Below are 51,776 nucleotides of genomic sequence, written 5' to 3' on the forward strand. Positions count from 1 at the left end.
TACGATTACGCCGCGTCTCGATGATGTTGGGCAACTGCGAGATCCGCCCCAGCAGACGCCCGAGGGCATCCAGCCCGGGAATCTCGATGGTCAGCGACATCAGCGCGGTGTTGTCTTCCTTGTTCGAGCGGGTGTTGACCGCCAGCACGTTGATCTTCTCGTTGAGCAGCACCTGCGACACGTCACGCAGCAGCCCTGGCCGATCGTAGGCACGGATGACGATATCGACCGGGTAGGTCTGCACCGGGATCGGTCCCCAGCTGACCTGGATCATGCGCTCCGGCTCCTTGCCCGCCAGCTGCAGCACCGAGGCGCAGTCCTGCCGGTGAATGCTCACGCCACGGCCCTGGGTGATATAGCCGACGATGGCGTCGCCCGGCAGCGGCTGGCAGCAACCGGCCATCTGCGTGAGCAGGTTGCCGACCCCCTGGATCTGGATATCGTTGCGCTTGCCGGCACGGATGCCTCGGGCCTGACGCGGAACCAGCTCGACCGGTTCCAGACGCTCGGGCTCCAGCAGTTGCTGGGCGGCGTTGACCATATGCGCCAGGCGCAGGTCGCCGGCGCCGAGGGCGGCGAACATGTCCTCGGCGGTCTTGACGTTGGCCTTCTCGGCCAGGCGCTCGAAGTCCACCTGCGGCAGCCCCAGGCGGGCCAGCTCGCGTTCGAGCAGGGTCTTGCCGGCGGCCACGTTCTGGTCGCGGGCCTGCAGCTTGAACCAGTGGACGATCTTGGCCCTGGCGCGCGAGGTGGTCACATAGCCCAGGTTGGAGTTCAACCAGTCGCGGCTCGGGCTACCGTGCTTGCTGGTGATGATCTCCACCTGCTCGCCGGTCTGCAGGCTGTAGTTCAGCGGCACGATGCGCCCGTTGATCTTGGCGCCACGGCAGTTGTGGCCGATCTCGGTGTGCACGCGGTAGGCGAAGTCAAGCGGCGTGGCGCCCTTGGGCAGGTCGATGGCATGCCCATCGGGGGTGAACACGTAGACCCGGTCAGGCTCGATATCGACCCGCAGCTGTTCGGCCAGGCCGCCGATATCGCCCAGCTCCTCGTGCCACTCGAGCACCTGACGCAGCCAGGAGATCTTCTCTTCGTAGTGGTTGGAGCTGGACTTGACGTCGGTGCCCTTGTAGCGCCAGTGCGCGCAAACGCCGAGTTCGGCTTCCTCGTGCATGGCGTGGGTGCGGATCTGCACTTCCAGCACCTTGCCCTCGGGCCCGATCACCGCGGTATGCAGCGAGCGATAGCCGTTTTCCTTGGGGTTGGCGATATAGTCGTCGAACTCTTTCGGAATGTGCCGCCACAAGGTATGCACGATGCCCAGCGCGGTGTAGCAGTCGCGCACTTCCGGCACCAGCACGCGCACCGCGCGCACGTCGTAGATCTGGCTGAACTCCAGGCCCTTGCGCTGCATCTTGCGCCAGATCGAGTAGATGTGTTTCGCCCGACCACTGATGTCGGCCTTCACGCCGGTGGCCAGCAGCTCGTTCTGCAACTGGTTCATCACGTCGCTGATGAAGCGCTCGCGGTCCAGTCGACGTTCGTGCAGCAGCTTGGCGATCTGCTTGTACTGGTCGGGTTCGAGGTAGCGGAACGAAAGGTCTTCCAGCTCCCACTTGATATGACCGATGCCCAGGCGATGGGCCAGCGGTGCATAGATGTCGAACACCTCACGAGCCACGCGCAGGCGTTTCTCGTCATCGGCGGCCTTCACCGCGCGGATGGCACAGGTACGCTCGGCGAGCTTGATCAGCGCCACGCGCACGTCGTCGACCATGGCCACCAGCATCTTGCGCAGGTTCTCGACCTGCGCCTGGGAGCCCAGCACCAGTGACTGCCGGGGGCTGAGACTGGCGCTGATGGCGGCCATGCGCAGCACACCGTCGATCAACTTGGACACCACCGGGCCAAAGCGCTGGCCGACCTCGGCCAGCGTCACCTTGCCCTCACGTACCGACCGGTAGATGACGGCGGCCACCAGAGAATCCTGGTCGAGCTTGAGGTCAGCGAGGATTTCGGCGATCTCCAGCCCCGCCTGGAAACTGGATGTACCGTCGGCCCAGGAATGCTTGGCCGGGTTACCCTTCTTTTCGACCTCATGGGCGAACTCGCAGGCCTCTTTCAAGGCCGGTCGATCGAGCTGCGAATCGACGCTCACCACATGATCGAGCCATGCTTCGAGATTGATACTGCCGTCGTTGTTGACCGGCTGGTGCACTCTCACCTGTACCATCTTTGCTTTACCTTTCCATACAGCGCACCACAAAGGGGCGCTGACTATCACGTGTACGGCCTTCGTTCCCTGAACACCGCACCAAGGGGGCAGCCTGGCTAGCCCGCTTCGAATAACGCCATGGCTTCGACATGCGCCGTCTGAGGAAACATGTCGAGAATCCCGGCCCTTTTTAACCGGTACCCCTGCCCGGCCAGCACCTGCGCGTCTCGCGCCAGCGTGGCCGGGTTGCACGATACATAGACCAACCGTTTCGCGCCGAGCCGGGCGATGCCTTGCACCACCTCGAAGGCCCCGTCACGCGGTGGGTCCAAGAGTACCGCAGAAAAGCCCTCGGCGAGCCATCCGGCGCCGGCCAAAGGCTGCGATAAATCGGCCTGAAAAAACCGTGCGTTATGCACATTGTTGTGCCGGGCGTTGGCTTCGGCACGCTCGACCATCGCCTGTACGCCCTCTACCGCCACCACTTCACGGGCCTGCCGGGCCAGCGGCAGGGCAAAGTTGCCCAGCCCGCAGAACAGATCGAGCACCCGCTCGTGCGCCTGGGGCGCCAGCCAGGCCAGGGCCTGTTGAATCATCAGCGTGTTGACCTGGGCATTGACCTGAACGAAGTCGCCCGGCCGCCAGGCCAATTCGAGCCCCCACGGCTCCAGGGCAAAGCCCAGCTGCGCCGTGGCATCCAGCGGCGCCGGCTCGCCCTCGCCCTGCAACCACAACTGGGCGCCGGCTTCGCGGCAGAATGCCTCGAGACGCGCCAGGTCTTCAGTTGGAAGCGCTGCCACATGACGCACCAGCACGGCCTCGGCAGTGCCGCTGAACAGCTCGACATGCCCAAGCGCCTGCGGCTTGCTCAAACTGCGCAACACGGTAGGCAGGTGGCGAATGATGTTCTGCAAAGGTTGTACCAGCACCGGGCAGTCGTCGACGGCGACGATGTCCTGGCTGGCCTCGGCACGCAATCCGACCTCCAGTTGACGCGCCTTGGCGTCCCAGCGCACCGCCACTCGCGCCCGGCGCCGGTAACCGAATTCCGGCCCGCTCAAGGGCGCGGCCCACTCGTCCGGCTGCAGGCCGGCAACACGCTGCAACTGCTCGGCCAGCAGGCGTTGCTTGAGCGCCTGCTGGCCCTCGTGGGGCAGGTGCTGAAGGTTGCAACCGCCGCAGCGATCGTAATGCCTGCAGGGTGCCTCGCGACGCTCCGGGCTGGGCTGGAAGACGCGCTCCAGTCGCGCATCGACCACCTTGCCGCGTGCGCCGAGCACCCGCGCCTCGACCTCTTCGCCACCAAGCGCACCACTGACGAACCAGGTGCGCCCGTCGACGAAGGCGATGCCACGGCCGTCACCGGCCAGGCGCTCGATCCGCAGGCGCTGCTTCTTGCCCACGGGTACCTGTGGGGCGCGGTTGCCACCGGCCGGCTGGAAGCGCAGGCCGCCGTTGCTTTTCTTTCTGGACATCAGGTCGCGTCGAACAGGCCGGTGGACAGGTAGCGGTCGCCGCGATCGCAGATGATGGCGACCATCACCGCGTTCTCGACCTCACGGGACAGGCGTAGCATCGCCGCCACCGCGCCACCGGAGGAAACGCCACAGAAGATCCCCTCTTCACGGGCCAGGCGGCGCGTGGTGTCCTCGGCCTCCTGCTGGGACATGTCCATCACCCGGTCGACGCGGCTGGCGTCGAAGATCTTCGGCAGGTACTCGTGCGGCCAACGGCGAATGCCGGGGATGGCCGAGCCTTCCATCGGCTGCAGGCCGACGATCTGCACCGCCGGGTTCTGCTCCTTGAGGTACTGCGAGCAGCCCATGATGGTGCCGGTGGTGCCCATGGAACTGATGAAGTGGGTGATGGTGCCCTGGGTCTGTTGCCAGATTTCCGGGCCGGTGCTGTTGTAGTGGGCGATCGGGTTGTCGCCATTGGCGAATTGGTCGAGCACCAGGCCACGGCCTTCGGCCTGCAGTTTTTCGGCGAGGTCGCGCGCGCCTTCCATGCCCTCTTCCTTGGTCACCAGGATCAGCTCGGCGCCGTAGGCGGTCATCGCCGCCTTGCGTTCGGCGGTGGAGTTGTCCGGCATGATCAGGATCATCTTGTAGCCCTTGATCGCCGCGGCCATGGCCAGGGCGATGCCGGTATTGCCGGAGGTGGCCTCGATCAGGGTGTCGCCCGGTTTGATCTGGCCACGCAGCTCGGCGCGGGCGATCATCGACAGCGCGGGACGATCCTTGACCGAGCCCGCCGGATTGTTGCCTTCGAGCTTGAGCAGCAGGGTGTTGCTGGTGTCCCCGGCAAGGCGCTGCAGGCGAACCAGAGGCGTGTGGCCGACGCAATCGGCGATGGTAGGGTACTGCAGGGTCATGGGCGTGTTCGCAATCCGGACGGCAGGGGCGCCTATCATACCGGCAAACCCGGCGCGGCCATATCACGCAATCGTCGGACGTTATAGCGGGTGGCTATAAGAAATGCATACCTGGCGGTGCCAGGCACCGGCCCCGCCTCGCGTCTAGACAGATAACGCCGTCTTGCAGTCAGGCTCGCACACCGCCAAGCGCATGCATACCCGCAATCCGCCCGCTCCGTTGACCGCCCACACCCGCCCACCCTGACGCTCGATGGCGCTGCGGGCAATGCTCAGGCCGAGGCCGAAGCCGCCATCTCCCGGACGCGACCCGTCCAGTCGCGAGAACGGTGCGAAGATCCGCTCCAGATCGCCCTCGGGCACCCCGCCGCCCTCGTCCTCCAGGTCGATGCGCCAGTATGGGCCGTCGCGCCGTCCGCGCAGCCGGACCGTGCCATTGGCCGGCGAATGGCGGATGGCGTTGCGCAGGATATTCTCCAGTGCCTGGGCCAGGTGATTGAGGTTGCCTTGCAGCCAGCAGTCGGCCGGCAGCTCGCAACGCAGCCGGTCCGCCGCCCAGCCGCTCTCGTAGCAGGCGTTCTCGCTGAGCATGTCCCACAGCGCCAATAGCTGGATCGGCTCGAGGTTCATCGGTGCACGCTCGGCGTCCTGCCAGGCCAACTGCAAGGTGTTCTCCACCAGCTGTTGCATGCCGTCCACCTCCCGGTGCAGGCGCTCACGCAGGCGCGGCAGGTCGGCCTCGCCATCACAGGCCACCCGCAAGCGGCTCAAGGGCGTGCGCATCTCGTGGGACAGGTCACGCAGCAACTGCTGCTGCAACGCTACCGTGCCTTGCAGGCGCTCGGCCATCTGGTCGAAGGCGCGGGCCAGCTCGCCGAGCTCGTCATGGCGCTGGGTCGTGCGCGGATCCAGGCGCGCCGCCAGCTGGTCGACACGCCAGGCATTGGCCTGCTCGCGCAGTTGATTGAGCGGCACGATCAGCATGCGATAGAGGCCGACGCACAGCAGCAAGGTGAACAGGCCCGGAATGATGCCATTGGTCATCACACGCCAGAACAGTCGGTATTGGCCGGGGTTGAAGCGCTCGGGCAGCTCGATGACCAGCATGCCCTGCTCCGGTGAGCCAGGGAACGGCAGACGCAACCAAGGCTGACCGATGCTGCGCCGACTCATGGGCCAGTCGACGCCGCGCAGGCGGGTCAGACGCTGGATCTGCTCGACCGTCAGTTCGCCGCTGCCCAAGGGCTGCAGGTTGCTGTTCAGCACACCCAGCCAACCTCGCTCGCGCGTGCGCATCCCGACCAACCAGGCATCCACGCCCTCACGTCCGCCCTGTAGCCAGGCTTGCTCGGCCTCGGAGGCATAGCCACGCAGGACATGCCGGGCAGGTTCAGAGAGGAAGGCGTCCTGGTTTTCCATATGACGACCCCAGCTGTAACTCAGGCCAATCATCAGCAGGCAGAAACCCACCAACAGGATCGTCAGTTTCCAGAACAGCGAGTGGCGATCGAGCACGGTTCAGTCACCCTCGCCCGCGCCGCACACATACCCCTTGCCCCAGACGGTGCGGATCTGCCGTTCGTGGTAGCCGATGGCCTTGAGCTTGCGGCGGATCTGGCTGACGTGCATGTCAAGGCTGCGATCATGGCGCGAGTAGCCGCGCTGCAGGACCTGCTGGTAAAGGAAAGGCTTGCTCATCACTTCATCGCAGTTGCGGTGAAGGATATCGAGCAGACGGTACTCGCTTGGCGTCAGCCCGGCCGATGTCCCGGCGAGGCTTACATCCGCGGCCTGCTCGTCGAAATGCAACTGGCCAGGGTCCACCTGGCTCGGTATCAGCGCGCGCCGTTCGAAGGCCACCCGGCGCAGGATCGCCGCGATGCGCACACGCAGTTCAGCGAAACTGAACGGTTTGGGCAGATAATCGTCGGCACCACGCTCGAAGCCACAGATCCGGTCCGCCTCGGCCCCCAGCGCCGACATCAGGATCACTGGCGTGGCACTGTGCCGGCGCAGCCTGGCCAGCGCGTCCAGGCCATTGAGACCTGGCAGCAGGATGTCCATCAACACCAGGTCGAATACTTGTCGCCCGGCGACCTCCAGGCCCTCCAGGCCATCGCGACACCAGGTCACCTGGAAGCCACCCCGTTGCAGCTCTTCATGCAGGTACGCGCCCAGCACGGGATCGTCCTCGATCGCGAGGATGTTGGGGATGTGGATAGCTACGGGATTCATTGGCAACTGCCATCAATTCTCAGTTGCGCGATTATTGGACAGGCAGTCCGGACAAGGCAACCGAACTCCGACTGGCGTGATGTAGGAAAATGCCCGGCAAGGCCGACACGTCGCGTATCGCCGGCAAACAAATGGGTGCAATGCCACCAGGCGCGGAGTAACGTTCCGGCTGAAGCGCGAATCGCGTCCTTAAGCACATGACAGGAGACAGGTGTGCTCGATCGTTTGGGAATCCGCAGCCGGGTGTTGCTGCTGGCATTGCTGCCCGCCAGCCTGATGGCGCTGGTGCTGGGCAGCTACTTCACCTGGTTGCAGCAGAACGAGCTGCGCACGCAGCTGCTGCAACGCGGCAAGATGATCGCCGAACAACTGGCGCCACTGGCGGCACCGGCCCTCGCTCGCCAGGCGCCCGGACAGCTGGAGCGCATCGCCGCGCAGGCACTGGAGCAATCCGACGTGCGTGCCGTGGCGTTCCTGGCCGCCGACCGCTCGCGCCTGGCCCACGCCGGCCCGAGCATGCTCAATCAGCCGCCCAGCGGCGGCACCGGCACGCAGCTGCTGCAGCGCACCGGCAACGATGCCACCCGCTACCTGATGCCGGTGTTTGGCCATCACCGCGACCTGGCCACCGACGCCGTGCCCGCCGAGGCCGAACGCCTGCTCGGCTGGGTCGAGATCGAGCTGTCGCACGATGGCACCCTGCTGCGCGGCTATCGCAACCTGTTCACCACCCTCCTGCTGATCTTCGCCTGCCTGAGCCTGACCGCCCTGCTCGCCTTGCGCATGAGCCGCACCATCAACGACCCGATCGACCGCATCAAGCACGCGGTCAACCAGCTCAAGGACGGCAACCTCGAGGAACGCCTGCCGGCCATGGGCAGCCACGAGCTGGACGAGCTGGGCGCGGGCATCAACCGCATGGCCGAAACCCTGCACAGCGCCCATGAGGAGCTACAGCACAGCATCGACCAGGCCACCGAGGACGTGCGCCAGAACCTGGAAACCATCGAGATCCAGAACATCGAGCTGGACATGGCGCGCAAGGAGGCCCTGGAAGCCAGTCGCATCAAGTCCGAATTCCTGGCCAACATGAGCCACGAGATCCGTACCCCGCTCAACGGCATCCTCGGTTTCACCCATCTGCTGCAGAAAAGCGAGCTCACCCCACGCCAGCTCGACTACCTGGGCACCATCGAGAAGTCCGCCGACAACCTGCTGGGCATCATCAACGAGATCCTCGACTTCTCCAAGATCGAGGCCGGCAAGCTGGTGCTCGACAGCATTCCGTTCAACCTGCGCGACCTGATCCAGGACACCCTGACCATCCTCGCCCCGGCTGCCCACGCCAAGCAGCTTGAGCTGCTCAGCCTGGTCTACCGAGACACCCCGCTGTCGCTGGTCGGCGACCCGCTGCGGCTCAAGCAGATCCTCACCAACCTGGTGAGCAACGCCATCAAGTTCACCCGCGAAGGCACGATCGTGGTGCGCGCCATGCTCGAGGACGAGCAGGACGACTGCGTGCAGCTGCGCATCAGTGTCCAGGACACCGGCATCGGCCTTTCACCCCAGGACGTGCGCACCTTGTTCCAGGCCTTCAGCCAGGCCGACAACTCGCTGTCGCGCCAGCCCGGCGGCACCGGCCTGGGGTTGGTGATCTCCAAGCGCCTGATCGAGCAGATGGGCGGCGAGATCGGGGTCGACAGCACGCCGGGTGAAGGTTCGCAGTTCTGGATCAGCCTGAACCTGCCCAAGGCCCACGACGACGTCGACGAGCAACCCCTGCAGGCGCTGCTCGATCGCCGGGTGGCCATCGTCGACGGCCACGACCTGGCGCGCCAGGCCCTGGAGCACCAGCTCGAGGACTGCGGCCTGACGGTCAGCCTGTTCTCATCCTGCGAGCAACTGTTGCAAGCCGTGCAGGCCGCCAGCCTGGCCGGACAGCCCTTCGAATTCGCCGTGCTCGGCGTCAACCTGGGCAGCCTGGGGCCCGAGCAGCTCAACCATTACCTGCAGCAGCTCGAACGCCTGGGCTGCCAGTGCGTGGTGCTGTGCCCGACCACCGAGCAGCCGCTGTACCATCCGTACCTGGCCAACGCCAACTGCCAGCTGCTGGCCAAGCCCACCTGCACGCGCAAGCTGCGTCGCCTGTTGCTGGAGCTGGTGCAACCGCGCCGCCCTCTGGGCGAGCGGCGTGCCAACAGCGGCCAGCGCGTGCCGAAGATCCTCTGTGTCGACGACAACCCGGCCAACCTGCTGCTGGTGCAGACCCTGCTCGAAGACATGGGCGCCGAGGTACTGGCGGTGGACAGTGGCTATGCGGCCGTCCAGATCGTGCAGGACGAGCCGTTCGATCTGGTGCTGATGGACGTGCAGATGCCTGGCATGGATGGTCGCGCCTGCACCGAACAGATCCGCCAGTGGGAGGCCAGCCAGAGCGGCCCGGCCCTGCCGATCGTCGCCCTGACCGCCCACGCCATGGCCAACGAGAAGCGCGCCCTGCTGCACAGTGGCATGGACGACTACCTCACCAAGCCGATCAGCGAGCGCCAGCTGGCCCAGGTGGTCATGAAATGGACCGGCCTGAGCCTGGACACGCCGCAACAGGAGCGGGCCATCGAGCGCCTGCCGGACAGCAGCGAACTGAAGGTGCTCGACCCGGAAGAAGGCCTGCGCCTGGCGGCGGGCAAGCCGGACCTGGCGACGGACATGCTGACCATGCTGCTCGCCTCGCTGGACTCCGATCGCGAAGCGATCCAGGCCGCCCGCGACGCCGCCGACCGCACCGCGATGATCGAGCGGGTACACCGGCTCAACGGTGCCTCGCGCTATTGCGGCGTGCCGCAGCTGCGCGCCGCCTGCCAGCGCAGCGAGACCTTGCTCAAGCAGGACAGCCCGCAGGCCGCGCAGGCGCTGGACGAACTGGACCAGGCCATCGCACGGCTGGCAGAACAGGCGCGCCAGAGCGCATGACATTCTGGCCTCTACGCGGATAAACCCGCGAAGAGGCCGACACAGGTCATCCCCCCGGCACCCCACTTGGCTAAACTCTGCCTTCCCGCCCGAGGAACCCCGCCATGCGCGTCCTGTTGTTCAGCAGCCAGCACTACGATCAGGAAAGCTTCGCCCGCGCCGCCAGCGGCGGCGCTCTGGAACTGCACTACCAAGCGGCCAGACTGACCCTCGACACCGCGGCCCTGGCCCAGGGCTTCGAGGTGGTCTGCGCCTTCATCAACGACGAGCTGGACGCCCCGGTGCTCGAACGCCTGGCCGCTGGCGGCACCCGCCTGATCGCCCTGCGCTCGGCCGGTTACAACCATGTCGACCTGAGCGCCGCGCAACGCCTGGGCCTCACCGTGGCCCGCGTGCCGGCCTACTCACCCCACGCCGTCGCGGAACATGCCGTGGCCCTGATCCTGGCCCTCAACCGCCGCCTGCCCCGGGCCTACAACCGCACCCGCGAAGGCGACTTCACCCTGCACGGGCTGACCGGCTTCGACCTGCACGGCAAGACCGTCGGCGTGGTCGGCACCGGCCAGATCGGCGCGGCGTTCGCCCGCATCATGGCCGGTTTCGGCTGCCAACTGCTGGCCTACGACCCCTACCCCAACCCCGAACTGCTCGCGCTCGGCGCCCGCTATCTGGAGTTGCCCGAATTGCTCCGCGAGTCCAGGATCCTCAGCCTGCATTGCCCACTGAGCGAAGCGACGAAACACCTGATCAACGCGCGCAGCCTGGCCCAACTGCAGCCCGGCGCCATGCTGATCAACACCGGCCGTGGCGCGCTGGTCGATACCCCTGCGCTGATCGACGCGCTCAAGAGCGGCCAACTGGGTTATCTGGGGCTGGATGTGTACGAGGAGGAAGCACAGCTATTCTTCGAGGACCGCTCCGACCTGCCGCTGCAGGACGATGTACTGGCGCGGCTGCTGACCTTCCCCAACGTGATCGTCACCGCGCACCAGGCGTTCCTCACCCGCGAGGCACTGGATGCCATCGCCAGCACCACCCTGGACAACATCAACCGCTGGGCGGCAGGCAATGCGCAGAATCTTGTAAACGGTTGATGCTAGGATACGCGGCAATTTTGGAGGACCCATGGTCGAACACGATTTCCGCTACACCCTTTTCAACCCGCAACACACGCTGATCGAGTGCCGCGCGCTGGTACCGGGCCGCTACCAGGTCACCGGCAACGGCGGCTCGATCCAGAGAGGCGATGTGCTGCTGGTCACCCTCAAAGGCAGCAAGGACTTGTCCATGCGCCTGACCGTCGAGACCGTGCGTCACCTGATCAACCCACACGGCCAGTGGGTCGCCGTGGCCCAGGGCCCGGTGTTCAACGAACTGGAAATCCTCAACTGGCAGGTCAAGTGCGACAGCTGTGACGCGGTGCTGGACTTCGAGTTCGCCAACGATGCCAAGCTCGGCAAGAAGGGCCAGGCCCCCGCTGCCAGCGCCCGCATCCAGGAACTGGGCTGGGCCAGCAAGGGCGACCGGCATGTATGCCCACAGTGCCGGGAGCGTGGCTGAGTGAAACATCTGCTGACCGGCGTGCTGATCGCCAGCGGCCTGCTGGGCTGTGCCGCGCCACCCTCGAAACTGCAGCAGGAGCAGAGCTATCGGCTGGAGTGGATCGGCGAGCGTCCGCTGATCGATTACAGCCACCTGACCCTGACCCTGGCCAGCGATGGCCGTGCCTACGGCAATGGCGGCTGCAACCACTGGTTCGCGCCCTATACCCTGGACGGCGAGCGCATCAGCTTCGGCAAGGTCGGCAAGACCCGCAAGCTGTGCGCGCCGGCATTGATGGATCAGGAACGGCGCTTTCTGCAGGCGCTGGAGACGGTGCAGCGCTGGGACGAGTCGCCGATCGAGCAGATCCGCTTCTGGCCGGCCGAGGGCAAGCCGTTGCGCTTCTGGGCCGAGGAAGGCTGACAGAAGCTTCGAGCTGCAAGCCGCAAGCCGCAAGCCGCAAGAAAGAGCAAATCGCGGTGCCTGCGCTTTTGCTTGTAGCTTGTAGCTTGTAGCTTGTAGCTTGCAGCTTGCAGCTTGCAGCTTGCAGCTTGCAGCTTGCAGCTCGAAGCTTGCAGCTGCTTTCAGGCGCCCTTGAGCGCCTTGATCTTCGCCTGCAGCCCTTCAAGCGTCTGCTCGCCCATCAGTTGCTCACGCACCTTGCCCTTGTCGTCGATGATGTAGGTCACCGGCAGCGCCTCGCTGCGCGGCAGCTCGTAGCGCTCGGCCGGATCCTGCGCCAGCACCGTGAAGCCGATCCCCAGGGTATCGGAGGCGGCCTTGAGGTCGGCGCCCTGCAGACCGTCGAAGTTCACCCCCACCACCTTGATGCCCTGGGCTTCCCACTGCTTGGCCGCAGCGTTGAGCTCGGGGATTTCCGTGCGGCATGGGCCGCACCATTCGGCCCAGTAGTTGAGCACCAGCCAGTGGCCGTCGATCTGTTCGGCCTTAACCGTATTGCCGTGCTGGTCCACGCCGTAATCCGCACCGCAGCCGCCGAGCAACAGGCTCGCGGTGATGGCCAGTGCAGCTGCCAAACGCCTTGCCATGGGTCAATCCTTCTCGAAGTTTTCAAGCATTGAAGTCGGTCGCTGCGGTTAGAATAGCCGCCACACCCTGCTGGATGCGACCCGTCATGACCGAACTGACCCTCTATCATAACCCGCGCTGCTCGAAATCCCGCGGCGCCCTGGAACTGCTTGAGGCGCGCGGCCTGGCGCCGACCATCGTGCGCTACCTCGAGACCCCGCCGGACGCCGCCACCCTCGAGCAACTGCTTGGCAAGCTGGGCATCGGCGCACGCCAGCTGCTGCGCACCGGCGAAGACGAATACAAGGCCCTCGACCTGGTCAACCCGGCCCTGAGCGACGCCCAGCTGATCAAGGCCATGGTCGAACATCCCAAGCTGATCGAACGCCCGATCCTGGTCGCCGGTAGCAAGGCTGTGGTCGGCCGCCCACCGGAGAAGGTCCTGGAGATCCTGCCGTGAGCGAACCCTACATCCTGGTGCTGTACTACAGCCGCCACGGCTCGACCAGCGAGATGGCCCGGCACATCGCCCGCGGCGTCGAGCTGGCCGGCCTGGAGGCGCGCCTGCGCACCGTGCCGGCGATCTCCACCGAGTGCGAGGCCGTGGCCCCGGACATCCCGGCCAGCGGCGCGCTGTACGCCACCCTCGACGACCTGCACCACTGCGCGGGCCTGGCGATGGGCAGCCCGACTCGCTTCGGCAACATGGCCGCGCCGCTGAAGTACTTCCTCGACGGCACCAGCAGCCTGTGGCTGGGCGGTGAGCTGGTGGGCAAACCGGCGGCGGTATTCACCTCCACCGCCAGCCTGCACGGCGGCCAGGAAACCACCCTGCTGTCGATGCTGCTGCCGCTGATGCACCACGGCATGCTGGTGACCGGCCTGCCCTACAGCGAATCGGCGCTGCTGGAGACCCGTGGCGGCGGTACGCCGTACGGCGCCAGCCACCATGCCGGCGCCGACGGCAAGCGCGAGCTGGACCCGCACGAGATCACCCTGTGCCGCGCGCTCGGCCAACGCCTGGCCAATACCGCCAAGGCACTGGGTGGCGAACGTGGCTAGGCAGCCGAAGGTATTGCCGCCACTGGACTGGCTGGCACCGCGGGTACGGATCACCCGCGCCCTGAGCCTGGCCTGCCTGTTCGGCCTAATCACCCTGCTGGTGGTGAACAACCTGTGGTTCGCCGACCTGCACGGGGCGCGGGTCGAGGTGATCATGGCCATCGAGCTGATCCCCCTGCTGCTGGTGCTGCCGGGCATGCTGATGGGCAGTGCCCGGGCGCATGCCTGGACCTGCTTCGTGGTGAACATCTACTTCATCAAGGGCGTGCTGGCGGCGTTCGATCCGGCGCGGGCGCTGTTCGGCTGGGTCGAGGTGCTGGTGAGCCTGGGGTTGTTCGTCAGCGGGTTGCTGTATGTGCGCTGGAAGTTCCAGCTGGAGCGGCGCCTGGCGGGTGAAGGGCGTTAATTTCCGGGGCTGCTCTGCAGCCCTTTCGCGACACAAGGCCGCTCCTACAGGGGTACGCGTACTCCTGTAGGAGCGGCCTTGTGTCGCGAATGGGCCGCACGGCGGCCCCGGCGATCTCAGTGGTTGACGGTATGCGCCAGCATCACCGACAACTGGCATAGCGGCCGGCCGCTCTCTGCATGCCACTGATTGAACGCCTGCTGCACCAGCGCCAGGTCGCGCTGGCTGGTCGGCGGCTTGTCGATGATCTTCTGCGCGATTAGCGCCGCCGCCATGTCATCGGTAGGAATGAAGGTATCCTTGCCGACCATGCGCAGGAACCGCGGCGCCGACAACCCGCCCAACTGGTTGCCATGCTTGGCCAGGTACTTCCACAGCCCGACGATGTCGGTCTCTGGCCAGTCGGCGATGAACGCGCCGAAACTGCCCTTCTCCTTCGCCATGTCGAGGATCATCTGCGCATTGCGCGGCACGCTCTTGAGCTTGCCCAGGTGGCGGATGATGCGCTCGTCGTGCATCAGCCGCTCCAGGTGCTCGGCGCCCATCAGCACCACCTTCTGCGGGTCGAAACCGAAGAACACCTGCTCGAACGCCGGCCACTTGGCGTCCACCAGGCTGTGCTTGAGCCCGGCGCGGAACACGCGCAGGGCCAGGGTCGACAGGTAGCGGTCGTCAGGGATGTCGCGCAGCTGCGCGGGCGTGCGCGGCTGCGGCAGGAAGGCTTCCAGCGCCTGGGCCGAGCCGAAGCGGTTCAGGCAGTACTCGTGCAACCACTGGTAGTCGCGCATGGGCTCAGATGTTCAGCACGTCGAGGAAACGCGGGGTGGCGCTCTCGTCGATCTTCAGGCTGGTGAAGTCGAACAGGTTGCGATCGGCCAGCTGCGACGGCGCGACGTTCTGCAGGGCGCGGAAGATGCTCTCGGTACGGCCCGGGTGCTTGCGCTCCCACTCCACCAGCATGTCCTTGACCACCTGGCGCTGCAGGTTTTCCTGCGAACCGCACAGGTTGCACGGGATGATCGGGAATTCCTTCATGTCCGAGTAGGCCTGGATGTCCTTCTCGCTGCAGTAGGCCAGCGGGCGGATCACCACGTTGCGGCCATCGTCGGCGCGCAGCTTCGGCGGCATGCCCTTGAGCGCGCCGTTGAAGAACATGTTGAGGAAGAAGGTCTCGACGATGTCGTCGCGGTGGTGACCCAGGGCCATCTTGGTCGCGCCGATCTCGTCGGCGAAGGTGTACAGGGTACCGCGACGCAGGCGCGAGCACAGCGAACAGGTGGTCTTGCCCTCGGGCACCAGTTCCTTGACCACCGAGTAGGTGTCCTTCTCGACGATGTGGTACTCGACGCCCAGCTCTTTCAGGTAAGCCGGCAGCACGTGCTCGGGGAAGCCCGGCTGCTTCTGGTCCATGTTCACCGCGACGATGTCGAACTTGATCGGCGCCACCTTCTGCAGGTGCAACAGAACGTCGAGCATGGTGTAGCTGTCCTTGCCGCCGGACAGGCAGACCATGACCTTGTCGCCATCCTCGATCATGTTGTAGTCGGTGATGGCTTCGCCGGCGAGACGACGCAGGCGTTTTTGCAGTTTGTTCTGGTTGACCGAGAGGGTGCCCATAGCGCTTGGATCCGCGAGGTGTGACAAAAGCCGACTATTTTACGCACAAAGCGCACGGTGCAGTAGGACATTCCGATAAAGACTTCAAGGGAATCAGTACCGGGCCTGACAGCGCGATTTGCTCTAAAAAGCAGGTTTTATGCCGGGAACGACTTCCTATACTGCGACATAAGGCCACATTGCCGTAATGATCGGTGTTTCCTGGCCTCGGGCCACAGGCGCTCCATCTGGGGGGCGTTTGGCAACGACGATAGGAGTGACCAGTATGATTCATCACGTTGTTGGGCTGTTCACCCACCCTGACCAGGAGTGGCGGGAGATCCGTGGCGAGGAAGAAAGCATCAGCCACATGTACCTGACCCATACGCTGATCCTGGCGGCGATCCCCGCCGTCTCGGCGTTCATCGGCACCACCCAGGTCGGCTGGGTGATCGGCGACCGGCCAGCGGTGATGCTGACCATGGAAAGCGCACTGTGGATGAGCATCATGTCGTACCTGGCGATGCTCGCCGGGGTCGCGGTGATGGGCGCCTTCATCCACTGGATGGCGCGCACCTACGACGCCAACCCGAGCATGGCGCAGTGCATCGCGTTCGCCACCTACACCGCCACCCCGCTGTTCATCGGCGGTCTCGCGGCGCTGTACCCGCACCTGTGGCTGGGCATGCTGATCGGCACGGCGGCGATCTGCTACACGGTGTACCTGCTGTATGTCGGCTTGCCGACCTTCATGAACATACCGTCGGATGAAGGCTTCCTGTTCTCCAGCTCGGTGCTGGCGGTGGGCCTGGTGGTACTGGTGGCGATCATGGCCTCGACCGTGATCATCTGGGGACTGGGCGTGGGGCCCGTCTATACCAACTGACGCATACCTATCAGATCCAACCAACACTGGGGCATCACCCGAGGCCGCCGCAAGGCGGCTTCGTTTCGTGCGCCTGACCGGCGGCTCGGCAGCCGGCCCTCGCCTGCGGCATAATGCCCGGTCAGGAGAACCACCCCGCCATGCCCGAGCTGCTCAGACAACGCGTCGAAACCTGTTACCAGCAAGCCGAAACCTTCTTCAAACGCACCTTCCCGCGCCCGCAAGTCAGCTTCAAGCTGCGCGGACAGAAAGCCGGTGTCGCCCACCTGCACGAGAACCTGCTGCGCTTCAACCTGCAGCTGTACCGCGAGAACCAGGAAGACTTCCTGCGCCAGACCGTGGCTCACGAGGTCGCTCATCTGGTGGCCCACCAATTGTTCGGTGACCGCATCCAGGCCCATGGCGAGGAGTGGCAGCTGATCATGCGCGGGGTATACGAGCTGCCGCCGAACCGTTGCCACAACTATGAAGTGCAGCGGCGGGTGGCGACGCGCTACATCTATCGCTGCCCGTGCCCGCAGAGCGACTTTCCGTTCACCGCCCAGCGGCACAAACTGGTGCGCCAGGGGCGGCGGTATCTGTGCCGGCGGTGTCGGGAGATTCTGGTGTACAGCGGCGAAACCCGCGTCGAGTAGATGCCGGCTGCGAAGCTCATACATGCTCCTACAGGGGCGGTAGGCGTCCCCCCGGGGCATTGTGCAAGTGACACAAAAAAAGGCGACCCGAGGGTCGCCTTTTTCATTTCATACCGCGATCAACGCGCCGGGCCTTCGGCCACGCCCAGGTCGTCGGTCGGACGGGTGTCGATCAGCGGCGAGCCGCCGGACGCCAGCTCCGCCTGTAGGGTGTCGGTGTCCAGCTCCTTGACCCACTTGGCCACGACCACGGTGGCCACGGCGTTGCCGATCAGGTTGGTCAGGGCGCGGGCCTCGGACATGAAGCGGTCGATACCCAGGATCAGTGCCAGGCCCGCCACCGGCAGATGACCGACGGCCGACAGGGTCGCGGCCAGCACGATGAAGCCCGAACCGGTGACGCCGGCAGCACCTTTGGAAGCCACCAGCAGCACCAGCAGCAGGGTGATCTGGTGGGTAATGTCCATGGTGGTGTCGGTGGCCTGGGCGATGAACACCGCGGCCATGGTCAGGTAGATCGAGGTGCCGTCCAGGTTGAACGAGTAGCCTGTCGGGATCACCAGGCCGACCACGGATTTCTTCGCGCCCAGGCGCTCCATCTTGGCCAGCATGCGTGGCAGGGCCGACTCCGAGGACGAGGTGCCGAGCACGATCAGCAGCTCTTCACGGATGTAGCGGATCAGCTTGAGCACGCTGAAGCCGTGGGCACGGCAGATACCGCCCAGCACCACCAGGATGAACAGGATGCAGGTGATGTAGAAGCAGGCCATCAGGTAGCCCAGCTGCACCAGCGAACCCACGCCGTACTGGCCGATGGTGAAAGCCATGGCGCCGAAGGCGCCGATCGGGGCCAGCTTCATGATCATGTTGATGATGTTGAACATGACATGGGCGAAGCGGTCGATCAGGTCCAGCACCGGCTTGCCGTAGCTGCCCAGGCGGTGCAGGGCGAAGCCGAACAGCACCGAGAACATCAGCACTTGCAGGATGTCGCCGTTGGCGAAGGCGCCAACCACGGTGTTGGGGATGACGTTGAGCAGGAAGCCGACGGTGGTCTGCTGTGCACCAGCGGCGGCGTAGGCGGCCACGCTGCTGGCGTTCAGGGTGCTGACGTCGACGTGCATGCCGGCGCCGGGCTGGACCACGTTGACCACGACCAGGCCGATGATCAGGGCGATGGTGGAGACGATCTCGAAGTACAGCAGCGCGTAACCGCCGGTCTTGCCGACCGACTTCATGCTCTGCATGCCGGCGATGCCGCTGACCACGGTGCAGAAGATGATCGGGGCGATGACCATCTTGATCAGCTTGACGAAGCCGTCACCCAGGGGTTTGAGGGCTACGCCGGTTTCCGGGTAGTAGTGGCCGAGCAGGATACCGATGGTGATGGCGACGATCACCTGGACATACAGCGATTTGTACAGCGGCTGACGAGTCGTCATGGCTAGTTTTTCCTCAAGTGGGCCGGCGCATCCTTCCCAGGATGTCGGGGCACCTGAATCGCGAACCCTCCTGTACCCGGAGGGATTTGTCGTTGTGTGCGAGTGCCTGGGCAGGCCTCTGCCAGCTGAATAGCAAGGGCGATGCCAAAGTGCCCGTTTGAGGTGCGCAGCCAATGATTACAGGGTGTGAATGCCCCGGGACGGGGCGAAAATGCCGGCAGAAAATGGCGGATTTCCGCCCGATGGCGGAAATCGTACAGGGCAGGTTGGCGGGAATCCGCCTCAGAGGTGTTCAGTGGGAGGGTCGGTGGGAGCGGGCTTGCCCTGCGATGAGGACCGCGCCGGATGGCAGCGGCTTCGCCGGTATCGCGGGGCTAGCCCGCTCCCACGCACCGCCCCCGCACTGGAAAGGCAGAATCAATCGAGTCGGAAAGCGATACGGAACGCAGCCCCGCCCAACGGCGAATCGCCCAGGCTCAGCTCGGCGTCATAGCTGTCGATGATGTCCTTGACCACCGCCAGCCCGATCCCCTGCCCTGGGTGCTGGCGGTCCAGCCGCTCGCCGCGCTCGAGAATCCGTTCGCGTTGATCCGGCGGCACGCCCGGCCCATCGTCCTCGACGCACAGCTCCAGCAGCCCCGGCGACTGATGCAGGCTCACCCGCACTTGCCCCAGGCATAGCCGGTAGGCGTTTTCCAGCAGGTTGCCCAAGAGCTCCAGCAACGCGCCCTGCTCCATCGGCACCCGCGCCAGGGCCGGGATGGCGAGGTCGACCTCCACGCGCTTGTCGCGATAGACCTTGGCCAGGGTGCTGCACAGGCTGTCGAGCAACGGCCTGAGCTCGACCTGGTGGCGCACCAGGCCGCTCTTGCGCAGGCTGGCGCGTTGCAGCTGATAGTCGATCTGCTGGCTCATGCGCTCGATCTGGCTCTGCAGCACCCGCGCCTGCTCTCGATCACCCTGCTCCATGCTTTCGCCCACCCCCTGCAGCACCGCAAGCGGGGTCTTGAGGCTATGCGCAAGATCATCCAACGAGTCACGATAGCGCTGGCGCTGCTCGCGCTCGCTGCGCAGCAGGCGGTTAAGCGAGCCGGTCAGGCGCAGCAGTTCACGCGGGTGCTCGCGACTGAGCCCGTCCCGCGCCCCGCTTTCCACTTCGTCGAGTTCGGAACTGAGCCGGCGCAGCGAGCGCAACCCCCAGGTCAGGCCGGCCCAGAGCAGCACCATCAGCGCCAGCAATGCCGCGCCGAAGCCGAAGTAGAGCTTCTCGCGCAGGCCGTTAAGGGTGTCCTGGTACTCGCGCACCGGCTGCAGGGCGACGATGCTGAACGCCGCGCTCTTGCCACCGAGCAGCTTGACCTCGACGTCGTAGACGAAGAATTCCTCGCCGTCGTCCTGGTGGATGCGCGCAAACTCATTGCCGCGCCCGTCATAGCGCGGGTGATAGTTGATATTGCGATTGCGCGTGGCCCGCGACTGCCAGACCAGCTTGCCCTGGCGGTCGAAGATGTAGCCGAGCAGGCCGGTGTAGGGCAGGTTGTAGCGCTCGTCCGGCAGCAGTGCAGGCATCTGCAACTGGCCACGCTCGACCCGCGCCGCGGAAATAAGAGTGGTCACGTCCGAGGCCAGGCGCTGCTCGATCGACTCCTGCAGCGCCAGGCTGAAGGCCTTCTGCAACGCCGGCAGCAACGCCAGCATGAACAGCAGCGCCAGCAACGCCGCGGCCAGCATCAGCCGCACCCGCAGCGAACGGATCATCGGCAGCGCTCGGTGAACAGGTAGCCCAGCCCGCGCACGGTGTCGATCGGCTTGAAGCCGTTGTCGCCCTCGAGCTTGCGGCGCAAACGGCCGATCAGCACCTCGATGACGTTCGGGTCGCGCTCCTCGTCATCCGGGTACAACTGCTCCATCAGCCGGTCCTTGGCCACCACCTGCTGGTGATGACGCATGAGGTACTCGAGGATGCGGTATTCGTAGGCGGTCAGCGCCAGCGGTTGCTCGTCCAGGGTCGCCTGCTTGCGGTTGAGGTCAAGCACCAGCGGGCCGGCGGCGATGGTCGACTGGGTGAAGCCGCTGGAGCGGCGCAGCAAGGCGTTCAGGCGGGCTTCCAGTTCCTCGAACTGGAACGGCTTGACCACGTAGTCGTCGGCGCCGGCGGCCAGGCCCTCGACCTTGTCCTGCCAGTTGCCGCGGGCGGTGAGGATGAGGATCGGGAAAGTCTGGCCGAGGCTGCGCAACTGGCGGATCAAATCCAGCCCGCTCATGCCCGGCAGACCCAGGTCGATCACCGCCAGGTCGTGGTTGTACTGCTCGGCCTGGTACAAGGCTTCTTCCGCGTTGGCCACCGCCTGCACCACATGGCCGCCCTCGCCGAGGCGGGTGAACAGGTGATGACGCAGCAGCGCCTCGTCCTCGACCACCAGCAATTTCATGTGGATCTCCTTTCAATAGGGAATGCCTGTACCGGCCTCATCGCGGGGCAAGCCCGCTCCCACGAGTCATGCACTCCCCGCGATGAGGCCGGTACAGGATAACAGCGACCTCAGAACTTGTAGGTAGCCGCCAGGTAGGTCTGCGCGCTGCTGGTCAGGCGCAGGGTACCGTCCTTCGGCCCGCCGTGGGCGCCGATCTCGGTGGCGGCGTTGCTGCGCAGGTAACGGTAGCCCAGCTCCACCGAGGCGTTGTCGGTCACTTCCTGGATCACGCCGGCCTGCAGACCGACAGCGTAACCGTAGTCAGTATCGCGGCTGGCGCCTGGCGAGTCCTGGGTCAGCTTGGTCATGCCCAGGCTGCCGCCACCGAACAGTTTGGTGGTATCGCCCACCGGCAGGAACAGGTCGTAGCTGCCGAGGAGGTTCTCCTGGCGCAGCTTGACGCCGCCATGGTCGCCCGAGACGTTGTCGTAGGTCAGGTAGTAGCGGCCCTGATCGTTGATCCTGCCCAGGCGCGCGCCCCAGGTGCTGTCCTTGCCGATGATGCCGTCGGCGTTCAGGCCGTCGGTGTTGCGCTGCAGCAGGCCGGACTTGCGGACTTTGTCGCTGGTCTGGCCGTAGGTCAGGCTGGCGAAGTTGTCATCGGCCTGGGCAACGCTGGTGAGGCCGGCGGCGCAAACCGCCATGGCGGCGATCAGGGTGTTGAGCGTTTTCATGGTTCAGGTACTCCGGGTTGGATGCGTTGTTGCTGTCTGGGGGCTAGAGTAGGGAGGGCGCCCTGAACCCCCGCTGAACCCGGCCTGAACCTTGGCTGAACGAACCGAAGAAGGAGCTCGACCATGCGTACCCTGCTTGCCCTGGCCTTGTTGTGCAGCGCCAGCCTTGCCCAGGCGGCGGTGCAGACCCGCGAGATTCCCTATCAGGATGCCGACGGCAACCGCCTGGTCGGCTACTACGCCTACGACGACGCCATCGAGGGCAAGCGTCCGGGCGTGGTGGTGGTGCATGAATGGTGGGGCCTGAACGACTACGCCAAGCGCCGCGCTCGCGACCTCGCGGCACTGGGCTTCAACGCCCTGGCCATCGACATGTACGGCGACGGCAAGAACACCGAGCACCCCGCCGACGCCCAGGCGTTCATGGCGGCGGCGATGAAGGACCCGGCGGCGGCCGCCCGGCGCTTCGATGCCGGGCTTGAGCTGTTGAAGATCCAGCCCAATACCAACAAGCACCAGCTAGCGGCCATCGGCTACTGCTTTGGCGGCAAGGTGGTGCTGGATGCGGCGCGCCGGGGCGTGAAGCTCGATGGCGTGGTGAGCTTCCATGGCGCGCTGGCGACCCAGACACCGGCCAAGCCTGGGGTGATCCGGGCGAAGATCCTGGTGGAGCACGGCGAGGCCGACAGCATGGTCACCCCGGAGCAGGTGGCGGCATTCAAGGCGGAGATGGATGCGGCCAAGGCGGACTACAAGTTCGTCGGGATTCCGGGGGCCAAGCATGGGTTTACCAACCCGGATGCGGATCGGTTGGGGCATGGCGGGCATGGCGGGCCGGATATCGGGTATGACAAGGCGGCTGATGAGAGTTCCTGGAAGGATATGCAGGCGTTCTTGAAGACGGCGTTTGACTGAAGATTTTGGGGCTGCTGCGCAGCCCTTTCGCGACACAAGGCCGCTCCTACAGGGGTACGCGTTCTTCTGTAGGAGCGGCCTTGTGTCGCGAAAGGGCCGCACAGCGGCCCCAAAATCTGTGCTCCACCACCAGCCACCAGGCTGGCACAATACCCGCCATGAACAGACTCCCCACCTGCTGCGCCCCGCTCCAGCACCACTGGCCCCTGCCCCGCCCGGTCCCCGGCGCGGTGCTGGTCAGCTGCGCCTTCGACCCGGCCCGCCTGGCCGACGACGACTTCCAGCGCGCCGGCATCGAGCAGACCGCCAGCCTGCAACGCTCGGTGGCCAAGCGCCAAGCCGAGTACCTGGCCGGTCGGGTCTGCGCCCGCGAGGCACTGCAACGCCTGGATGGCCGCGACTATGTTCCGGCCACTCATGAAGACCGCTCGCCGATCTGGCCCGCCGGCATCCACGGCTCAATCACCCATGGCCAAGGCTGGGCTGCCGCCGTTGTCGCAGGCGACGACCGATGCCGCGGCCTGGGCCTGGACCAGGAAACCCTGCTCAGTGAAGAGCGCGCCGAACGCCTGGCCGGGGAAATCCTCACCCCCGCCGAACTGGAGCGCCTGGACCGCAGCCAGCAGGCGCTGGCCGTGACCCTGACCTTCTCGCTCAAGGAAAGCCTGTTCAAGACCCTCTATCCGCTCACCAAACAGCGCTTCTATTTCGAACACGCCGAACTGCTGGCCTGGTCCGCCGACGGCCATGCCCGCCTGCGCCTGCTCACCGACCTGTCGGCCGAGTGGCACCACGGCGTCGAAATCGATGGCCAGTTCTGCCTGCAGGACGGCCATCTGCTCAGCTTGATCAGCGTCTAATCGCGCGGCTGCTCGCGCGGCCAGCTCAGGCTGAAACACGCCCCGCCCAGTTGCTCGCTGTGCCCGACCAGGGCACGGCCGCCGTGCCAGTAGATGATCCGCCGCACGATCGACAACCCCAATCCATGCCCGCCCGAGGCCCGGGTACGGCTGTCGTCGAGGCGGGTGAACGGGGTGAAGATGCGGTGCCACACCCCTTCGGGAATCCCGGGGCCGTCATCCTCCACATCGATGCGGCAACGCTGCTGGCCGATCTGGTAGCTCAGGCGCACTTCCGATTCGGCATGGCGCATGGCATTGCGCACCAGGTTCTGCAGGGCCCGGTGCAGGTAGCGCGGCTCGGCCTCGACCCGGGCGTCGCCACCGTCGAGCCCGTGGCACACCCCACGCACCACCCGCACCTCGGCCCGCAGCGGCGCCAGCTCCTCGATCACCCGCGCCAGCAGCTCGTCCAGATCCACCACCTGGAAATGCAGGGCCGGCGCGCCCTGCTCCAGGCGGGCGTAGGTCAGCATCTCGTCGACCAGCTTGTCCAGGTCCTGGATATCGCCGTCCATGCCGGCCAGGTGCTTGGCCCGGCCCTCGTCGGTGCTGGCGCTCTCGATCATCTCCAGGCCGAAGCGCAGCCGCGCCACCGGCGTGCGCAACTCGTGGGACACCGCCCGCACCAGCTCGCGCTGCATGGTCAACGAGCGTTGCAGGTGCTCGGCCATGCCGTTGAAGGCTTCGGCCAGGCGACCCACCGAGTCGGCGTCGCCGGCCGGCACGCGCGTATCGAGGCTGCCCTCGGCGATGCGCGTGGCCGCCACCTCCAGACCCGACACGCGCCGCTCCAGCTGGCGCACCAGCAGGTAGACCACCAGCCCGATCAGGCACAGCCCGAGGAAGGCGATCAGGATCAGCAACTGCGGTGGATAGGGGTTGAGCTGGTACAGCGGGCCGATCTCCAGCACCCAGGGTGAGCCGGACAGCCCCGAGAACACGCGGATCGAGTCGCCGTCCCTGCCCAGGGCCATCACCGTGTCGCCCTCCTCCACCCGGCGGCGCTGGTCGTCGTCCAGGGCGGCACGCTCGATACGCTGCAGGGCGATGTCGAAGCCGAAGCCCTTGCTTTGGCGCAGCTGCGCCAGGCGCGCCTGCTGCTCGGTAACCGGGTAGCGCACCAATTCGTCGGCCAACAGATAAAGCGTGGCGCGGGCCAGCTGCTCGCTGATCTGCTTGACCTCGGCCACCAGCAGCAGGTCTTCGTGGCCGACCCGGCGCAACACCCGGGCGGCATGCGGGCCGGTCTTCTCCACCACCACCAGGTCGCGGTACAGCCGCGCCCGCTGCCCGCCGTCGAGGGTGAACGCCGACAGCGGCTGCAGGTCCAGCGGCACGCCGAGCAGGCGCTCCCAGATCACCAGCGAACGGGTGCGTTCCACCGCGTTCTGCTGCGCCAGGTTGTCGGCCATCAGGCTGAAGGTACCCTGGGCCAGGCGCTCGCGGTGCTGGCCGGCGCGGATCTCGTTGACCAGGTGCAGGCTGAGCACGCCGAGCACGGCCACCAGCACCAGCACCGCTAGCATGCCGCCATAGATACGCAGGAAGATCGAGTTCATGGCGCCTCGCCGACGAACAAATAGCCCTTGCTGCGCAGGGTCTTGATCAGCCGCGGGGTGATCGGGTCATCGCCGATCTTGGGGCGGATCTTGGAAATGCGCACATCGATGGAGCGGTCCTGGCCGTCATAACCGACGCCGCGCAGCGAGGTGAAGATCTCCTCGCGGGACAGCACCCGCCCGGCGTTGCTCGCCAGCAGCCAGAGCAGATCGAACTCGGCGCCGGTCAGCTCGATCAGCTGGCCGTCCAGGCGCGCCTCGCGTTGTCGGCTGTCTATATGCAGCGGGCCGAAGCTCAGCTCCTGGCGCCGCTCCGGGGCCTCGCTGCGGCGCAGCAGGGCGTTGATGCGCGCCAGCAGCACGCGCGGGCGCACCGGCTTGCATACATAGTCGTCAGCGCCCAGGTCCAGGCCCTGGATCTGGTCCAGCTCGTCGCTGCGGGCGGTGAGCATGAGGATGGGGCCGGCGTACTGGCCACGCACCCGGCGGCAGATGCTCAGGCCATCCTCGCCGGGCAGCATCAGGTCGAGGATCACCAGGTCCGGCTGACTGTCGATGATGCGCCGAGCGGCACGGCCGCCGTCGCCTTCCACCGCCACCTCGAAGCCGTTGGCCTGGAGGTACTCGGCAGTGAGCTCGGCGAGGCGCTGGTCGTCCTCGACGATTAGGATGCGGTTGATTGGCTGGTCCATGGCCTTACCCTTCTTCTGGTTTTTTTCGGGCCTTGCTGTTGGCTGTTCCGGCCTCATCGCGGGGCAAGCCCGCTCCCACGCTGAATACAGAGCCATGCGTGAAGTACGGCGTCATGCGTGGGAGCGGGCTTGCCCCGCGATGAGGCCAGTACAACCCTTTGATTCCAGCGAAAATCCACCTTCACCAAAGCGCAACATCAGCCCCGGATACTACGTCCCGCCCCCACCCCTGCCAACCACCCAGAACGCCCCACGACTGAACCGTTTTTTGTGATAGGGTTCGCGCCCGAAAAAATCTGCACGGCGGCATAGCACAGGCAAAAAATAGTGCAAACCTCTTGGGACAAGGCCTACAGCGAATACCCACGGATCACTCACAAAGTACCCACAAGTTATCCACAGACGCTCACCTTGCAAAGCCCCTGATACCGCATTATCTTGTATCCCTATCGCAGCGAACCACTAGATGTTGGGTTTCGCGCAAAATCACAAACACAAGTCGCCAGGCAAATTCAAGCGAATTTACCGACTGAACTTAACGTGATTTCAACAGCCAAACCGCTCCTGCGGAGGGCGACCGAGGCAAGCCGCAGACGGCCTTGTTCGGGTATGAGTGTTGCAGGCAGTGCCTCCCACTCATCAGCAACAGATTTTGGGTACGCCCAGAACCTTTGACTTCGGCCAGGGAGCGGCAGGTTATTGCCCCTTATTCCTGAGTCTGTCCCGAAGTCGGTAAGCCCGAGCGGGCGTATGCGCGTGCATGACGCCTCCCCGCCCGGGCCATCGAGCAAGTGGACGGAACGGTGGGCGCCCCAACAAGGCGCCTGAACAAACTAGAAACTGTGGAGACACCCACCCATGCAAACCGACACGACTCGCGAGAACCCGCAGGCCAAGGCGCCGCAGGCCGCCGATTCCAACCAGGATCTGGCTGCCACCGCCCCTGGCCAACTGCGCGTGATCAAGCGCAACGGCACTGTCGTCCCCTACACCGACGACAAGATCACCGTGGCCATCACCAAGGCGTTCCTCGCAGTTGAAGGCGGCACCGCTGCCGCCTCGTCGCGCATCCACGACACCGTCGCGCGCCTGACCGAGCAGGTCACCGCCACGTTCAAGCGTCGCATGCCATCGGGTGGCACCATCCACATCGAAGAAATCCAGGATCAGGTCGAACTGGCCCTGATGCGTGCCGGCGAGCAGAAAGTCGCCCGCGACTACGTGATCTACCGCGACCAGCGTGCAAAAGAGCGCGCCACCCGCAGCAACGCCGACGCCGTGGTCGAGCCGCACCCAAGCATCCGCATCACCCTCGCCGACGGCAGCCTAGCCCCTCTGGACATGGCCCGCCTGAACACCATCATCAGCGAAGCCTGCGAAGGCCTGGCCGAAGTCGATGGCGACCTGATCCAGCGCGAAACCCTGAAGAACCTGTACGACGGCGTGGCCATCAAGGACGTCAATACCGCCCTGGTGATGACCGCCCGCACCCTGGTGGAGCGTGAGCCGAACTACTCGTTCGTCACCGCCCGCCTGCTGATGGACACCCTGCGCGCCGAAGGCCTGGGCTTCCTGGGCGTGGCCGACAGCGCCACCCACCACGAGATGGCCGACCTGTACGCCAAGGCCCTGCCGGCCTACGTCGAGAAAGGCGTCGAGTTCGAACTGCTCGACCCGGCGCTGAAAGGCTACGACCTGGAGCGCATGGGCAAGGCGATCAACCACGAGCGCGACCAGCAGTTCACCTACCTGGGCCTGCAGACCCTGTACGACCGCTACTTCATCCACAAGGATGGCGTGCGCTTCGAGCTGCCGCAGGTGTTCTTCATGCGCGTGGCCATGGGCCTGGCGCTGGAAGAGAAAGACAAGGAAGCCCGTGCGATCGAGTTCTACAACCTGTTGTCGTCCTTCGACTACATGGCCTCGACCCCGACCCTGTTCAACGCCGGTACCCTGCGCCCGCAGCTGTCCAGCTGCTACCTGACCACCGTGCCGGACGACCTGTCGGGCATCTACCACGCGATCCACGACAACGCCATGCTGTCGAAATTCGCCGGTGGCCTGGGCAACGACTGGACCCCGGTGCGCGCCCTGGGCTCGTACATCAAGGGCACCAACGGCAAGTCGCAAGGCGTCGTGCCGTTCCTGAAAGTGGTCAACGACACCGCCGTCGCCGTGAACCAGGGTGGCAAGCGCAAGGGCGCCGTGTGTGCCTACCTGGAAACCTGGCACCTCGACATCGAAGAATTCATCGAGCTGCGCAAGAACACCGGTGATGACCGTCGTCGTACCCACGACATGAACACCGCCAACTGGATCCCTGACCTGTTCATGAAGCGCGTCTTCGATGACGGCAAGTGGACCCTGTTCTCGCCATCGGAAGTGCCTGATCTGCACGACCTGACCGGCAAGGCCTTCGAAGAGCGCTACGAGTACTACGAAGCCCTGACCGAGTACAACAAGATCAAGGTGTTCAAGACCATCCAGGCCAAAGACCTGTGGCGCAAGATGCTGTCGATGCTGTTCGAGACCGGCCACCCGTGGCTGACCTTCAAGGACCCGTGCAACCTGCGCTCGCCCCAGCAGCACGTGGGCGTGGTCCACAGCTCGAACCTGTGCACCGAGATCACCCTGAACACCAACAAGGACGAGATCGCGGTCTGCAACTTGGGCTCGATCAACCTGCCGAACCACATTGTCGACGGCAAGCTGGACACCGCCAAGCTGCAACGCACCGTGAACACCGCCGTGCGCATGCTCGACAACGTGATCGACATCAACTACTACTCGGTGCCGCAAGCGCGTAACTCGAACTTCAAGCACCGTCCGGTCGGACTGGGCATCATGGGCTTCCAGGACGCGCTGTACCTGCAGCACATCCCGTACGGCTCGGACGCTGCCGTCGAGTTCGCCGACAAGTCGATGGAAGCGGTCAGCTACTACGCGATCCAGGCTTCCTGCGACCTGGCCGACGAGCGCGGCGCCTACGAGACCTTCCAGGGTTCGCTGTGGTCCAAGGGCATCCTGCCGCTGGACAGCCAGCAGATCCTGATCGAGGCCCGTGGCCAGAAGTACATCGACGTCGACCTGACCGAGAGCCTGGACTGGGCACCGGTACGCGAGCGTGTACAAAAAGGTATTCGTAACTCGAACATCATGGCCATCGCGCCGACCGCGACCATCGCCAACATCACCGGCGTGTCGCAGTCCATCGAGCCGACCTACCAGAACCTGTACGTGAAATCGAACCTGTCGGGCGAGTTCACCGTGATCAACCCGTACCTGGTCCGCGACCTCAAGGCCCGTGGCCTGTGGGACTCGGTGATGATCAACGACCTGAAGTACTACGACGGTTCCGTGCAGCAGATCGAGCGTATCCCGCAAGAGCTGAAGGACCTGTACGCCACCGCGTTCGAAGTCGAGACCAAGTGGATCGTCGATGCCGCCTCCCGTCGCCAGAAGTGGATCGACCAGGCCCAGTCGCTGAACCTGTACATCGCCGGCGCCTCGGGCAAGAAGCTGGACGTGACCTACCGCATGGCCTGGTACCGTGGTCTGAAGACCACCTACTACCTCCGTGCCCTGGCCGCGACCAGCACCGAGAAGTCGACCATCAACACCGGCAAGCTCAACGCCGTGTCGAGCGGCGGCGACAGCGCCCCGGTCCAGGCCGCCGGCCCTGCCCCGGTACCGAAGGCCTGCGCCATCGACGAGCCGGATTGCGAAGCTTGCCAATAAAGGCCTGATGCCGCAGAGGGGTGCCCAAGGGTGCCCCTCTGCGGCATTTTTGCGTCCGCGCAATGACCTGATGAAACGCAGTCCTGTAGGAGCGGCCTTGTGTCGCGAAAGGGGCGCGCAGCGGCCCCAGGATCTCAGCTCCGGCGCAAGATCGCCGGGGCGGCCATGCCGCCCTTTCGCGACACAAGGCCGCTCCTACAACGACCCGAAAAAACACAACATCCTGTATCCGAAAAATAAAAACGCACAACATATAGTGCTAACTACTATTTGCCGCTAAACTCCCTTCCCGTATAAAGACAACACGAGTTACCGTGAACGGACGCGCGAAAAACCGGTCGAAAAATTACCCTCGCCCGCCAGACTCGCGCCCCGACCGAAAGCGAATTCCGGTATACTCCGCCCCCTCTGAAAAGGGCACCCTTTCAAGTCCCTGGCCCCTCCCCGAGGCCTGGCCAGGCACGAACCCAGATGTAACGAGAGTCAGCCTCTCGAGCTGTCCATTCGCCGTAACGGCCTTGCGTCAGGCATCACATTCTTAAAATCCAACCGGTTGCCCCGCGCAACCCTCTAGCAGGAGCCAGGACCATGCTGAGCTGGGACGAATTCGACAAAGAAGACGGTGAAGTCGCCGCCAAAGGCAACACCCCCGCGCAGGCCGCAGCCGCCACCACCCTCGACAAGCTCGACAGCGCCGGCGGTGCCGCCGCCCTGGAAGCCCGCGCCGCCACCGCCGCCGACTCCGACGCCGTCAAGCGCGCCAAGGCTGCGCTGGACGCCCTGGACATCGCGGAAGGCCTGGCCGAGCTGGAAGGCTCCTCGGCCCGCGTCGCGGTCGATGAAAAGCGCATGATCAACTGCCGCGCCGACCTCAACCAGCTGGTCCCGTTCAAGTACGACTGGGCCTGGCAGAAGTACCTCGACGGCTGCGCCAACCACTGGATGCCGCAAGAGGTCAACATGACCGCCGACATCGCCCTGTGGAAGAGCATGGACGGCCTGACCGAAGACGAGCGCCGCATCGTGATGCGCAACCTCGGCTTCTTCTCCACCGCCGACTCGCTGGTTGCCAACAACCTGGCCCTGGCCGTGTACCGCCTGATCACCAACCCGGAGTGCCGCCAGTACATCCTGCGCCAGGCCTTCGAAGAGGCGATCCACACCCACGCCTACCAGTACTGCATCGAGTCGCTGGGCATGGATGAAGGCGAGATCTTCAACATGTACCACGAGATCCCGTCGGTCGCGAAAAAAGCCGCCTGGGGCCTGAAGTACACCCGCGCCATCTCGGATCCGGAGTTCAACACCGGTACCGTCGAAACCGACAAAGAGCTGCTGCGCAACCTGATCGCCTACTACTGCGTGCTGGAAGGCATCTTCTTCTACTGCGGCTTCACCCAGATCCTGTCCATGGGCCGCCGCAACAAGATGACCGGCGTCGCCGAGCAGTTCCAGTACATCCTGCGCGACGAGTCCATGCACCTGAACTTCGGCATCGACGTGATCAACCAGATCAAGATCGAGAACCCGCACCTGTGGGATGCCGCGATGAAGGAAGAGGCTACCCAGATGATTCTGCAGGGTACCCAGCTGGAGATCGAATACGCCCGTGACACCATGCCACGCGGCGTGCTGGGCATGAACGCGGCGATGATGGAGGATTACCTCAAGTTCATTGCCAACCGTCGACTGACCCAGATTGGTCTGAAGGAAGAGTATCCGGGGACTACCAACCCGTTCCCTTGGATGAGTGAGATCATGGACTTGAAGAAGGAGAAGAACTTCTTTGAGACTCGGGTTATCGAGTACCAGACTGGTGGTGCTCTGAGCTGGGATTGATCGTCCCGCCATCCAGAAAGGCTGCCTTCGGGCAGCCTTTTTTTATGCTCGTGTCCCAAGCGCCCATCTGGGCTATGCAACCTCCGCACTCATCAGCTACGAAACGACTGCCCCAGAAATTCGGTAATCAATAAAACGATCTGCCGCTGGATCAGCGCCCGCGGTCGAGCGTTATCGCCATCCCGGCAAATAATGCCATCGCCTGGAGCATCTTCTTCGAGCAACGCCACCGCGCCAGGTTTGCACATCGACAAAAAGCTGAAGTGGCTGGCGTCCTTGATCTCGACATAGCGACTCGTCGCCGGGGGCAACCGCTTGGCCAGGTCGGCGGATTCCAACTGTGCCGGGAGCTCTTCAGAAGGTGCGCCCGCCGCGATCACCAGTGCCGGCACCGGCAACGTCGCCAGGCTTTCAGTGGTCATGCCACGTGACAGGCCCAGGTCCAGGGTGATGATGGCCGTGACACGTCTGTCGCTCAGGTCGCCACCCAGCCGGGACTTCGCAGCCAAGTCGGGATTGATCTGTTTGTAAACGCCACAACTGGCCAGTTGTGGATGGGCCGTGCAGTCCTGGGAAAAACGCTCGGGATCGAACCGGGACCCGGCGATTTCCAGGGCGGTCCAGCCACCGAGTGAGTGACCTGCCACTGCAATTTTTCCCTTCGCCACTGCCCCAAATCGATCCGGCTGAGCCAGGACCGCATCGATGGCCCGTTGCAGATCGATGGGACGCTGCCACAACTGTGCGGCGGCTTCAGGGTTGCGATTGCGGGTGGTCGTTCCGGGGTGGTTGACCGCCGCCACCATGTAACCCTGCCGCACCAGCGCACTGGCCAGCCATGACTGGTTCCCCCAGTTACCGCGAAAACCATGGGAAAGCACCACCAGTGGATGCGCGCCAGAGGCCGGGGGGGCATCGCGTACGGCAAGGTCACCGACAAACACCGGGGTATCCGCGATCAGCTGCGGCGTGGCCGTGGAGGTACTCGGGTACCAGACGACCAGTTCCAGCGGGCGACCATTTTGCTCGTCCGCCAATGTAGAGGTCCGAAAACCGATGGGAATATCGCCCGCGAATGCAGGCAGGTTCAGACAGATAGAGAGCAAGAAGCCGAGCACTGTTTTCATTGTTTTTCTTCCTTGAAGGGATCAGCGCCGATTGGACGTGATCGGGTGCGCGGGAAACATATCAGCCGTCATGGCGACACGCACAGCACATTCGATTGATATGACTTGAACTGGAGCTTGCCCGCAAACATCGGCGAATCAGGTGCCATGTATCACGGCACCTGCTTCGCAGGTAAGCCTGCTCCCACAGGATCCTTCAACTGCCCCGAACTTTCCTAGTGGGCTACATCCATGGGCATCCGGTACTCGATCACCCCTGGCTTCTCGGCAATCCAGTCATACAACCGCTGCGCAGTCCGGTTGGTCTCCTGGGTATGCCAGTACAGCCGGTCGCACCGCTGCTGCCGGGCCTGGCCCTGGACGAACTCGATCAGTTGCTTGCCGATCATTCGCCCCCGGGCGCTCGGGCACACGTACAGGTCTTCCAGGTAGCAGAAGTCGTTGCGCCCCCAGGTCGAGCGGTGGAACACATAGTGGACGAAGCCGAAGAGCCGTTCGCCGTCGGTGGCCACGGCGCAGTGCATGGGCTCGGCCGGGTCGAAGAAGCGGGCCCAGGTGCACTCGGTGATGGCTGGGCCCAGGTCTACCTGGTAGAAGGCCTGGTATTGCGCCCAGTAGTCGCGCCAGGGCTGAAGGTCGGTTTGCTTCGCTTCGCGGATGAAGACAGGTAGTTGGGTGGTGGTCATTGGTGGAACCCCTTTTGGGCAAAGCAGTGTGAATGAGTGAGGGGGCCGGCCTGCCCGTAGCGCTTGCCTTCCTTGGTGGTTGCTTGCGGGCTTGGGTTTTATAGCGGATAAATGGTTGGTTTTTACCTGCCAATTGATTGGTAATAACCAGACCATTTTGGGGATCTGGACAGGGGCAAGGCTTGAGATTGCCGGGGGCGCTTTGCGCCCCTTTCGCGACACAAGGCCGCTCCTACAGGGGATCGCGGTCGACTGGAGCGGCCTTGTGTCGTGAAGCAGCCCCAGCATTGGCAGCCATTAATCAGGTCCATCAGCCAGGGAATCAGGCCAATGTTCAAACACGCGCAGCTGGAATCGGTGAAAGCCTGGATCAACGACCCCGCCCATAGCGCGCTGGCCTTGCATGTGCGTATCCAACGGGCGATCCGCCAGTTGATCCTCGACGGCGCACTGCCGGTGGGCAAGGCGCTGCCCGCCTCGCGCCCGCTGGCTCAGTCCCTGGGCGTCTCGCGGGACACCGTGGAGTCGGCCTACAGCCAGTTGCACGCCGAGGGCTTTATCGAACGGCGCGTGGGCAGCGGCAGCTTCGTGTCGCAACGGGCCCGGTGCCTGCCGTCGCGCAAGCGCCAGCGTCCAGTACATCAGGAAGCCCCGGTGCAGTTGAGCCGCCGAGGTGAAGCCGTGTTGCACAACGGTGGCGTCCACAACTTCCAGTCGCCCCGCCCCTTCGCCCCGGGCGTGGCCGAAACCCGGCACTTCCCCCTGGCCATCTGGGAGAAGCTGGAGCGGCAGGTGTACAAGGAATACGGCACACGGGCGCTGGAACACAGCGAGCCGCAGGGCATGGCCCCCTTGCGCAGGGCAATCGCCGACTACCTCAACCTCGAGCGCGGGGCCCAGGCATCCGCCGAGCGCATCCTGATCCTCACCAGCTCGCAGCAGGCCCTCGGCCTGTGCGCCCAGGTGCTCATGGACGCAGGCGACCAGGTGCTGGTCGAGGACCCGCTGTACCAGGGCACCCGCAAAGCGGTCACCGCCGCCGGCCTGGCATGCGTGCCGGTCCCGGTGGACGCGCACGGCCTGCAGGTGGACGCCATGGCCCGGCTGGCACCGGATGCCCGGGCGGTATTCCTCACCCCTTCGCACCAATACCCGACCGGCGCGACCCTGGCACTGGACCGGCGCCTGCTGGCGATCGAATGGGCCCGCCAGCAACGCGCCTGGATCATCGAGGACGACTACGACAGCGAGTTCCACTACGCCGGCCGCCCCACCGCCTGCGTGCAGGGCCTGGACCCACACGACCGCACGCTGTACATCGGCACCTTCACCAAATCGCTGTTCGCCGGCCTGCGCATCGGCTACCTGCTGCTGCCGCCCCAGCTCGTCGCGCCGATGACCGCCGCCCGCACGTTGCAGGACGGGCATAACGCCTCCATCGCCCAGCTGACCCTGGCCCGGTTCATGGAAGGCGGGCACTTCAACGCCCATGTGCGGGCCATGCGCACGCTCTACGCCGAGCGCCGGGATGTGCTGGCGGATCTGCTGCGCAAGCACCTGGGGGCGTTTCTCGTGCCGCAGGTGCCCGCCGGTGGGCTGCAGATGCCCTGCCATTTCGTGCAGGGCTTGCCTGAAGACGCCGTGGTCAGGGCGGCACGCGGGGTGGGGATCGATCTGTTGGGGCTGGGCAGCTTGTACGCGGTGCCGAGGAACGATGCCGGCTTGCTGATGGGGTTTGCGGCACTGACACCCGCTGAGATGAGGGAGGCGGTGGTGAAACTGGAGAAGGTGCTGGCAGGTCTGGTCACTTCGGGACGTTCGATGCGGTAGCCCGTTCTGCGCGAAACGAAATGTGGTAAACCAATCGCTGAAATCCGCCGCGAATACCAGGATCAGACAACGCCTAGAATTCTTGGCAAAAACACTAAAATGTGCACTCAACGCCTAGAAAACTAGCCTTTATCAAGTAGTGGATTTTTCTTTCAAGCGCACTATACAAAGCCTAGAATCCTAGGCATGCAGGTCAATAACGGCGTTTTAAGCATAGGATCCCAGGCGTTATGAAAGCCATATCAATGACTGACGACGCTATCGCCAACGAGATCGGCCAACGCATTGAGGCTATCCGCCTGAAGCGTAATATTGGCCAGGACATCGTCGCCCATGAAGCCGGGATTTCCCGGGAGACCTACCGCAAGCTAACGGCAGGCAAAGGCACCCTGGTGAACGTGATTGCCGTCCTGAGGGTGCTGGGAGAGCTTGATCGTCTCGCCTCACTCATCGAGGACGTCAGGACCAGCCCCGTGCAACTGGCAAAAATGCAGGGCAAACAGCGGATGCGGGCGACCGTCACACGGGCTACACCGCCGGCGCCTGAACACGGAATCAGGACGCCTATCGGCAAGCCCACGCTCATTGGTGGCCCGAAACCCGACAAGGATGACAGCTGGTGATTGCACGGATCTATCTCTGGGATGTTTATGTAGGCGCGCTCAACTGGAACACGCAGACCCAGATCGGAGAGTTCGAATACACCCCCGAGTTCGTCAGGACGGGCCTTGAGATCTCGCCGGTCCATATGCCCTTGCGCCAGGACTACACCTACGTGTTCCAGGGGCTCGACCGCGAAACCTTCAAGGGTCTGCCCTCGATCCTCGCCGACTCGCTGCCCGATGATTTCGGCAACGCGCTGATCGATGCCTGGCTGGCCCAGCAGGGGCGTGACAAGGCAACGTTTACCCCGGTCGAGCGCCTGCTGTACCAGGGTAAGCGCGGTATGGGCGCCCTGGAATATCGTCCGGCGATGGCCACCGAGCGGGACAAGGGGGAGAGCATCCATATCGATGCCCTGGTGCGCCTGGCCAGCGAGGTGTTGTCCGAACGCGAATCGATCGCCGAGCGCCTGGATGCCAAGGACCCGTCGCTGGACGACAGTGCCCTGCAGCACCTCATCCAGATCGGTACCAGCGCGGGCGGCGCCCGGGCCAAGGCGGTGATCGCCATGAATGCCGAAGGCGAGATCCGTTCGGGCCAGGTCACCGCACCACCGGGCTTCGAATACTGGCTGCTCAAGTTCGACGTGGCCAAGGATTCGACCGTGCTGGCTGATTCGCAAGGCTACGGGCGCATCGAGTACGCCTACCACCTCATGGCCAAGGCGGCCGGCATCACCATGACCGAGTGCCGATTGCTGGAGGAAGGTGGACGCGCTCACTTCATGACCCGGCGCTTCGACCGCACGACCGAAGGTGAAAAGATCCACGTGGCGACCTTGTGCGCACTCGACCACGCCGACTTCCGCAAGCCTGGCCAATACGCCTATGCCGAGGCCTTCGGGGTGATGCGCGCACTGCGGATTTCCCGCGACGGCGCCGAACAGTTCTACCGCCGCATGGTCTTCAACCTGGTGGCACGCAACCAGGACGACCACACCAAGAATACGGCCTTCATGATGGACACCGACGGTACCTGGTACCTGACGCCGGCGTATGACGTGTCCTATTCCTACCTGCCTGGCAGCTTCTGGGTCGATAGCCACCAGATGACCGTGAACGGCAAGCGCGACGACTTCACCCTCGACGATCTGTTGAGCGTGGCCAGCCAGGTTCGCGGCATGAACGCACGACAGATCATCAAGGAAGTCTGTGAAGCCGTCGCACAATGGCCGCAGTTTGCTAGAGCGGCTGGTGTGCCCGCCGCCGCAAGCAAGCGAATCGGCGAGGTTCACCGCCTCTACCTTGGAGAGAGTCTGTGAGCGGAGATCGTCAACGATCCCCTTAATACACGAAGAAGGTAGGCTCGCCCACGCCACAAATCGGCATCTAAAGTGCCAGACAGGAAATCCTGTCGAACGTGGTCATGGGCGAGTTAATGGTTGAGCGTAGCGCGGAATTACAACGCTGCAAACGCAGGCCCCATTGCCGCCCCTCGATACCCGCCAGAGCTGTATTGAAAAACCCAGCCCCCCTGTATCTATTGCAGTCTCTTCCTTCCCTCCACCATCCCTTCCACACTCCTCTGGATGGCTGAAGGAACCCGCATCATGGCTGCCCTGCTGCTGCAAATGTCTCCCATAGGCCTAGTGATCGCCCTGATCCTGCTGCTGCGCCGCCCGCCCGTGCAGGCCGCGCTGGCCGGCGTGGCCGGTGTCCTGCTGCTGTGGGGCCTGGGCGCCGCGCAGCCGCTGTCGGCGGCGGTATCCGGCGCCATTGTGCAAGACACGCTGATCCTGTTCCTCAGCACCGCCTGCGTGATCATTCCGGGGCTGGCCTTCGTCATCCTGGTCGAACGCGCCAACGCACCGCAGGCGATCGGTGCCTGGGTGCGGGAGCTGGGCTGGACGCCGCCGATGCAGGTGATCTTCATCGTGCTGGGCCTGGCGCCGCTGCTTGAGGCCATGACCGGGTTCGGCGTATCGCTGATCGCCACGGTGCCGCTGCTGATGGGGCTGTTTTCGCGTCAGGTCGGCATGAAGATGGCGCTGGCCGGCATGGTGGTGATGCCTTGGGGCACGCTTGGGCTGGCCACGGTGATCGGCGCGCTGCTGGCCCATGTGCCGGCGCAGGAGCTGGGCAGCCACTCGGCACTGGTCAGCGCCCCGGTGTTCCTCGGCCTGGCCGCCGTGGCGCTGACGTTGGCGCGGGTTCGCGGCGTAAGGGCGTGGCTGGGGCTGGCACTGGTCTCGCTGCTGTTCAGTGCGGTGCTGTATGTGATCAATCGCTGGATCGGCCCGGAAGCCGCTGGCGTACTGGCCGGGCTGACAGTGGTCTGCGTCGGGCTGGGGCTCTCCTGGGCGCGACGCGGGGCGCTGGGGCGCTGGCCGCAGGCGGCGTGGCCGTACCTGGCCCTGCTGGCGGTGATCATCGTCTCGCGGGGGCTGTTCCTGCTGTCGGGATGGGACGGGTTGTGGGTGGTGCATGGCACCAATGTGTCGTGGAAGCCGCTGGCTTCGCCGGGGCTGGCCTTGCTGCTGGTGGTGCTGATGATGGTCGCCCGCCAGGGCGCAGGCTTCCCGTGGCAGGCGCTGGTCAAGCGGGCGCGGTTCCCGGTGGCGACGATCTTCCTGTTTCTGCTGCTCTCCCAGGTGATGGTCAAGGCCGGTTTCCTGGTCGAGGCGCAACGAGCACTGCAAGCATTGTCGGGTGTATCGCTGGCGTCGACGGTGTCGCTGCTGGCGGGGCTGGCCGGTTACGTCACCGGCTCCAATGTCGGCGGCACCACGCTGGTGATGCCGTCCATCGCCGCGTTGTCCAGCGTCCACGGCCCTTGGCTGGCGGCCATGGCCAACAGCGCCGCAGGACATGGCGCGCTGGGCTCGTTGTCGATCCTGTCGCTGATCATCGGGCTGGCTGGAGCCAACCGCGAGGAAGAGCACGGGCTGATCCGCTTCGGCTTTGCCCTGGTGCTGCTGAACATCGTCATCGTGGCTGCAACGGGCACGGTTTTGCTCTACCTTTGCGCAGCCCCCGCCTGACACCACACAAGGCCGCCATGGACCGCAACCCCAAGCCCGACAAACGCTGGCACACCGTCAACGCCTGGCTGCTGCGCCAGATCGACAGCGGCGAATGGCCCAGCGGCACACAGCTACCCTCGGTACGCGAGCTGGCGCGGCTGTTCGACAGCAGCATCGCCACCGTGCAACGGGCCCTGGCGGAGCTGGAGGCCAATGCCTATGTGCAGGCCACGCCGCGGATCGGCTATTTCGTCGCCAAGGGCGCGGCCCAGGTGCAGGGATTCGACCTGGCCAGTGTCACCGTCAACGTCAACCACGCGGTGGTCGCCATGCTCGCCCAGGCGACCAGCACCACCGCGCTGTCATTGAGCTCGGCGGTGCTGCACGACGAGCTCACGCCCCATGTGCTGCTGAACAAGTGCCTGGCGACGCTGGCCGCCAAGGCCGACCAGCCATTGGCTGGCCTGATCGCCCCGCCGGGCCTGGCCTCGCTGCGCCGGCGCATCGCCGGGCTGATGCTGCAACGCGGCGTTGCCTGCGGCCCGGACGAAGTCCTGGTGACCTCCGGCGACACCATCGCCCTCGAACTGGCCCTCGAAGCCGTCGCCCGGCCAGGCGCCACGGTGGCCATCGAAACGCCTACCTACTACGGCATCCTGCAGGCCATCGAACGCCTGGGCATGCGCGCCCTGCCCATCCGTACCCACGCCGACAGCGGCATGGACCTCGAACACCTGGAGTGGGCCCTCAAGCGCGGCAAGGTCGATGTGGTGTTCCTCAACCCGACGCTGCAGAACCCACGGGGCTTCATCATGCCCGACGCGGCGCGGGCACGGCTGTCACAGCTGGCGCAGGCGGCGGATGTGCCGATCATCGAGGACGATATCTTCTTCGACCTGGCGGACGAGGCGCAGCGGCCCAAGGCGATCAAGCACTACGACACGACCGGGCAGACAATCTATTGCTCGTCGTTCTCCAAGACCGTGGCGCCGGGGTACCGGGTGGGCTGGTGCGTGGCGGGGCGGTATCGGGATGCGATCCTGGCCCAGCTGTTTTCGCGCAACCTGGCAGTGTCGAGCCTGGCCCAGCGGGTGCTGGATGAGTTTATCGGCCGGGGGTACATGGAGGAGCACTGCGCGAAGCTGCGTGGGCGACTGGCGGCGCAGGCCGAGGTAATGGAGGCGCTGGTGCGCTCGGCGTTTCCGCTGGGAACACGGTACGTGGCGCCGCAGGGCGGGTTTATCCATTGGATCGAATTGCCGGAAGGGACGGACATGGTGGCGCTGCAGCGGCTTGCCGCAGAGCGTGGCTGCAATGTCGGCGCCAGCGGGATGTTCTTTGCCGATGGGGAATGTGGCACTGGGTTGCGGGTGTGTCTGGGCCGGGTGATAACGCCGGAGGTGATGGGCGGGTTGAGGGTGCTGGCGGAGTGTGCGGCGCTTTCGAGGTCTTGATTGCGTTTAAGGTACTTGGGGGCGCTTTGCGCCCCTTTCGCGACACCAGGCCGCTCCTACAGGGGGGTGCGGTCGCCTGTAGGAGCGGCCTTGTGTCGCGAAAGGGCTGCGCAGCAGCCCCAGGGTCCGGAATCAAGCCAGATGTGCCTGGCTGCGCAAATGCTCGGCCAGCATATCGATAAAGGTCCGCACCTTGGTCGAGCCATATTTGCTCTCCCGATGCAGGATATGGATCGGCCACGGCGCTTCCTCGTACTCGGCCAGGATCACCTGCAAGCGCCCGGCCGCCACTTCGTCCGCCACCTGGTACGACAGCAGCCGTGCAATCCCGAGCCCGGCGCTGGCCGCGGCAATGGCGGCGTCGTTGCTGGTCACGGTCAGGCGCGGCTTCATGCGGATCAGCGTCGGGTCGTCGATGGCGCCGAAGCGCCAGTCCGTGCGTGGCGACAGGGTCCCGGCGGCGATGACTTCGTGCTTCTGCAATTCAGAGGGATGGCGCGGCGTGCCGTGGCGTTCGAGGTACTCGGGCGAGGCGCACAGCAACCGGCGCATCCTGCCCACGCGCAACGCCTTGAGGCCCGAATCGGGCAACTGGCCGATGCGCACCGCCACGTCCATGCCCTCCTCCACCAGGTTCACCACGCGGTCGAGAAAGTACGCCGACACATCCACCTCGGGGTACTGCTGCAGGTAACGGACGATGCACGGCATGACGAACTTCTTGCCGAACAGGATCGGCGCGGTCACCGCCAGGTCGCCCTTGGGCGCGGCGTTGATGCCGGCGGCGGCTTCGTTGGCCTCGACGATGCTGGCGAGGATGTGCCGGGTGTCCTCCAGGTAGCGCCCGCCGGCCTCGGTCAGGCGCACGCTGCGGGTGGTGCGCAGCAGCAGCTTGACCCCGAGCTGTTCCTCCAGGGCGCTAACGGCGCGGGTCACCGCCGCCGGCGAGATGGCCAGGCGGCGGGCGGCGGCGGCGAAGCTTTCCAGCTCGCCCACGGCCACGAACACTTTCATCAGGTGGATCTGGTCCATGCCGCGCCCCACGCGTTGTCGTAGGGCGATTATCGCCGTGGTCACGCTAGAGCTCCAGTACCAGGGGCTGCACGCCGTCCTCGGCCTGGGCGGGGATGGCGCAGCAGATCAGCACGCTGCCGGGCTCGGGCAATTCGGCGGGCGGGTTCGGGTAGTGGACCTGGCCGCTGACCAGTTTGGTCTTGCAGGTACCGCAGGAGCCTCCTCGGCAACTGAAGTCCGGCGACAGGCCACGGCTTTCCGCCAGTTCCAGCAGCGTGCCGCTGTCCGGCGCCCAACGCGCTTCCTTGGCGGAGCTGGCGAAGTACACCGGCACCGGTTCGCTGGCGGGCGGGGGCTGCTGCAGCGTCGGCTGGTTGTCGTCGGTGTGGCGGCGCAGGGTCGAGGGGCCGAAGGCTTCGGCATGGATGCGGGCGTCGGGCACATGTACGCCGCGCAGGCCTTCGTACAGGTCCTGGGTGAAGCTGGCCGGGCCGCAGAGGTAGAAATCGTAGTCGTCCAATGCCAGCGTGGCCTTGATCTGCTCGATGCCCAGACGACTGGCGAATTGGTAGTCATGCTCCAGCACGGCCTGGGGTTCGGGCTGGCTCAGGGCACGATGGATGCTCAGCAAGCCATTGGCGTTTTGCTGGAGCGCAGCAAGCTCCTGCTGGAACGGCAGGTCGCCCAGTGTGCGCCCGCCATGGAACAGGTAGATGCGTCGCCCCTGCACTTTCGCCAGCTGCTCGCGGAGCATGGCGATCAACGGGGTGATGCCGACGCCCGCACCGATCAGCACAAGGGGCCGGTCGCTCTGCTGATCCAGGGTGAAGCTGCCCATGGGCTGGCGCACCTCCAGACGATCGCCGACCTTCACCTGTTGGTGCAGATAGCGTGACGCCGGCCCCTGTGCCTTGACGCTGATGCGCAGGAAGCCATCGGACGGCGCGCTGGACAGGCTGTAGGTACGGATCAGCGGCGCCTCCCCATCGATACGCAAACGCACGGGAATATGTTGACCAGGGGCGAAGGCCACCGCGGCGCCATCCTCGGGTTGCAGATGGAACGAGCGGATATCGCGACTCTCCTGTTCTATGTGCAGGACCCGCCAGGTCAGCCATTGGTGCTGCCGTTCGCGCTGTTGCAGGCGCTGCTCGGCTTCGCGCCAGGTGCCGGTCATCAGGCTGGTGGGTGCGTATTCCTGGAAGGCCCAGCGCAGCGACACGGCAGCCCGGCGCAGCACCACCTGCTCGATCTCCAGGGTCCAGATCCGCTCGGCGCCTTCGAAGGCGCTGATCAGCGGGCTGTCGAGAATCACCTCGGTACGCCCGGAAACCTGCAGCACATCGCCCTTGGTGAAGTCGACGAACAGCAGGCCGGCGACCGGGTTGACCAGCAGATTACCGAGGGTATTGAAATGCAGGTTGCCGGCATAGTCGGGAATGGTCAGGCGATTGCCCTCGACCCTGACGAAACCAGGCCGGCCACCGCGATGGGACACGTCCACCGAACGCTGGCCAGCGTCCTGATCGACGTAGCTGGCGACAAAGAAGGTGTCGGCGTTTTCGATCATCGCGCGGGTTGCGGCATCGAGCGCCGCTGAATCCCGGCGCTTCTGCGGCGGCTCGTCGACGCGGGTGTACTCGCGCAGCTGGATGTACTGCGGGCAGTTGCCGAACGATTGCTCGACCACCACCTCCAGCTGGCCGGCGCTGGCCCTGCGGATCAGGCCATTGAGGCGATTGCGCCGTCGCGTGTGCAGCTCGATCCCCAGCAGGCCGATGGCGCCACCCGCCACCAGGCCGGGCGTGGCCGGATCGTCGCTGGCGAGGTCGGTCCCGATCAACAGCTGCCGTGGATCGGGCGAGCTGACGAAGCCTTCCGGGCCTTCGAGCAGCGTCGCCCAGGGTTTGCCTGCGGCGTCCACGGCACCGGCCACCATGAACGGCAGCTGCTGATAGAACGTGCGATGCTGGTCGGGCATGTAGTCACGAATGACCTTTTGCCCGAACACCTCCATGCGCTCTGCAACACCGACGTGCTCCTGCAGCCGTTTTTCACCTGCATGCCAGGGCGATTGCATGGCGGCATTCCTCGGGACTCAGAGGGTGGTCTGCAAACCGATGATCGTACGTGGCATCGGCACGAAGCCCGGCAGCGCCTCGACCCGGGCCAGCCAGGCGCGCACGTTGGGGTACGGCTCCAGCGACACGTTGCCTTCCGGGGCGTGGGCGATGTACGAGTAGTTGGCGATATCGGCGATGGTCGCCTGGTCACCGACCAGGAACGGGCCCTTGGCCAGTTCGGCGTCGATCACCTTGAGCAGGGTGTGGGCGCGGCCGATGACTTCATCGGTGTTGAACGAGGCGCCGAACACCGTCACCAGGCGTGCCGCCGCCGGGCCGAAGGCCAGGGGACCCGCCGCCACCGACAGCCAGCGCTGCACTCGGGCGGCACCGACCGGATCCGCAGGCAACCAGCGCTCACCGCCGTAGGCCTTGGCCAGGTAGACCAGGATGGCGTTGGAATCGGCGATGATGATGCCGTTGTCATCGATCACCGGCACCTGGCCGAAGGGGTTGATGGCGAGAAATTCTGGCTGCTTGTGTTCGCCCTTGGCCAGGTCGACGAAGACCAGTTCGGTGGGCAGTTCGAGCAGCGACAGCATCAGCTCGATGCGGTGGGCGTGGCCGGACTTGGGGAAGTTGTACAGCTTGATCGGGCTTGGCATGTGCGGGGCTCCGGATCAGCGCCGGGAGTGGCGCTGCTGGAGGACATGCTGCACTGGATCGCCCGACAGCAGAATCAGTGCCGGGAGCAATCCAGTATTTCGTCAGATGGAATAATCATACTCGCGGGGCAGGCCCGTTCCCACGCGCTCGCGATGGCGATCTCAATGACGGTGCTGTTTCTGGTACTGATACAGCCCCCGCGCCGCCTCGACCACCAGCGGCACACAGGCCTGGTGCTCATCGAAGCTCATCGAGTCGAGCAGCTCGAAATTGTCTTCCAGCCCATGCAGGGAAATGGCCTTGAGCAGACGATCCTGCTCCGGCGGCAATTCGCTCCACTCGGCCACTTGCGTGCCGCGCATGTAGCCGAAGCACCATTCCTCGAGAATGATCGCTGGACCTTCCTCGCCTTCGCTCTCCTCGAACAACGGTTCGAAGTGCTCGAGGTCGTTGGTCAGCTCTTCCGCGACCTGGTTGGCATAGCGCAGCATCAACGCGGTATAGGCCTCTTCATCGGCGGGCTTCTTGAACTTCGGCACCTTGCCGCCAGCGACAACGGGTAACCACTGCTCGGGGTTGACCTTGGCAGGGGAGCTGGCCAAGGCGGTGAAGAAGCCGTTGAGCTCGGCCAGGTTGAGCACCGAATAATCGTTGCCGTAGGTGATCAGCAGGTCTTCGAGACGGTCGAGTTCTTTTTCGCTGAGTGCGGGGAGCATGGGCGGGTGTCCTGGGGCGGAGATTTGCCTGCACCCTAGCACAGGCAACGCTTGCCCGCTCCCATCGCGGGAACGGGCATCGGACTATTGCTGCAGCCAGTGCGCCAGATCGGCCTGCCGCCCGGTACCGATCAGCAGCCACAGCAAGAGTCGGCACTTGCGCGGGCAGAGCCAGCCGGCCATGTGCAGGCCCCGGGCCTGCAGGTCGATCTCGCCGCCGATGAACCCATAGGTCCCCAGGGCCGTCGGGCCATTGCCGGTACGGGTGGCGATGATCACCGGCATGTTGCCAGCGATGCTCCCCAACGCCTCGGCCCAGACCTCGGAGACATGGCCTGCGCCGAATCCGGCAACCACCAGCCCTGAATAGCCCAGGCCACCGAGGGCTTGCAGCAGCCTCGTATCGGCATCGAGGCAGGCCTCCAGCAGGACGACCTGGTGATCCACCTGCACCGGCAGGGGTAACACCCGCCGTGGCGTGGCAGCCTGGCGATAAATTGGGCTGCCCTCCACGACCTCCCCTATCGCCCCTGCACCGGGCGACTCGAAGGCCGCCATCGCCAGGCTGGCAGTCTTGCGCACCCGCGCAGCCAGGTGGATCTGGTCGTTGATCACCACCAACACGCCACGCCCCCGGCTGCCATCGGCTATTGCAACCTGCACCGCCGCCAACAGGTTCGCCGGACCATCCGCGCCCGGCTGGCTGGCCGAACGCATGGCGCCGGTCATGATCAGCGGGGTGTCATGGGGCCAGAGCAGGTCGAGGAAATACGCGGTCTCCTCCAGCGTATCGGTGCCTTGGGTGAGGACCACGGCCTGGGCCCCCGCTTGCACTTGCGCGTTTGCCCAGACCAGCGCGTTCAGCATGTCGCTGAACGCCAGCGAGGCGCTCGGCACCAGGCATAACGTGGCGGTGCTGATCTGCGCCAGTGCCTGCAGTTGCGGTAGGGACGCCAATAGCGCGGCGCAATCGAGCCGGGGTGTCACACCCTGCCCCGGCGCCCCGGATTGCATGCTGACCGTGCCGCCCAGGCTGCCGATCGAAACGCGTGGTGATGTCATGGGTTACCTCCGGCAAGCAGGCCGACCAGGGGCACGATGCCCAGGGTGCTGATGGCCATGGACAGGACATTGCCGATATAGCCGTGCATGTAGCCTGGCAGACGCCGGCTGATGGCCACGGCAAGCGGTGGCGCGATCAGCGCGCCGAGCACGGCGCTGGCGACGATCACCTGCCAGCCACCGCCCAGTGTCAGCACGGCGGCAGGCACGATCGACACGATGGGAATATAGGTCGGATACCAGCCCCGTTCTTGCCATTGCCGCCGCCAGAACAGCACACCGACCAGCGATGCCAATGCCTGCCCGGCGACCATCTGCAGCACCAGTTGCGATCCATAGGCCGGTGCCGCCGGGGCCAATACATAAGCCAGCAAGACGCCCAGCAGCAAGCCGAGGCTGGCCAGTTCATTGCCGAAGAACGGCGCTTCGCTGAAATCGGCCAGTACCCGACGCAAGGTCCAGACCACGCCATAGTCCGGCTGGCTGGCCGTCGCGGCGACCGCTGAGCGCTGTCCATCGCGAACCAGCGCCGGAAAGCGCTTGCACAGCAGGAACGCCAGCACGCTGGCCAGGGCCATGCCACTGACATTGCCGATCACCACCGGCAACTGCAGCGGGTAGCACAGGTAGTTGACCAGTAGCAGGCTGGCCGGCGTGACCAGCACGGCACCGAGCAGCGCGCCATTGATCGCGACGCGCCAACCACCGCCAAATAGCAGGACCATGGCCGCCGGCAGCGAGACGAAGGCGACGAAGGTCGGCTGCCAGGCACCACCCTCCAACGTCCAGCCCCACAACGCATGGCTGAGCAGCAGGCCGAGCAGCGAGCTGATGATCAGCCAGGGCCACAGACCAGTGCCGTAGCAGATGGCAAAGCCTTGCCAGCGATACCCGCGCTGCTGGGCCCAATGCGCGAGGCCCGCCCCCAGCAACAGCCCCAGAGCCGGCAACTCGTGCTTGTAGAAGGCGACCTCGCTGATATCGCCGACAATCCAGCGCAGCCTGCTCAGCGGCTGGTCGAGGGTGGCGACAAGCTGCGCATAGTCGGGCCATCCACCCAGCATCAAGCTAGCAACGCAAAGCAATGCCAGACCGGCGAGTATCAATGACGACGACCGTTGTCGTGGTAATGAAAGGCGCTGTTCCATACCCCCTCCTCAACGTGGCATCGGCGCATGCAGCCGATAACCCAAGGTGGCGTCATAGAGGTCGGTACGCCGATCACGCGGCAGGTCGTTGAGGCTGTTCCAGATCGGCGCCGAGCGGGCGGCGCTGAGGTCGACGTCGGCATAGAGGATGCACTCCTCCTCGGCACTGGCCACCTCGCCGATAGGCCAGCCGTTGGTGCCGGCAATCAGCGAACAACCGAGGAAGCGCCCGCCCCGTTCGCAGCCGATGCGATTGGCGGCGGCGATATAGACATTGTTGACGTGGGCTGCTGTCATCGTCAGGTACGAGGCCATGCAGCGCCCGGCTTCGTCGAACAGCGGCGGCGGCGTCCAGACCCAGTTGTTCAGGCTGCAGATGATGTCGGCGCCCTGCGCGGCCATGAGCCGTGGCACCTCCGGGAACCAGATGTCCCAGCAGATCAGCAGGCCGATGCGGCCGATGGGCGTTTCGAACACCGGGAAGCCCAGGTCTCCGGGGGTGAACCAGAGCTTTTCCTGGTTCCACAGGTGCGCCTTGCGATAATGCCCCAGCAGCCCATACGGACCGAAGAGCACGGCGCTATCAAAGAGCTTCAGGCCGTCACGCTCGGCGAAGCCTGCGGCCAGATACACCTGCTGCTCACGGGCGAACTCCGCCCAGGCCTGCAGGGATCGTCCATCGGACAGTGACTCGGCGTGGGCATAGGCTTCGGCGCGAGAGTTGAAGGTGTAGCCGGTGTTGGCCAGTTCCGGCAGCACGCTCAGGTTCGCCCCTGCGCGTGCGGCGCGGCGGGCCAGGGCCAAGCCATGGCTGAGGTTGCCATCGCAATGGTCCAGGCCGACCTGAGGGTCGTACTGGACGACGGCAATTCGCACGGGGCTGACGGGAGTGGCGTGTTCCTGCATGGCGGCTTCTTCTTCTGGTTGTTATGGAAGGCCGCCAGTAGAACGGGCATGGCGTATGGAGCGACAGTCAGCACTGTCCTCTGGAATTGAGGGAGATTGCGAAAATACGTGGAGGAGCACTCCTACAAAGTTGTTTCAAAACGCCTGTCGAGGCACCTGATAATGCGGATAGTGCTCAAGGGAGAAACGCCCGTTGAAGCGCGCACCGGTGTTGTGGCAGAGGTTGATCACCGTATCGATGGCAGTCCGCAAACATGGCTCGGTCCAGCCGGCATCGACAGAGAAAGATTCCCCGGCGAGGTAGAGCCCTGAATAGGCACTTAGGTCGCGGTTGTACTTCATCAGGTTTACCGCTTCGTAATAGGCTCCCGCCCGGTACAATTTCGCACAGCCAAGTGCATTCCTGTCTGTCATCCATCTTTGGATACGGGTGTTTCCAAGATCGATATGCGGCGAGATGGGCTCGCCTATGTTGGTGCAACGCAACAGAATCCGATCGAGTTCCGCTACGCATTTTTCCACAAGCTCCGCGTCTGAATACGCCGCCAGCTTGGTGGCATCGTCCTCCCAGGTGTAGCTGAGCAGGATGCAATCACAGGTGTGCTGATCGTTGTAACGGTAGGCATAGACATCGTGCACGAAGCTGTCGTTGACCAGGATCTGCGGCAGATGGGGATACTGGTCGAGAAAGCTTTTACGCAGCGGCGCATAAACCTTGCAGCTGGTCTCCCAATGGGCGTGCTTCCAGGCCTCGACAATGACCGCTGGCAGCATGCTCCGGGAGAAGCCCTCCAGGCGCATCCCTGTTTCGATCAACCAGGATGGCGTGGTAAGCACCACGCTGTCGAACACGTCACTCATCGGCTGAGCCTTGGTGTCATCGCTGTGCCGCCAACGGTAATCGACGCGGATACGGCCATCGGCCAATTTGTGCAGGCCATGAACAGAGCTGTCCGTCAGCAGGCCATCCTTACGCGCCACGCATTGGCTGTACAAGGATTCGCCCAAGCCAGCGATGCCCATGAACAGCAGGGCCTCATCCAACGCGGCGATCCCCAGGTAGGCAGGAGCCTGGAAATGCAGGCCCTTGCTGTCGGGCACAGTCTCGACATCCTGATACGGCGCAGCAAGCACTCGCCCCATTTCGTCTACACGCCCATGCACAAGCTGCAGATGGCTGCTGAATCCGAAAATGGCAGTACGTAGCGGATAGAGGCAACACACGTCGTAGAAGGCCCCCCAGCTGCCATCTCCGATACCGATTGCATAGAAGATCGCCGACTCGTCACTGTCCATGCCAAGGCCACCGAAATCGCCTGGATTGCTGGGGTCCCAAGCCTCCTGGGCCGGCAGCAATACCAGGTCACGGAACGACAGCCTGTGATATCGCTCGACGATTGCCGACCACATCGCCAGCCAACCTTCTGTGCCGTAAATGGCGGCCACCTGTTCGGCGAAACGCTCGGCAAAGCGCCGCCACTTGCCATGAATTCTCTGTAGTGCCGCAGTAGGTGGCGGGCTGTGACCTTCGGGATTCTTCCAGATCAGCAGTTTCGGATCACTCTCCCCTTCAAGTTGGCCTTCACGCAGGTAGATACCCGTCGCATTGACCCACGGCGTACCAGGGTTGGGGAAGTCGGAAAGCCGCAGGTCGAACAGATCTGCGTAGTAAGCCATCAATGAATGGCCTGCCTTGGGCGGCTCGCCGGTTCGGTTGAAGAACGGCATGCGCATGGCGCCCGTCTCGAAGGGGGCGATGTGTGCTGGTGGCTTGTCAGCAGAGGGTGACACGGTGAGATGACGTCCCCCGATACGCCGGGCTTGCTCGATCAGGGTGATCTGGGTGAAACCACAGCGCAGCAGTTCACGTGCGACGGTGAGGCCGGTGACGCCAGCACCGACAATGCAGATGCGATGTACAGGACGAGCAGCCTGGGCAATGCCGCCCAGTTGTTCGACGAGACGTCGGTAGTCGAAACACAGGTCAGGCGGGTTCGGGAAACGTGCGGCCCATGGCAGCACTGGAGTGTGAGACTCGACGGCAAGGTCGGCGGGATGGTTGTGCGTTGATCCGATGGTCATCGGTCTCGGGTTCTCAGGGTAGGTGAAGAGCCTGAGCATGCCGAGAGCAGAGAGGTGGGGATCGGTAGATGTGTATTGTGGTGCAGCGTACGTTGTTGCCTGCACTTACGCTGTCGCGGGACAAGCCCGCTCCTACAGGGACCGCATAATACCTGTAGGAGCGGGCTTGTCCCGCGATTGGTCGTCAGCGTTTAGACCGCCAGCGCGCGCTCACGCAGCTCGCTGTTGAGGATGCGGTCGTTCTCGCTGTAGTCCACCGGGCAGTCGATCACGTGCACGCCAGGGGTCTTGATGCAGTGCTCGAGCAGCGGCAGGAAGCCTTCGGCGCTTTCCACGCGGTGGCCGTTGGCACCGTAGGCTTCGGCGTACTTGACGAAGTCCGGGTTGCCATAGTCCAGGCCGAAATCGGTGAAGCCCATGTTGGCCTGCTTCCAGCGGATCATGCCGTAGCCATCGTCGCGCAGGATCACCACGGTCAGGTGCATGCCCAGACGCACGGCGGTTTCCAGCTCCTGGCTGTTCATCATGAAGCCACCGTCGCCGCAGACCGAGATCACCGGGCGATCCGGATACACCAGGTGCGAGGCCATGGCCGACGGCAAGCCGGCGCCCATGGTCGCCAGGGCGTTGTCCAGCAGCACGGTGTTGGGCTTGTGGGCCTTGTAGTTGCGGGCGAACCAGATCTTGTAGATACCGTTGTCCAGGGCAACGATGCCTTCGGACGGCAGGGCGCGACGGATGTCGGCGACCATGCGCTGCGGGTAGATCGGGAAGCGGTCATCATCGGCGCCCTCGGCGATCTGCGCTTCGTTCGCTTCGCGGATGGCCATCAGGCGGGTGAAGTCCCAGTGGCTGGTGTCGGTCAGCGCTTCGCTGATCTGCCACACGGCGTTGGCAATGTCGCCGATCACTTCCACCTGCGGGAAGTACACGGCATCCACCTCGGCCGAGCGGAAGCTGACGTGAATGACTTCGGTGCCGCCACGAACCATGAAGAACGGTGGCTTCTCGATCACGTCGTGGCCGATGTTGACGATCAGGTCGGCGGCTTCGACGGCGCGGTGCACGAAGTCACCGGACGACAGCGCGGCGTTGCCCAGGAAGCGTGGGTGGCGCTCGTCGACCACACCTTTACCCATCTGGGTGGTGATGAACGGGATACCGGTCTTGTCGATCAGCTGCTTGAGGACCTTGGCGGTCATCTTGCGGTTGGCGCCGGCGCCGATCACCAGGATCGGGTTGCGGGCGTTCTGCAGTTTCTGCACGGCGGCTTCGATGGCCACGTGCTCGGCCAGCGGGCGACGGTGCAGGCTGCGCGGAATCGGCAGGGCGTCGGTCTGCTCGGCGGCGATGTCTTCCGGCAGCTCCAGGTGCACGGCGCCCGGCTTCTCTTCCTCGGCCAGGCGGAAGGCTTCACGCATGCGCGCAGGAATGTTGTCGGCCGAGGCGAACTGGTGGGTGTACTTGGTGATGGGGTCCATCATGCCGCACACGTCGATGATCTGGAAACGGCCTTGCTTGGACTTCTTGATCGGCTTCTGGCCGGTGATCATCATCATCGGCATGCCGCCCAGGTAGGCGTACGCACTGGCGGTCACCAGGTTGGTCGCGCCAGGGCCGAGGGTCGACAGGCTGACGCCGGTCTTGCCGGTCAGACGGCCATAGGTGGCGGCCATGAAGCCCGCGGATTGCTCGTGGCGGGTCAGCACCAGCTTGATCTTCGATTTGCGCAGGGACTCGAGCAGGTCGAGGTTTTCCTCACCAGGAATGCCGAACACATATTCGACACCTTCGTTTTCCAGGCATTGCACAACGACATCGGCGGCCTTGGCCATCTTGCTTCTAACCTCAAGTAATAGGACGGTGAAAGTCCAGAAATGCGCAGCACGGTACGCTGGCATCGCTCGGTCCGGGTGCCAGGATTGCCCCGAACCTAAGCCTTGACGCAGGGTAGGTACGGGGAAGTCACGTAATTGTGACGGCAATATTGTCGCACCTGTGGCGCACCGATGTGAGGTAGCCGACGAGCAAAGGATATTTGCATGTTCGTCAGCAAACGGATGCCTGTGTAGGAGCGGCCTTGTGTCGCGAAAGGGCTGCGAAGCAGCCCCGGCGATATCTGCTTGATGCATAAATCCTGGGGCCGCTACGCGCCCCTTTCGCGACGCAAGGCCGCTCCTACAGGGGGCGGTTTTGGTTTGGCGGATGCGGA

The 51,776-nt window shown here is 64.6% G+C and carries 43 protein-coding genes; 18 read left to right on the plus strand and 25 right to left on the minus strand.

Annotation, left to right across the window (positions count from 1 at the left end; genetic code table 11):
• The 5 genes from relA to N5D48_RS10540 all read right to left on the minus strand — a co-directional run.
• The coding region (relA, locus tag N5D48_RS10520; protein ID WP_279883856.1) for a GTP diphosphokinase at positions 1-2,233 on the minus strand (2,233 nt) is incomplete at its 3' end.
• A 98-nt stretch (positions 2,234-2,331) separates the two neighbouring features.
• Entirely contained in the window at positions 2,332-3,690 is a 1,359-nt protein-coding gene (rlmD, locus tag N5D48_RS10525) for a 23S rRNA (uracil(1939)-C(5))-methyltransferase RlmD (RefSeq protein ID WP_279883858.1), read from the minus strand.
• The gene (gene cysM, locus N5D48_RS10530) at positions 3,690-4,589 is read right to left on the minus strand and encodes a cysteine synthase CysM (RefSeq protein ID WP_279883860.1); all 900 of its coding nucleotides are present in this window, start codon (positions 4,587-4,589) and stop codon (positions 3,690-3,692) included. Before cysM ends, rlmD begins: the two co-directional genes overlap by 1 nt.
• Positions 4,590-4,733: 144 nt before the next feature.
• Positions 4,734-6,104, minus strand: coding sequence for a sensor histidine kinase (locus N5D48_RS10535; protein WP_279883863.1), 1,371 nt, complete (start codon positions 6,102-6,104; stop codon positions 4,734-4,736).
• Between the two features lie 3 nt (positions 6,105-6,107).
• A complete protein-coding gene (locus tag N5D48_RS10540) occupies positions 6,108-6,824 on the minus strand; it encodes a response regulator transcription factor (RefSeq protein ID WP_279883865.1) in 717 nt (238 codons plus the stop codon).
• A 213-nt stretch (positions 6,825-7,037) separates the two neighbouring features.
• On the opposite strand from N5D48_RS10540, the gene N5D48_RS10545 reads away from it, so the two are divergent.
• The 4 genes from N5D48_RS10545 to N5D48_RS10560 all read left to right on the plus strand — a co-directional run bounded on the left by N5D48_RS10545 (position 7,038) and on the right by N5D48_RS10560 (position 11,759).
• Positions 7,038-9,794 carry a response regulator gene (locus tag N5D48_RS10545; RefSeq protein ID WP_279883867.1) on the plus strand — a complete coding sequence of 919 codons (2,757 nt, stop codon included), beginning with the start codon at positions 7,038-7,040 and terminating at the stop codon, positions 9,792-9,794.
• Positions 9,795-9,898: 104 nt separating this feature from the next.
• Positions 9,899-10,888 (plus strand): 2-hydroxyacid dehydrogenase, encoded by a 990-nt coding sequence (locus N5D48_RS10550; protein ID WP_279883869.1) that lies wholly within the window; start codon positions 9,899-9,901, stop codon positions 10,886-10,888.
• Between the two features lie 31 nt (positions 10,889-10,919).
• Positions 10,920-11,354, plus strand: a complete 435-nt coding sequence (locus N5D48_RS10555; RefSeq protein WP_279883871.1) for a hypothetical protein — start codon at positions 10,920-10,922, stop codon at positions 11,352-11,354.
• Positions 11,355-11,759 carry an META domain-containing protein gene (locus N5D48_RS10560; protein WP_279883872.1) on the plus strand — a complete coding sequence of 135 codons (405 nt, stop codon included), beginning with the start codon at positions 11,355-11,357 and terminating at the stop codon, positions 11,757-11,759.
• Positions 11,760-11,920: 161 nt separating this feature from the next.
• Here N5D48_RS10560 and N5D48_RS10565 read toward each other — a convergent pair whose 3' ends face one another.
• Entirely contained in the window at positions 11,921-12,385 is a 465-nt protein-coding gene (locus N5D48_RS10565) for a TlpA disulfide reductase family protein (protein WP_279883874.1), read from the minus strand.
• Between the two features lie 86 nt (positions 12,386-12,471).
• Here N5D48_RS10565 and arsC point away from each other — a divergent pair, with 86 nt between their 5' ends.
• From arsC to N5D48_RS10580, 3 genes are read left to right on the plus strand one after another with little or no spacing between them, the layout of a single operon-like run.
• Entirely contained in the window at positions 12,472-12,825 is a 354-nt protein-coding gene (gene arsC / locus N5D48_RS10570; protein WP_279883876.1) for an arsenate reductase (glutaredoxin), read from the plus strand.
• Positions 12,822-13,427 (plus strand): NAD(P)H:quinone oxidoreductase, encoded by a 606-nt coding sequence (gene wrbA, locus N5D48_RS10575; RefSeq protein ID WP_279883878.1) that lies wholly within the window; start codon positions 12,822-12,824, stop codon positions 13,425-13,427. The genes arsC and wrbA overlap by 4 nt, the downstream gene beginning before the upstream one ends.
• On the plus strand, positions 13,420-13,833 hold the full coding sequence (locus N5D48_RS10580; protein ID WP_279883880.1) for a DUF2069 domain-containing protein: 414 nt from the start codon (positions 13,420-13,422) through the stop codon (positions 13,831-13,833). The genes wrbA and N5D48_RS10580 overlap by 8 nt, the downstream gene beginning before the upstream one ends.
• Positions 13,834-13,949: 116 nt before the next feature.
• Here the strand turns inward: N5D48_RS10580 and N5D48_RS10585 are convergent, their stop codons facing one another.
• Complete coding sequence (locus N5D48_RS10585; protein WP_279883882.1) at positions 13,950-14,621, minus strand: DNA-3-methyladenine glycosylase I; 672 nt, start codon at positions 14,619-14,621, stop codon at positions 13,950-13,952.
• Positions 14,622-14,625: 4 nt separating this feature from the next.
• Positions 14,626-15,450 carry a tRNA 2-thiocytidine(32) synthetase TtcA gene (gene ttcA / locus N5D48_RS10590; protein WP_011532643.1) on the minus strand — a complete coding sequence of 275 codons (825 nt, stop codon included), beginning with the start codon at positions 15,448-15,450 and terminating at the stop codon, positions 14,626-14,628.
• 265 nt (positions 15,451-15,715) lie between these two features.
• On the opposite strand from ttcA, the gene N5D48_RS10595 reads away from it, so the two are divergent.
• Positions 15,716-16,315: a Yip1 family protein gene (locus N5D48_RS10595; protein ID WP_279883883.1), complete on the plus strand. Its 600-nt coding sequence runs from the start codon at positions 15,716-15,718 to the stop codon at positions 16,313-16,315.
• 140 nt (positions 16,316-16,455) lie between these two features.
• Entirely contained in the window at positions 16,456-16,950 is a 495-nt protein-coding gene (locus N5D48_RS10600) for a SprT family zinc-dependent metalloprotease (RefSeq protein WP_279883884.1), read from the plus strand.
• A gap of 119 nt (positions 16,951-17,069) precedes the next feature.
• Here N5D48_RS10600 and N5D48_RS10605 read toward each other — a convergent pair whose 3' ends face one another.
• The 4 genes from N5D48_RS10605 to N5D48_RS10620 form a co-directional block, all read right to left on the minus strand.
• On the minus strand, positions 17,070-18,392 hold the full coding sequence (locus N5D48_RS10605; protein ID WP_279883885.1) for a dicarboxylate/amino acid:cation symporter: 1,323 nt from the start codon (positions 18,390-18,392) through the stop codon (positions 17,070-17,072).
• Between the two features lie 417 nt (positions 18,393-18,809).
• Positions 18,810-20,150: an ATP-binding protein gene (locus N5D48_RS10610; protein ID WP_279883886.1), complete on the minus strand. Its 1,341-nt coding sequence runs from the start codon at positions 20,148-20,150 to the stop codon at positions 18,810-18,812.
• Positions 20,147-20,824 carry a response regulator gene (locus tag N5D48_RS10615; protein ID WP_279883887.1) on the minus strand — a complete coding sequence of 226 codons (678 nt, stop codon included), beginning with the start codon at positions 20,822-20,824 and terminating at the stop codon, positions 20,147-20,149. Before N5D48_RS10615 ends, N5D48_RS10610 begins: the two co-directional genes overlap by 4 nt.
• Positions 20,825-20,934: 110 nt before the next feature.
• Entirely contained in the window at positions 20,935-21,540 is a 606-nt protein-coding gene (locus N5D48_RS10620; protein WP_279883888.1) for a hypothetical protein, read from the minus strand.
• A 123-nt stretch (positions 21,541-21,663) separates the two neighbouring features.
• On the opposite strand from N5D48_RS10620, the gene N5D48_RS10625 reads away from it, so the two are divergent.
• Positions 21,664-22,455: a dienelactone hydrolase family protein gene (locus N5D48_RS10625; protein ID WP_279883889.1), complete on the plus strand. Its 792-nt coding sequence runs from the start codon at positions 21,664-21,666 to the stop codon at positions 22,453-22,455.
• Positions 22,456-22,613: 158 nt separating this feature from the next.
• Positions 22,614-23,315 (plus strand): 4'-phosphopantetheinyl transferase superfamily protein, encoded by a 702-nt coding sequence (locus N5D48_RS10630; protein ID WP_279883891.1) that lies wholly within the window; start codon positions 22,614-22,616, stop codon positions 23,313-23,315.
• Here the strand turns inward: N5D48_RS10630 and N5D48_RS10635 are convergent.
• Positions 23,312-24,916, minus strand: coding sequence for an ATP-binding protein (locus tag N5D48_RS10635; protein ID WP_279883892.1), 1,605 nt, complete (start codon positions 24,914-24,916; stop codon positions 23,312-23,314). The two genes, N5D48_RS10630 and N5D48_RS10635, sit on opposite strands and share 4 nt — an antisense overlap.
• A complete protein-coding gene (locus N5D48_RS10640) occupies positions 24,913-25,608 on the minus strand; it encodes a response regulator (RefSeq protein ID WP_279883893.1) in 696 nt (231 codons plus the stop codon). The genes N5D48_RS10635 and N5D48_RS10640 overlap by 4 nt, the downstream gene beginning before the upstream one ends.
• A gap of 858 nt (positions 25,609-26,466) precedes the next feature.
• Here N5D48_RS10640 and N5D48_RS10645 point away from each other — a divergent pair.
• Both N5D48_RS10645 and N5D48_RS10650 read left to right on the plus strand, forming a co-directional pair.
• Complete coding sequence (locus N5D48_RS10645; protein WP_279883895.1) at positions 26,467-29,346, plus strand: ribonucleoside-diphosphate reductase subunit alpha; 2,880 nt, start codon at positions 26,467-26,469, stop codon at positions 29,344-29,346.
• A gap of 588 nt (positions 29,347-29,934) precedes the next feature.
• A complete protein-coding gene (locus tag N5D48_RS10650; protein WP_050704266.1) occupies positions 29,935-31,185 on the plus strand; it encodes a ribonucleotide-diphosphate reductase subunit beta in 1,251 nt (416 codons plus the stop codon).
• A gap of 92 nt (positions 31,186-31,277) precedes the next feature.
• Here N5D48_RS10650 and N5D48_RS10655 read toward each other — a convergent pair whose 3' ends face one another.
• Positions 31,278-32,312 (minus strand): alpha/beta fold hydrolase, encoded by a 1,035-nt coding sequence (locus N5D48_RS10655; RefSeq protein WP_279883896.1) that lies wholly within the window; start codon positions 32,310-32,312, stop codon positions 31,278-31,280.
• A 215-nt stretch (positions 32,313-32,527) separates the two neighbouring features.
• On the minus strand, positions 32,528-32,998 hold the full coding sequence (locus tag N5D48_RS10660; RefSeq protein WP_279883898.1) for a GNAT family N-acetyltransferase: 471 nt from the start codon (positions 32,996-32,998) through the stop codon (positions 32,528-32,530).
• A gap of 330 nt (positions 32,999-33,328) precedes the next feature.
• Here N5D48_RS10660 and N5D48_RS10665 point away from each other — a divergent pair, with 330 nt between their 5' ends.
• From N5D48_RS10665 to N5D48_RS10685, 5 genes are all read left to right on the plus strand, one after another.
• Positions 33,329-34,828 carry a PLP-dependent aminotransferase family protein gene (locus tag N5D48_RS10665; RefSeq protein WP_279883900.1) on the plus strand — a complete coding sequence of 500 codons (1,500 nt, stop codon included), beginning with the start codon at positions 33,329-33,331 and terminating at the stop codon, positions 34,826-34,828.
• 245 nt (positions 34,829-35,073) lie between these two features.
• Positions 35,074-35,451: an XRE family transcriptional regulator gene (locus tag N5D48_RS10670; RefSeq protein WP_186599698.1), complete on the plus strand. Its 378-nt coding sequence runs from the start codon at positions 35,074-35,076 to the stop codon at positions 35,449-35,451.
• Positions 35,448-36,752, plus strand: coding sequence for a type II toxin-antitoxin system HipA family toxin (locus tag N5D48_RS10675; protein WP_279883903.1), 1,305 nt, complete (start codon positions 35,448-35,450; stop codon positions 36,750-36,752). Before N5D48_RS10670 ends, N5D48_RS10675 begins: the two co-directional genes overlap by 4 nt.
• Before the next feature lie 288 nt (positions 36,753-37,040).
• Entirely contained in the window at positions 37,041-38,471 is a 1,431-nt protein-coding gene (locus N5D48_RS10680; protein WP_279883905.1) for an L-lactate permease, read from the plus strand.
• A gap of 17 nt (positions 38,472-38,488) precedes the next feature.
• Complete coding sequence (locus N5D48_RS10685; protein WP_279883907.1) at positions 38,489-39,907, plus strand: PLP-dependent aminotransferase family protein; 1,419 nt, start codon at positions 38,489-38,491, stop codon at positions 39,905-39,907.
• Between the two features lie 132 nt (positions 39,908-40,039).
• On the opposite strand, the gene N5D48_RS10690 is transcribed toward N5D48_RS10685, so the two are convergent.
• The 9 genes from N5D48_RS10690 to N5D48_RS10730 form a co-directional block, all read right to left on the minus strand.
• Positions 40,040-40,939, minus strand: coding sequence for a LysR family transcriptional regulator (locus N5D48_RS10690; RefSeq protein WP_110736331.1), 900 nt, complete (start codon positions 40,937-40,939; stop codon positions 40,040-40,042).
• Between the two features lie 46 nt (positions 40,940-40,985).
• Complete coding sequence (locus tag N5D48_RS10695) at positions 40,986-43,001, minus strand: pyridoxamine 5'-phosphate oxidase family protein (RefSeq protein ID WP_279883909.1); 2,016 nt, start codon at positions 42,999-43,001, stop codon at positions 40,986-40,988.
• 18 nt (positions 43,002-43,019) lie between these two features.
• Complete coding sequence (locus N5D48_RS10700) at positions 43,020-43,649, minus strand: glutathione S-transferase (protein WP_279883911.1); 630 nt, start codon at positions 43,647-43,649, stop codon at positions 43,020-43,022.
• A gap of 162 nt (positions 43,650-43,811) precedes the next feature.
• Entirely contained in the window at positions 43,812-44,366 is a 555-nt protein-coding gene (locus N5D48_RS10705) for a UPF0149 family protein (protein WP_279883913.1), read from the minus strand.
• Positions 44,367-44,450: 84 nt separating this feature from the next.
• Positions 44,451-45,428, minus strand: a complete 978-nt coding sequence (locus tag N5D48_RS10710; protein ID WP_279883915.1) for an asparaginase — start codon at positions 45,426-45,428, stop codon at positions 44,451-44,453.
• Entirely contained in the window at positions 45,425-46,492 is a 1,068-nt protein-coding gene (locus N5D48_RS10715; protein WP_279883917.1) for a hypothetical protein, read from the minus strand. Before N5D48_RS10715 ends, N5D48_RS10710 begins: the two co-directional genes overlap by 4 nt.
• Before the next feature lie 93 nt (positions 46,493-46,585).
• Complete coding sequence (locus N5D48_RS10720; protein ID WP_279883919.1) at positions 46,586-47,482, minus strand: nitrilase family protein; 897 nt, start codon at positions 47,480-47,482, stop codon at positions 46,586-46,588.
• A 135-nt stretch (positions 47,483-47,617) separates the two neighbouring features.
• Positions 47,618-49,564, minus strand: a complete 1,947-nt coding sequence (locus N5D48_RS10725) for an FAD-dependent oxidoreductase (protein WP_279883921.1) — start codon at positions 49,562-49,564, stop codon at positions 47,618-47,620.
• A gap of 191 nt (positions 49,565-49,755) precedes the next feature.
• Positions 49,756-51,399 (minus strand): acetolactate synthase large subunit, encoded by a 1,644-nt coding sequence (locus N5D48_RS10730; RefSeq protein ID WP_279883923.1) that lies wholly within the window; start codon positions 51,397-51,399, stop codon positions 49,756-49,758.
• Positions 51,400-51,776: the final 377 nt, after the last annotated feature.

It is taken from the genome of Pseudomonas sp. GD03858 (genome assembly GCF_029840925.1).
In the GTDB taxonomy this organism is placed as follows: domain Bacteria; phylum Pseudomonadota; class Gammaproteobacteria; order Pseudomonadales; family Pseudomonadaceae; genus Aquipseudomonas.

Coding starts and splice junctions, on each gene's coding strand:
- N5D48_RS10555 (WP_279883871.1), top strand. CDS start 10,920: ATGGTCGAACACGATTTCCGCTACACCCTTTTCAACCCGCAACACACG.
- N5D48_RS10615 (WP_279883887.1), bottom strand. CDS start 20,824: ATGAAATTGCTGGTGGTCGAGGACGAGGCGCTGCTGCGTCATCACCTG.
- cysM (WP_279883860.1), bottom strand. CDS start 4,589: ATGACCCTGCAGTACCCTACCATCGCCGATTGCGTCGGCCACACGCCT.
- N5D48_RS10710 (WP_279883915.1), bottom strand. CDS start 45,428: ATGACATCACCACGCGTTTCGATCGGCAGCCTGGGCGGCACGGTCAGC.
- N5D48_RS10585 (WP_279883882.1), bottom strand. CDS start 14,621: ATGCGCGACTACCAGTGGTTGCACGAGTACTGCCTGAACCGCTTCGGC.
- N5D48_RS10550 (WP_279883869.1), top strand. CDS start 9,899: ATGCGCGTCCTGTTGTTCAGCAGCCAGCACTACGATCAGGAAAGCTTC.
- N5D48_RS10680 (WP_279883905.1), top strand. CDS start 37,041: ATGGCTGCCCTGCTGCTGCAAATGTCTCCCATAGGCCTAGTGATCGCC.
- N5D48_RS10565 (WP_279883874.1), bottom strand. CDS start 12,385: ATGGCAAGGCGTTTGGCAGCTGCACTGGCCATCACCGCGAGCCTGTTG.
- N5D48_RS10725 (WP_279883921.1), bottom strand. CDS start 49,564: ATGACCATCGGATCAACGCACAACCATCCCGCCGACCTTGCCGTCGAG.
- arsC (WP_279883876.1), top strand. CDS start 12,472: ATGACCGAACTGACCCTCTATCATAACCCGCGCTGCTCGAAATCCCGC.
- ttcA (WP_011532643.1), bottom strand. CDS start 15,450: ATGGGCACCCTCTCGGTCAACCAGAACAAACTGCAAAAACGCCTGCGT.
- N5D48_RS10660 (WP_279883898.1), bottom strand. CDS start 32,998: ATGACCACCACCCAACTACCTGTCTTCATCCGCGAAGCGAAGCAAACC.
- N5D48_RS10705 (WP_279883913.1), bottom strand. CDS start 44,366: ATGCTCCCCGCACTCAGCGAAAAAGAACTCGACCGTCTCGAAGACCTG.
- N5D48_RS10610 (WP_279883886.1), bottom strand. CDS start 20,150: ATGATCCGTTCGCTGCGGGTGCGGCTGATGCTGGCCGCGGCGTTGCTG.
- N5D48_RS10685 (WP_279883907.1), top strand. CDS start 38,489: ATGGACCGCAACCCCAAGCCCGACAAACGCTGGCACACCGTCAACGCC.
- N5D48_RS10690 (WP_110736331.1), bottom strand. CDS start 40,939: ATGGACCAGATCCACCTGATGAAAGTGTTCGTGGCCGTGGGCGAGCTG.
- rlmD (WP_279883858.1), bottom strand. CDS start 3,690: ATGTCCAGAAAGAAAAGCAACGGCGGCCTGCGCTTCCAGCCGGCCGGT.
- N5D48_RS10715 (WP_279883917.1), bottom strand. CDS start 46,492: ATGCTGGGTGGATGGCCCGACTATGCGCAGCTTGTCGCCACCCTCGAC.
- N5D48_RS10635 (WP_279883892.1), bottom strand. CDS start 24,916: ATGAACTCGATCTTCCTGCGTATCTATGGCGGCATGCTAGCGGTGCTG.
- N5D48_RS10670 (WP_186599698.1), top strand. CDS start 35,074: ATGACTGACGACGCTATCGCCAACGAGATCGGCCAACGCATTGAGGCT.
- N5D48_RS10700 (WP_279883911.1), bottom strand. CDS start 43,649: ATGCCAAGCCCGATCAAGCTGTACAACTTCCCCAAGTCCGGCCACGCC.
- N5D48_RS10730 (WP_279883923.1), bottom strand. CDS start 51,399: ATGGCCAAGGCCGCCGATGTCGTTGTGCAATGCCTGGAAAACGAAGGT.
- N5D48_RS10625 (WP_279883889.1), top strand. CDS start 21,664: ATGCGTACCCTGCTTGCCCTGGCCTTGTTGTGCAGCGCCAGCCTTGCC.
- N5D48_RS10720 (WP_279883919.1), bottom strand. CDS start 47,482: ATGCAGGAACACGCCACTCCCGTCAGCCCCGTGCGAATTGCCGTCGTC.
- N5D48_RS10620 (WP_279883888.1), bottom strand. CDS start 21,540: ATGAAAACGCTCAACACCCTGATCGCCGCCATGGCGGTTTGCGCCGCC.
- N5D48_RS10600 (WP_279883884.1), top strand. CDS start 16,456: ATGCCCGAGCTGCTCAGACAACGCGTCGAAACCTGTTACCAGCAAGCC.
- N5D48_RS10665 (WP_279883900.1), top strand. CDS start 33,329: ATGTTCAAACACGCGCAGCTGGAATCGGTGAAAGCCTGGATCAACGAC.
- N5D48_RS10595 (WP_279883883.1), top strand. CDS start 15,716: ATGATTCATCACGTTGTTGGGCTGTTCACCCACCCTGACCAGGAGTGG.
- N5D48_RS10540 (WP_279883865.1), bottom strand. CDS start 6,824: ATGAATCCCGTAGCTATCCACATCCCCAACATCCTCGCGATCGAGGAC.
- N5D48_RS10630 (WP_279883891.1), top strand. CDS start 22,614: ATGAACAGACTCCCCACCTGCTGCGCCCCGCTCCAGCACCACTGGCCC.
- N5D48_RS10655 (WP_279883896.1), bottom strand. CDS start 32,312: ATGAAAACAGTGCTCGGCTTCTTGCTCTCTATCTGTCTGAACCTGCCT.
- N5D48_RS10605 (WP_279883885.1), bottom strand. CDS start 18,392: ATGACGACTCGTCAGCCGCTGTACAAATCGCTGTATGTCCAGGTGATC.
- N5D48_RS10695 (WP_279883909.1), bottom strand. CDS start 43,001: ATGCAATCGCCCTGGCATGCAGGTGAAAAACGGCTGCAGGAGCACGTC.
- N5D48_RS10640 (WP_279883893.1), bottom strand. CDS start 25,608: ATGGACCAGCCAATCAACCGCATCCTAATCGTCGAGGACGACCAGCGC.
- N5D48_RS10645 (WP_279883895.1), top strand. CDS start 26,467: ATGCAAACCGACACGACTCGCGAGAACCCGCAGGCCAAGGCGCCGCAG.
- N5D48_RS10650 (WP_050704266.1), top strand. CDS start 29,935: ATGCTGAGCTGGGACGAATTCGACAAAGAAGACGGTGAAGTCGCCGCC.